The 54965-nt window shown below is 62.4% G+C and carries 62 protein-coding genes and 3 tRNA genes (1 of these 65 running past the window's edge); 63 read left to right on the top strand and 2 right to left on the bottom strand.

What is annotated here, in order from left to right:
* The 3 genes from IEV75_RS13105 to IEV75_RS13095 all read left to right on the top strand — a co-directional run.
* A protein-coding gene (locus tag IEV75_RS13105) for a hypothetical protein (protein ID WP_188453015.1) crosses the window boundary here: on the top strand, positions 1 to 349 show its 3' portion. It extends 56 nt beyond the left edge of the window; 349 of the gene's 405 nt are visible here — the last part of the coding sequence; the start codon falls outside the window, past its left edge; the stop codon is at positions 347 to 349.
* A gap of 20 nt (positions 350 to 369) precedes the next feature.
* On the top strand, positions 370 to 1011 hold the full coding sequence (locus tag IEV75_RS13100) for a YkgJ family cysteine cluster protein (RefSeq protein WP_188453014.1): 642 nt from the start codon (positions 370 to 372) through the stop codon (positions 1009 to 1011).
* 66 nt (positions 1012 to 1077) lie between these two features.
* On the top strand, positions 1078 to 2319 hold the full coding sequence (locus tag IEV75_RS13095; RefSeq protein WP_188453013.1) for a M1 family aminopeptidase: 1242 nt from the start codon (positions 1078 to 1080) through the stop codon (positions 2317 to 2319).
* Positions 2320 to 2344: 25 nt separating this feature from the next.
* On the opposite strand, the gene IEV75_RS13090 is transcribed toward IEV75_RS13095, so the two are convergent.
* Entirely contained in the window at positions 2345 to 3106 is a 762-nt protein-coding gene (locus tag IEV75_RS13090) for a TrmH family RNA methyltransferase (RefSeq protein ID WP_233351866.1), read from the bottom strand.
* Positions 3107 to 3318: 212 nt separating this feature from the next.
* Here IEV75_RS13090 and IEV75_RS13085 point away from each other — a divergent pair.
* The 3 genes from IEV75_RS13085 (at position 3319) to tuf (IEV75_RS13075) (ending at position 4964) form a co-directional block, all read left to right on the top strand.
* A tRNA-Tyr gene (locus IEV75_RS13085) sits at positions 3319 to 3404 on the top strand.
* Positions 3405 to 3519: 115 nt separating this feature from the next.
* A tRNA-Gly gene (locus IEV75_RS13080) sits at positions 3520 to 3593 on the top strand.
* Between the two features lie 195 nt (positions 3594 to 3788).
* Positions 3789 to 4964 carry an elongation factor Tu gene (tuf, locus tag IEV75_RS13075; protein WP_188453000.1) on the top strand — a complete coding sequence of 392 codons (1176 nt, stop codon included), beginning with the start codon at positions 3789 to 3791 and terminating at the stop codon, positions 4962 to 4964.
* On the opposite strand, the gene IEV75_RS13070 is transcribed toward tuf (IEV75_RS13075), so the two are convergent.
* The gene (locus tag IEV75_RS13070) at positions 4961 to 5128 is read right to left on the bottom strand and encodes a hypothetical protein (protein WP_188453011.1); all 168 of its coding nucleotides are present in this window, start codon (positions 5126 to 5128) and stop codon (positions 4961 to 4963) included. The genes tuf (IEV75_RS13075) and IEV75_RS13070 overlap by 4 nt on opposite strands.
* 153 nt (positions 5129 to 5281) lie before the next feature.
* Here IEV75_RS13070 and IEV75_RS13065 point away from each other — a divergent pair, with 153 nt between their 5' ends.
* The 57 genes from IEV75_RS13065 to IEV75_RS12785 all read left to right on the top strand — a co-directional run bounded on the left by IEV75_RS13065 (position 5282) and on the right by IEV75_RS12785 (position 54853).
* Positions 5282 to 8254, top strand: coding sequence for a TonB-dependent receptor plug domain-containing protein (locus tag IEV75_RS13065; protein WP_188453010.1), 2973 nt, complete (start codon positions 5282 to 5284; stop codon positions 8252 to 8254).
* Positions 8255 to 8551: 297 nt separating this feature from the next.
* Positions 8552 to 8627: transfer RNA gene (locus IEV75_RS13060), tRNA-Trp, on the top strand.
* Positions 8628 to 8683: 56 nt separating this feature from the next.
* Positions 8684 to 8980, top strand: coding sequence for a preprotein translocase subunit SecE (gene secE / locus IEV75_RS13055; protein WP_188453009.1), 297 nt, complete (start codon positions 8684 to 8686; stop codon positions 8978 to 8980).
* Between the two features lie 5 nt (positions 8981 to 8985).
* On the top strand, positions 8986 to 9519 hold the full coding sequence (nusG, locus tag IEV75_RS13050) for a transcription termination/antitermination protein NusG (RefSeq protein WP_188453008.1): 534 nt from the start codon (positions 8986 to 8988) through the stop codon (positions 9517 to 9519).
* Between the two features lie 143 nt (positions 9520 to 9662).
* On the top strand, positions 9663 to 10094 hold the full coding sequence (gene rplK / locus IEV75_RS13045; RefSeq protein WP_188453007.1) for a 50S ribosomal protein L11: 432 nt from the start codon (positions 9663 to 9665) through the stop codon (positions 10092 to 10094).
* Positions 10095 to 10100: 6 nt separating this feature from the next.
* Positions 10101 to 10814 (top strand): 50S ribosomal protein L1, encoded by a 714-nt coding sequence (rplA, locus tag IEV75_RS13040; protein ID WP_188453006.1) that lies wholly within the window; start codon positions 10101 to 10103, stop codon positions 10812 to 10814.
* A 323-nt stretch (positions 10815 to 11137) separates the two neighbouring features.
* Positions 11138 to 11653, top strand: coding sequence for a 50S ribosomal protein L10 (rplJ, locus tag IEV75_RS13035; protein ID WP_127565792.1), 516 nt, complete (start codon positions 11138 to 11140; stop codon positions 11651 to 11653).
* Between the two features lie 51 nt (positions 11654 to 11704).
* A complete protein-coding gene (rplL, locus tag IEV75_RS13030) occupies positions 11705 to 12085 on the top strand; it encodes a 50S ribosomal protein L7/L12 (protein ID WP_188453005.1) in 381 nt (126 codons plus the stop codon).
* Between the two features lie 232 nt (positions 12086 to 12317).
* A complete protein-coding gene (rpoB, locus tag IEV75_RS13025; protein ID WP_188453004.1) occupies positions 12318 to 16397 on the top strand; it encodes a DNA-directed RNA polymerase subunit beta in 4080 nt (1359 codons plus the stop codon).
* Between the two features lie 79 nt (positions 16398 to 16476).
* Positions 16477 to 20685 (top strand): DNA-directed RNA polymerase subunit beta', encoded by a 4209-nt coding sequence (gene rpoC, locus IEV75_RS13020; RefSeq protein ID WP_188453003.1) that lies wholly within the window; start codon positions 16477 to 16479, stop codon positions 20683 to 20685.
* 355 nt (positions 20686 to 21040) lie between these two features.
* Positions 21041 to 21412 (top strand): 30S ribosomal protein S12, encoded by a 372-nt coding sequence (rpsL, locus tag IEV75_RS13015; RefSeq protein ID WP_036512005.1) that lies wholly within the window; start codon positions 21041 to 21043, stop codon positions 21410 to 21412.
* A 12-nt stretch (positions 21413 to 21424) separates the two neighbouring features.
* On the top strand, positions 21425 to 21895 hold the full coding sequence (gene rpsG / locus IEV75_RS13010; protein ID WP_188453002.1) for a 30S ribosomal protein S7: 471 nt from the start codon (positions 21425 to 21427) through the stop codon (positions 21893 to 21895).
* A 39-nt stretch (positions 21896 to 21934) separates the two neighbouring features.
* The gene (gene fusA, locus IEV75_RS13005) at positions 21935 to 24010 is read left to right on the top strand and encodes an elongation factor G (RefSeq protein ID WP_188453001.1); all 2076 of its coding nucleotides are present in this window, start codon (positions 21935 to 21937) and stop codon (positions 24008 to 24010) included.
* Positions 24011 to 24065: 55 nt separating this feature from the next.
* Positions 24066 to 25241, top strand: coding sequence for an elongation factor Tu (tuf, locus tag IEV75_RS13000; RefSeq protein ID WP_188453000.1), 1176 nt, complete (start codon positions 24066 to 24068; stop codon positions 25239 to 25241).
* Positions 25242 to 25334: 93 nt separating this feature from the next.
* Positions 25335 to 25649, top strand: a complete 315-nt coding sequence (gene rpsJ, locus IEV75_RS12995; RefSeq protein ID WP_036512015.1) for a 30S ribosomal protein S10 — start codon at positions 25335 to 25337, stop codon at positions 25647 to 25649.
* Between the two features lie 22 nt (positions 25650 to 25671).
* A complete protein-coding gene (rplC, locus tag IEV75_RS12990; RefSeq protein WP_188453018.1) occupies positions 25672 to 26472 on the top strand; it encodes a 50S ribosomal protein L3 in 801 nt (266 codons plus the stop codon).
* Positions 26469 to 27107 (top strand): 50S ribosomal protein L4, encoded by a 639-nt coding sequence (gene rplD, locus IEV75_RS12985; protein WP_188452999.1) that lies wholly within the window; start codon positions 26469 to 26471, stop codon positions 27105 to 27107. The genes rplC and rplD overlap by 4 nt, the downstream gene beginning before the upstream one ends.
* A complete protein-coding gene (locus IEV75_RS12980) occupies positions 27107 to 27400 on the top strand; it encodes a 50S ribosomal protein L23 (RefSeq protein WP_188452998.1) in 294 nt (97 codons plus the stop codon). The genes rplD and IEV75_RS12980 overlap by 1 nt, the downstream gene beginning before the upstream one ends.
* A 26-nt stretch (positions 27401 to 27426) precedes the next feature.
* Positions 27427 to 28263, top strand: a complete 837-nt coding sequence (rplB, locus tag IEV75_RS12975; protein ID WP_127565800.1) for a 50S ribosomal protein L2 — start codon at positions 27427 to 27429, stop codon at positions 28261 to 28263.
* Positions 28264 to 28280: 17 nt separating this feature from the next.
* Entirely contained in the window at positions 28281 to 28559 is a 279-nt protein-coding gene (gene rpsS, locus IEV75_RS12970; protein ID WP_036512026.1) for a 30S ribosomal protein S19, read from the top strand.
* A 4-nt stretch (positions 28560 to 28563) separates the two neighbouring features.
* Positions 28564 to 28944 (top strand): 50S ribosomal protein L22, encoded by a 381-nt coding sequence (gene rplV, locus IEV75_RS12965; RefSeq protein ID WP_127565801.1) that lies wholly within the window; start codon positions 28564 to 28566, stop codon positions 28942 to 28944.
* On the top strand, positions 28944 to 29648 hold the full coding sequence (gene rpsC / locus IEV75_RS12960; RefSeq protein WP_188452997.1) for a 30S ribosomal protein S3: 705 nt from the start codon (positions 28944 to 28946) through the stop codon (positions 29646 to 29648). The genes rplV and rpsC overlap by 1 nt, the downstream gene beginning before the upstream one ends.
* A 28-nt stretch (positions 29649 to 29676) precedes the next feature.
* Complete coding sequence (gene rplP, locus IEV75_RS12955; protein ID WP_127565803.1) at positions 29677 to 30102, top strand: 50S ribosomal protein L16; 426 nt, start codon at positions 29677 to 29679, stop codon at positions 30100 to 30102.
* Between the two features lie 4 nt (positions 30103 to 30106).
* Positions 30107 to 30310 (top strand): 50S ribosomal protein L29, encoded by a 204-nt coding sequence (gene rpmC, locus IEV75_RS12950; protein ID WP_127565804.1) that lies wholly within the window; start codon positions 30107 to 30109, stop codon positions 30308 to 30310.
* A gap of 3 nt (positions 30311 to 30313) precedes the next feature.
* Positions 30314 to 30550, top strand: coding sequence for a 30S ribosomal protein S17 (rpsQ, locus tag IEV75_RS12945; RefSeq protein WP_188452996.1), 237 nt, complete (start codon positions 30314 to 30316; stop codon positions 30548 to 30550).
* A 47-nt stretch (positions 30551 to 30597) separates the two neighbouring features.
* Complete coding sequence (gene rplN / locus IEV75_RS12940; RefSeq protein WP_036512044.1) at positions 30598 to 30966, top strand: 50S ribosomal protein L14; 369 nt, start codon at positions 30598 to 30600, stop codon at positions 30964 to 30966.
* A gap of 2 nt (positions 30967 to 30968) precedes the next feature.
* Positions 30969 to 31283, top strand: a complete 315-nt coding sequence (gene rplX, locus IEV75_RS12935) for a 50S ribosomal protein L24 (RefSeq protein ID WP_188452995.1) — start codon at positions 30969 to 30971, stop codon at positions 31281 to 31283.
* The gene (gene rplE, locus IEV75_RS12930; RefSeq protein ID WP_188452994.1) at positions 31276 to 31836 is read left to right on the top strand and encodes a 50S ribosomal protein L5; all 561 of its coding nucleotides are present in this window, start codon (positions 31276 to 31278) and stop codon (positions 31834 to 31836) included. The genes rplX and rplE overlap by 8 nt, the downstream gene beginning before the upstream one ends.
* A 51-nt stretch (positions 31837 to 31887) precedes the next feature.
* A complete protein-coding gene (gene rpsN / locus IEV75_RS12925; protein WP_188452993.1) occupies positions 31888 to 32193 on the top strand; it encodes a 30S ribosomal protein S14 in 306 nt (101 codons plus the stop codon).
* Between the two features lie 13 nt (positions 32194 to 32206).
* The gene (rpsH, locus tag IEV75_RS12920) at positions 32207 to 32605 is read left to right on the top strand and encodes a 30S ribosomal protein S8 (protein WP_188452992.1); all 399 of its coding nucleotides are present in this window, start codon (positions 32207 to 32209) and stop codon (positions 32603 to 32605) included.
* A 14-nt stretch (positions 32606 to 32619) separates the two neighbouring features.
* Positions 32620 to 33156, top strand: a complete 537-nt coding sequence (gene rplF / locus IEV75_RS12915; RefSeq protein ID WP_188452991.1) for a 50S ribosomal protein L6 — start codon at positions 32620 to 32622, stop codon at positions 33154 to 33156.
* A 14-nt stretch (positions 33157 to 33170) separates the two neighbouring features.
* Positions 33171 to 33533, top strand: coding sequence for a 50S ribosomal protein L18 (rplR, locus tag IEV75_RS12910; protein ID WP_188452990.1), 363 nt, complete (start codon positions 33171 to 33173; stop codon positions 33531 to 33533).
* 9 nt (positions 33534 to 33542) lie between these two features.
* Positions 33543 to 34139: a 30S ribosomal protein S5 gene (rpsE, locus tag IEV75_RS12905; protein WP_127565812.1), complete on the top strand. Its 597-nt coding sequence runs from the start codon at positions 33543 to 33545 to the stop codon at positions 34137 to 34139.
* Positions 34140 to 34150: 11 nt separating this feature from the next.
* Entirely contained in the window at positions 34151 to 34342 is a 192-nt protein-coding gene (gene rpmD / locus IEV75_RS12900; protein ID WP_036512062.1) for a 50S ribosomal protein L30, read from the top strand.
* A gap of 32 nt (positions 34343 to 34374) precedes the next feature.
* A complete protein-coding gene (gene rplO, locus IEV75_RS12895; protein WP_188452989.1) occupies positions 34375 to 34851 on the top strand; it encodes a 50S ribosomal protein L15 in 477 nt (158 codons plus the stop codon).
* Positions 34852 to 34939: 88 nt separating this feature from the next.
* Positions 34940 to 36289: a preprotein translocase subunit SecY gene (gene secY / locus IEV75_RS12890; protein ID WP_127565814.1), complete on the top strand. Its 1350-nt coding sequence runs from the start codon at positions 34940 to 34942 to the stop codon at positions 36287 to 36289.
* A complete protein-coding gene (locus tag IEV75_RS12885; protein ID WP_188452988.1) occupies positions 36286 to 36849 on the top strand; it encodes an adenylate kinase in 564 nt (187 codons plus the stop codon). Before secY ends, IEV75_RS12885 begins: the two co-directional genes overlap by 4 nt.
* A gap of 212 nt (positions 36850 to 37061) precedes the next feature.
* The gene (rpsM, locus tag IEV75_RS12880) at positions 37062 to 37430 is read left to right on the top strand and encodes a 30S ribosomal protein S13 (protein ID WP_188452987.1); all 369 of its coding nucleotides are present in this window, start codon (positions 37062 to 37064) and stop codon (positions 37428 to 37430) included.
* Between the two features lie 12 nt (positions 37431 to 37442).
* Entirely contained in the window at positions 37443 to 37832 is a 390-nt protein-coding gene (gene rpsK / locus IEV75_RS12875) for a 30S ribosomal protein S11 (protein WP_127565817.1), read from the top strand.
* 116 nt (positions 37833 to 37948) lie between these two features.
* The gene (locus IEV75_RS12870) at positions 37949 to 38968 is read left to right on the top strand and encodes a DNA-directed RNA polymerase subunit alpha (protein WP_127569311.1); all 1020 of its coding nucleotides are present in this window, start codon (positions 37949 to 37951) and stop codon (positions 38966 to 38968) included.
* 45 nt (positions 38969 to 39013) lie between these two features.
* A complete protein-coding gene (rplQ, locus tag IEV75_RS12865) occupies positions 39014 to 39430 on the top strand; it encodes a 50S ribosomal protein L17 (RefSeq protein ID WP_127565818.1) in 417 nt (138 codons plus the stop codon).
* 300 nt (positions 39431 to 39730) lie between these two features.
* The gene (locus IEV75_RS12860) at positions 39731 to 41173 is read left to right on the top strand and encodes a DegQ family serine endoprotease (RefSeq protein ID WP_233351865.1); all 1443 of its coding nucleotides are present in this window, start codon (positions 39731 to 39733) and stop codon (positions 41171 to 41173) included.
* Between the two features lie 33 nt (positions 41174 to 41206).
* On the top strand, positions 41207 to 42514 hold the full coding sequence (locus tag IEV75_RS12855) for a replication-associated recombination protein A (RefSeq protein WP_188452986.1): 1308 nt from the start codon (positions 41207 to 41209) through the stop codon (positions 42512 to 42514).
* 89 nt (positions 42515 to 42603) lie between these two features.
* Entirely contained in the window at positions 42604 to 42993 is a 390-nt protein-coding gene (locus IEV75_RS12850) for a TonB-dependent receptor (RefSeq protein WP_188452985.1), read from the top strand.
* Between the two features lie 84 nt (positions 42994 to 43077).
* Positions 43078 to 43461 carry a fluoride efflux transporter FluC gene (locus IEV75_RS12845; protein WP_188452984.1) on the top strand — a complete coding sequence of 128 codons (384 nt, stop codon included), beginning with the start codon at positions 43078 to 43080 and terminating at the stop codon, positions 43459 to 43461.
* Positions 43458 to 44441, top strand: a complete 984-nt coding sequence (locus IEV75_RS12840; RefSeq protein WP_188452983.1) for an RluA family pseudouridine synthase — start codon at positions 43458 to 43460, stop codon at positions 44439 to 44441. Before IEV75_RS12845 ends, IEV75_RS12840 begins: the two co-directional genes overlap by 4 nt.
* Positions 44438 to 46231 carry a putative 2OG-Fe(II) oxygenase gene (locus IEV75_RS12835; protein WP_188452982.1) on the top strand — a complete coding sequence of 598 codons (1794 nt, stop codon included), beginning with the start codon at positions 44438 to 44440 and terminating at the stop codon, positions 46229 to 46231. Before IEV75_RS12840 ends, IEV75_RS12835 begins: the two co-directional genes overlap by 4 nt.
* Positions 46228 to 46920, top strand: coding sequence for an HAD-IA family hydrolase (locus IEV75_RS12830; protein ID WP_188452981.1), 693 nt, complete (start codon positions 46228 to 46230; stop codon positions 46918 to 46920). The genes IEV75_RS12835 and IEV75_RS12830 overlap by 4 nt, the downstream gene beginning before the upstream one ends.
* Positions 46917 to 47657: an ATP12 family chaperone protein gene (locus tag IEV75_RS12825; protein ID WP_188452980.1), complete on the top strand. Its 741-nt coding sequence runs from the start codon at positions 46917 to 46919 to the stop codon at positions 47655 to 47657. Before IEV75_RS12830 ends, IEV75_RS12825 begins: the two co-directional genes overlap by 4 nt.
* 56 nt (positions 47658 to 47713) lie before the next feature.
* Positions 47714 to 48160: a pilus assembly protein N-terminal domain-containing protein gene (locus IEV75_RS12820; protein WP_188452979.1), complete on the top strand. Its 447-nt coding sequence runs from the start codon at positions 47714 to 47716 to the stop codon at positions 48158 to 48160.
* 94 nt (positions 48161 to 48254) lie between these two features.
* Positions 48255 to 48800 carry a TadE/TadG family type IV pilus assembly protein gene (locus tag IEV75_RS12815; RefSeq protein ID WP_188452978.1) on the top strand — a complete coding sequence of 182 codons (546 nt, stop codon included), beginning with the start codon at positions 48255 to 48257 and terminating at the stop codon, positions 48798 to 48800.
* A complete protein-coding gene (locus IEV75_RS12810) occupies positions 48797 to 49594 on the top strand; it encodes a TadE/TadG family type IV pilus assembly protein (RefSeq protein WP_188452977.1) in 798 nt (265 codons plus the stop codon). The genes IEV75_RS12815 and IEV75_RS12810 overlap by 4 nt, the downstream gene beginning before the upstream one ends.
* A 102-nt stretch (positions 49595 to 49696) precedes the next feature.
* Positions 49697 to 50200, top strand: a complete 504-nt coding sequence (locus IEV75_RS12805; RefSeq protein WP_188452976.1) for an A24 family peptidase — start codon at positions 49697 to 49699, stop codon at positions 50198 to 50200.
* A gap of 132 nt (positions 50201 to 50332) precedes the next feature.
* Positions 50333 to 51130 (top strand): Flp pilus assembly protein CpaB, encoded by a 798-nt coding sequence (gene cpaB / locus IEV75_RS12800; RefSeq protein WP_188452975.1) that lies wholly within the window; start codon positions 50333 to 50335, stop codon positions 51128 to 51130.
* Positions 51130 to 52602 carry a type II and III secretion system protein family protein gene (locus IEV75_RS12795; protein WP_217979600.1) on the top strand — a complete coding sequence of 491 codons (1473 nt, stop codon included), beginning with the start codon at positions 51130 to 51132 and terminating at the stop codon, positions 52600 to 52602. Before cpaB ends, IEV75_RS12795 begins: the two co-directional genes overlap by 1 nt.
* Positions 52603 to 52606: 4 nt before the next feature.
* Positions 52607 to 53260 (top strand): CpaD family pilus assembly protein, encoded by a 654-nt coding sequence (locus IEV75_RS12790; protein ID WP_188452973.1) that lies wholly within the window; start codon positions 52607 to 52609, stop codon positions 53258 to 53260.
* Between the two features lie 30 nt (positions 53261 to 53290).
* Positions 53291 to 54853, top strand: coding sequence for an AAA family ATPase (locus IEV75_RS12785; protein WP_188452972.1), 1563 nt, complete (start codon positions 53291 to 53293; stop codon positions 54851 to 54853).
* Positions 54854 to 54965 lie beyond the last annotated feature (112 nt).

Genomic DNA, 54965 nt, shown 5'->3' with positions numbered 1-54965 from the left:
TGTGGCCGGCGCGCATGCCAGTGATCCGCCGCGCGAGCGCGAAGAGGCGCACTCCGACAGGCGCGGCAGCGAGGCGGCCGCCCGCCAGCTGAAGATTGGTGAACCGCCGCAACGGCCTTCACGGCAGTACAAGCTGGGTGATGGTGCCACTGATTCTGACGATGCCGTGCCCTCACGCCAGTACAAGCTGGAGAACGTCCCGGCGCGCCAGTTAAAGATCGAGTCGCCCTCGCGGCAGATCAAGATCACCGACCAGCCCTCCCGTCAGATCAAGATTGACGGGGTTGATGGTGAGCAGGCTGAACGGCCCGATCTGCGAGATGACGGGCGTCAGCGCCGTCCGCAATAGTCGTGGTGCCTGACGAGGGCATGGACCGCCAGGCGGCGTTTTCCTATCGGTGCGCCGCGTGCAGCCGGTGCTGCCACCACAAGAAAATTCAGCTCAATCCCTATGAGCTGGCCCGGCTGGCGCGCGCGCAAGACCTCGACGCGGCAGCCTTCCGTGAGCGCTATGTGACCGATCATGTCTATCTGCGTCAGAAGGCTGACGGAGCGTGTGTCTTTCTCGGAGAGCAGGGCTGCACCGTGCATGCCGACAGGCCTTTGGTCTGCCGCCTGTATCCGCTGGGGCGCATTGTCGACGGTGAAGGCGAAAAGTTTGTCGAACTCACACCACATCCGCAGACCGAAGGCATCTACGGGAGCGATGGAACGATTGGCGAGTATCTCGCCACACAGGGCGCAGATCCGTTCATGCAGGCTGCTGACGCCTACTACCAGCTCTTCCGGTGGGTGGCCCGCCTGTCCGGCGATGGGGGACCGGACTCGGTCAGTGATCAGTCCGGCATACTGGAGGCGCTTGACCTAGAGGCGTTCGTTGCGCGCGAGGCAGCGCGCCGCAATGTCGATCTCCCGGAACCACTGGGGGAGCAGGCGAGGCTGCATTGCATCTGGCTGGCGGAGATGATCACGGACGCCCAACATGAACAAAAGTTCACGCCTCAGTCATGAGCGAGCAAGCCTGCCTCAATCACAACCCGGCTGATTATATTCAGGCTGGGTTCGGGGGCGTTGAGCATGAAATCGTTATTATCACTGGCATTTATCATTCTGGTGCCGTCGGCATTTGCCGCCGTACCGCCAGTTCACGGGCAGGCCAATTTCGAAGGCCATGTCGGGCCCGACCCGCTTACAGGCTCGCTTTCCGCCGAGTGGCACCTGTCCTTCATTGCCGGCGAAGACAATACTGACAGCGTCGGATTTCTGCTGGCGCATGGTCTGGACGTCAGTTCGGTCAGTGGCGCGCATGTGCGCAGTCACTCTGTCAGCGCTGATGATTCCTCGCCTTTCGCAAACCACCAGATTGATCTGACCGGAATTGAACCGGGGGATACCGTCGAGCTGGCCTTTTCCTATGCCGGCACGCCCCACCTTGATGACAGTGGAATGGCTCAGGTGTCGCCGGAATGGATCGAGCTAATGCTCGATGCCTACTGGTTTCCCGTGTCTGCCAGCTTTGACCAGATGATGACCGGCACGCTGTCGGTGGAGCTTGGCGGCAACTGGACGGTCATCGCTGGTCCGCCTGCCGTATATGAGGAAGGTATCCACATTATCGAGTTTACCCGTCCGCACATCGACGTGAATTTCGCCGCCGCACCCGCCATCACGCGTCTTGAGCGGGACGCATTCTCGGTCTTCCACACGGGCGCGCCCGAGGCTCAGCTTGCGCTGATCGACACGGCAGCCAGTGACTGCGCAACCTATCTCAACGCGCGCTACGGGCAGGAGGACGGGCTGGAAAACGTCCGGATCGTGATCGCTCCACGCGACGAAGCCGGTTATTACCGGCCCAATTTCATTTCCCTCGACGCTGCAGGTTTTGATGACCTTCTCGATGCACATGGCCTCTTGTGCCACGAGATGGCACATCACTGGGCCGTGACAGCGAATTTCAACTCCCCCCATCACTGGATGTCGGAAGCGTTCGCTGAATATGTGACCGCCCGGTTCGTGCGGGAGCATCACGGCCAGGAGGCCTATGATGCGATGGTGTCCATGTTTGACGCTGCGGGGCGCGATGCCGGTCCGGTCTGGTCACCGGAGATGGACTCGCGGCCATCGCATCGGCTGATGTATCGCAAGGCACCTTATCTGCTGTCCGAGCTCGAGGCGCAGATTGGCGAGGTGCGCTTTGACGCCTTCATTCACCGCTACATGACTGAGCGGTGGGCCACGACGGAGGAATTGCTGGCTGCGCTTGAGGCGGTGGCGGGTTCGCAGGCTGCCGAGGCGTTTGCCAGCGCGCTGGCGCGGTAGGGCAGGGCAGTAGCCGAGTGCCTTGCTAGCTTTCCGGATTGATCCGCGGATCGTGCCTGGAGGCTTCATAGAGAGCCACTGCGGCGGCGTTGGAGACGTTCAGGCTCTCTGCTTTCGGGCCCATGGGTATGCGTGCCAGCACATCGCAATGATCGGCGACGCGCGGGCGCAGGCCCTTGTCCTCTGACCCCAGGACAATGACGAGCCCTGTCGTGCGGCCCATCGTGTCTGCGCCGGTCTGCACGGCGGCGTCCAGCGAGATTTCCGCCTCGCCTGCCAGCCCGATCACGAACCGGCCTTCCTCGCGGAAGCCTTTCAGCGTGTCGGCGATATTGGTAACCTCGACATGGCCGATCTTTTCCGCGCACCCGACCGCGCTCTTGCACACCGTGCCGAAGATCGGTGGCGATTTGCGGTCCTGCATGACGATGGCACGCGCGCCGAAGGCTGCCGCCGAGCGGAAGATCGCGCCGACATTGTGCGGATCGGTGATCTGGTCGAGCACCACAAGAAGACCGTGCGTCGGGTCCAGAACTCCCTGCACCGGTTCGGGGGTCAGCGCCTTTGCCTTCAGGGCGAACCCTTGATGGACGGCCGTATCAGGCAGACGGGCGCTGATATCGCCCGGCTCCTCGACCTGCGGTTCGATGCGTGCGCGCATCGCCCCATCAAGATCCTTCGCGCCGTTGCGCGTGACGTGCAGCGATAGCGGCGTGCGTTTGGGGTTGGCCAGAGCGGCGAGTACCGCGTGCCGGCCCCATATCCAGCCCTCGCCGGGTGGCAGCATGTCACCACGTTGGCGGGCAGGTCCGCGGCCCTGTGCACGGGTGTGTGCGAAAGCCCGTTTGGAGGTGTTGCGCTGGTCAGGGGCCATAAGTATAAGTCGCGTCCCGGCTTTACGAGGCAGCCTCGTTAGGACGCCCGGCGCATTGGCGCAAGAGCGTTTCTGACAAGGCCAAATCGCAAGGCCCGGCCGGTCCGCCCGGCAGCTGGCGATCCGGAGGGGTGGGAGAGTGGTTAAATCCAGCAGACTGTAAATCTGCCCGCGCAAGCGTACGCTGGTTCGAATCCAGCCCCCTCCACCAGCCATTGTTCGCGAAGCGGGCTCCGGCTGGACAGGCCATGACCGGAAAAGTGCGGGAATTGTCTCGCCATCGGTCAGGGCTGCCGCTAGGATTGCGGATGCGCGGCGCGCACGGCGCGGGTGTAATTCAATGGTAGAATGTCAGCCTTCCAAGCTGAATATGTCGGTTCGATCCCGTCCACCCGCTCCATCCGCCGCACCGTGATCTGGCGCCTCCGCCCGGCACCGGTCCCGCGGAACAGCGCGAGGGCTGCAGGCAGAGCCCGTCACTTGCGCGCAAACCTCTTGCAATAGGCCGTGGCGGGCGCTATCCCGCCCCGTCAGTTAACCCGGGCAGCGCTGCACGCGCTGCCTTTCCAGCAAGTTGCGACGAGGACAAGGCGCGATGGCCAAGGCAAAGTTTGAGCGTAACAAGCCGCATGCGAACGTTGGCACGATTGGTCACGTTGACCATGGCAAGACGACGCTGACGGCGGCGATTACGAAGTATTTCGGTGAGTTTCGCGCGTATGACCAGATTGATGGCGCGCCTGAGGAGAAGGCTCGCGGGATCACGATTTCGACGGCTCACGTTGAGTATGAGACGGAGAACCGTCACTATGCGCACGTGGACTGCCCTGGCCACGCTGACTATGTGAAGAACATGATCACGGGCGCGGCGCAGATGGACGGCGCGATTCTGGTTGTGAACGCGGCGGATGGCCCGATGCCGCAGACGCGCGAGCACATTCTTCTGGCGCGCCAGGTGGGTGTTCCGGCTCTGGTCGTGTTCATGAACAAGGTTGACCAGGTTGATGACCCTGAGCTTCTCGAGCTTGTGGAGATGGAGATCCGCGAGCTTCTGAGCTCGTATGACTTCCCGGGCGACGATATTCCGATCATTGCCGGCTCGGCTCTGGCGGCGATGGAGGGGCGTGATCCTGAGATCGGCGAGAACAAGATCCGCGAGCTGATGGCGGCTGTGGACGAGTATATCCCGACGCCGGAGCGTCCGGTTGACATGCCGTTCCTGATGCCGATCGAGGACGTGTTCTCGATTTCGGGCCGCGGCACGGTTGTGACGGGCCGTATCGAGCGCGGCATTCTGAAAGTGGGCGACGAGATCGAGATTGTGGGTATCCGCGACACCTCGAAGACGACGTGCACGGGCGTTGAGATGTTCCGCAAGCTGCTTGACCAGGGTCAGGCGGGCGACAATGTGGGCGCGCTGCTGCGCGGTGTTGAGCGTGACGGTGTCGAGCGTGGCCAGGTTCTGGCCAAGCCGGGCTCTGTGAAGCCGCACAAGAAGTTTGAGGCGGAAGCCTACATTCTGACGAAGGAAGAGGGCGGGCGTCACACGCCGTTCTTCACCAATTACCGTCCCCAGTTCTACTTCCGCACGACGGACGTGACCGGGATCGTGACCCTGAAAGAGGGTACCGAGATGGTGATGCCGGGCGACAATGTGGAAGTGACCGTCGACCTGATCCAGCCGATCGCGATGGAAGAAAAGCTGCGCTTCGCCATCCGTGAAGGCGGCAGAACCGTCGGCGCAGGCGTCGTCTCCAAAATTATCGACTAGCGGAAATTGGGCGTTCGCTCCGGCGAATCGCAAATCCCCACAAAGCCGAATGCCAGACCGGCCCGGAGCAGCGCTCCGGGCCGGTTCTTTTTGTGCGGCATGCGAAATTGCGGCGGCTGGCGCCCGCTTTGATGACCTTTTTGCAACAGGTAGAGGGCGAACATGTGTCAGCGCAGCACCAAGCGCTTGGCGCATTATGAAGTTTCCGCAATGGTAAGGCCAAGCGAGGCTGTGAAAGGCCCGCTGATCCGCATTTGCGGGTTCGTGGCCATGGGCCTCGTTATGATTCGACTGCCTTAAACCAAAGGGGAAACATCGTGAAAAAGTGGAACAAGGAAGCGCTCCTGCGGACTTCGGTCCTGGCGGGCTTCGTTGCGGCCAGCGCCGCAGCGGCTCCTGCTCTTGCGCAGGAAGCTGAAGAAGAGGGTGCCACGCAGCAGCGTGAAACCATTCAGGTCACCGGTTCGCGCATTCAGCGTCAGGACTTCACGGCGGCTAGCCCGATTACCACGGTTGGCATTGAGACGATCCAGCTGAGCCAGACGCTCACGCTCGAATCGCTGCTCAACGAACTGCCGCAGGTCATTCCGGGCAACAACCAGTCTTCGAACAATGCTGGCGGCTTCGGTTTTGCAACCCTTGACCTTCGTGGTCTCGGTACGAACCGCAACCTGCTTCTGGTGAACGGCATCCGCCTGCCCCCGTCGTCCACGACCGGTACGGTTTCGCTGGACAACATTCCGACGGGCCTGATCGAGCGGATCGAAGTCGTTACCGGTGGTGCGTCGACGGTTTACGGTTCGGACGCCATCTCCGGCGTTGCCAACTTCATCCTGCGTGATGATTACGAGGGTGCAGAGGTTTCTTACACCTATGCGTTCGCGGAAGATGGTCCGGCCTCGGCTCGCCATGGCGTTGACTTCCTGCTTGGCGGCAACTTCGACAATGGCCGCGGCAATCTCGCCATGTACGGCAGCTACTATGCACGTGACGGTGTCTTCCAGTCTGCGTTTGACTATTCGCGGACGTCGGCGGCCATTTACGGCATTGTTTCGGGCGGTGCTGTTGTGGGTTCGTTCATCGAAGATGATCCGGCCTCGTTCATTGCGCGCCGTGACGCGGAGATTGCTGCAGGCAATTCTGTCATCCAGCTTTTCTCCGGTGGTTCGGCTACTCCGCCTTGGGGCTCGGTGAACAATAATGCCACCAACCCGTTCCAGGGTCTGGCAGCAGTTCTTCCCGGGCAGTTCGCAGCGGCGGACCTCGACTGTAATCCGGCCACGCCCGGCCAGCCTTACAATTCGGGCAACCTGGCGTTCGACGATAACGGTAATCTGGTTCCGTATTTCGGTGCCAGCGGTACGGCTTGTGCGATTCCTGCCGGTACGTCCCGCCGTTACAATTTCGCTCCTGACAATTACATCGTCATTCCGGCGGAGCGTTACAACTTTGCTGTGTTCGGCAGCTATGAGCTGGGCAATGGCGTCGAAATGACCGCCAGCGTCATGTACAGCGAGATCACCAACACGGTTGAGCTTGCAGCCACGCCGGCTACGGGTCTCACGGTTTCCGCTTCGAACAGCTTTATTCCGGCTGATCTGGCGGCGGCTCTTGCCACCCGTCCGAACCCGACCGCCGACTTTGTGATGAACTATCGCTTCAACAGCGTTGGTACGCGTGTTTCGGACTTCACCAACCGTTCGCTGATGGCTCAAGTCGGCTTTGAAGGCGACTTCAATGCCAACTGGTCATGGCAGGCGGCTGCGATCTACTCCAAAGTGGACGCGATCAACGACTCACGTAACTCGATCAACCGCACCGCCCTGGCTCAAGGTCTGTCTGGTTGCCCGGCCGTGGGCGCTCTCCCGGGGTGTGTCGAGCTGAACATTTTCGGCCCGAACACCCTCGACGCTGACATGGTGAGCTTCCTGCGTACCGATACGCGTTCGCTGGACTTCTCCGAGCGTAACCACTTCATGTTCTTCGTGAATGGTGACCTGATGCAACTGCCAGCCGGTCCGGTCGGTGTTGCTGCCGGTGTCGAATACCGTGAAGACAGCGCTGGCCGTGTTGTTGATGATGCGCAGCGTAATGGTGACATCTTCGGCTTCAATGCGGTTCAGTCACTCGGTGGTTCGGTGCGTATCGCCGAACTCTATGCTGAGGCTGCAGTTCCGCTCGTGGCCAATCAGCCGTTCATCGAGTATCTGGGTCTTGAGCTGGGCTACCGCGTGTCCGACTACAGCACCGCTGGCACTGTAGACACCTTCAAGATTGGTGGCGAGTGGGCTCCGGTTGACTGGTTCCGGTTCCGGACGATGTTCAACCGCGCTACCCGCGCTCCGTCGGCCTTCGAGCTGTTCCAGAATGGTGACCAGGGCTTCCCGGCCTACACCGATCCCTGTAACGACACGCCTGCGCGTACGGCGGCCACCGCGGCCTTCTGTATCGCTCAAGGTGTGCCGGCAGCTGCCATCACGGGCTTCAACCAGAACAACACGCAGGTCCAGGCGTTTGCCTTCGGCCAGCCGGATCTGGGCCCTGAGACTGCCGACACGTTCACGATCGGCTTCACGTCTTCGCCGCCGATCCCGTTCGGCACGCTGAACCTCGCTGTCGACTACTATGACATCGAGATCGTAGACGTTATCTCGACGCGTGGTGCGGGCACCATCATCGGTTCGTGCTTCGCTTCGGGCGATCTGACCAGCTCGGACTGCCAACGCATCCAGCGCCGGACCGACAACGGCCAGATCGACTTCGTGAACACAGGCCGCCAGAACTCTGGCTTCCTGCAGACGAAGGGTGTGGACGTTCAGGTTGACTTCCAGATGGACCTGCCGCTCTTCGGCATGGACGGTACCCTGGGTGTGAACAACCTGTACAACCACCTCGAAGAGTGGAACTCGAACGGTACTGACCTGCGTGGCATCACCTACGGTCAGATCGGTTCTGCCTATCCGGAGTACACCAACACGCTGACGCTGACCTACGCTCTGCCGTCGGTTGCCACCCAGCTGCGGTGGGTTCACACTCCGAGCCTCAGCGATGGCTGGTTCGGCATTGGCAACGCGTTCATCGACGACACTCCGGCTGTGAACTACATCGACCTCTCGGTCCGTTGGGATGTCACCGATGCACTCTCGCTCACCGTTGGTGCTCAGAACCTCACCGACGAGATCGCCACGCAGACAGCTGGCGGTGTCATCGGCGGTCAGGGCAATACAGACCCGCAGGTCTATCGTGCCCTCGGACGTATGTGGAGCCTCTCCGTCCGCTCGCGCTTCTAGGCGATCAGACGGTCTGGTTTCAGACTGCAAAGTGGGAAAGGCGGGCCTTGTGCCCGCCTTTCTTCTTTTGTGGGTGTTTCGTGCCTTTCAGGGGCACATCAGGGGCACAGCGGCCCCGGTGCAGAACCCGCCTGTCAGCACGGCTCACGCCGGGTGTGGATAAAAAATGTGATTTAACCGCTCATAAGGGTTTTCACCGGCGCCGCAAACCGCTACAAGGCGCGGCTCAAAGGACGGGTTTGGCCGTCCGGCGCGTGACAAGGGTGCGCACCGGGCGGTTTTGCGTTGGACTTTGATAGGGGTGTAGCTCAGCTGGTAGAGCGGCGGTCTCCAAAACCGCAGGCCGGGGGTTCGAGCCCCTCCGCCCCTGCCAGTTGCAAGGTGTGCGCGATCATCCCGCGCACCCATTATTAGAGTTTGAAAGAGGCGATGGCAAAAGCAGGCAAAACCCGTCAGCCGGCGCGCGCAGGCGCATCCGGGCAGGGCAGTGGCAGCGCTTCTGCCGCCGGCGCCACTGCGCCCGTGCGCAAGAAGCCGTTCAACCCGTTCCGCTTCATCGGCGAGGTTCGCCAGGAGGGCCGCAAGGTCACCTGGACCAGCCGTAACGAGACGATCGTATCGTCCATCTTCGTCCTGATTCTCTCGGTGATTGCGGCTGTCTTCTTCTTCGGGGTCGATTCCCTCATCGGCCTCATCGTCAATTTCCTGCTCGGCCTGGGAGCCTGATACGCATGTCGGCCAAGTGGTACATTGTTCACGCCTATTCCAACTTCGAGAAGAAGGTTGCTGATGCGATCCGCTCCGAAGCGGCGCTGAAGGGGCTGACCGACAAGTTCGAGGAGATTGTGGTCCCGACCGAGGAGGTCACCGAGGTGCGCAAGGGCCGCAAGGTCAACACCGAGCGCAAGTATTTTCCCGGCTACGTGCTGGTGAAAATGGACATGACCGATGACGCCTATCACCTCGTCAAGAATACGCCGAAAGTGACGGGCTTCCTCGGCTCCGGCGCGCGTCCGCTTCCCGTTCCGGAAAGCGAAGTGCTGCGCATCATGGGCAAGATGGAAGAGGATGCGGAAAATCCGCGCCCGACTGTCTCCTACGAAATCGGCGAGACGGTTCGCGTCACCGATGGCCACTTCTCCAGCTTCAACGGAATCGTTGAAGAGGTGGATGAGGGGCGTTCGGTGCTGAAGGTCGCGATCAATATTTTCGGCCGGGCAACGCCGGTCGAGCTTGAATACAGCCAGGTGGAAAAAGCCAGCTGACTGTGACTTCGGTGCGGGAGGGTCCGGGAAAGTCCATTCCGGCTCCGTTCACCGCGCCGCCCGCGCTTCCGCTGCTGGCCTGACCGGGCAGTGATGGAAGTTTCTTCTAACCGGGGTGCGCCCCGACAAAGAGTGACAGGGATATGGCCAAGAAGATTACCGGCTACATCAAGCTGCAGGTTCCCGCCGGAGCCGCTAACCCCTCGCCGCCGATCGGCCCGGCGCTGGGTCAGCGCGGCGTGAACATCATGGAGTTCTGCAAGGCGTTCAACGCCAAGACGCAAGAGATGGAAAAAGGGATGCCCATCCCCACCATCATCACCGTCTACCAGGACAAGTCGTTCACCTTCGAGACGAAGACGCCGCCGGCGAGCTTCCTTCTGAAGAAGGCCGCCAAGATCCAGAAGGGCAGCGCCACGACGGGCAAGTCCGGCCCCGTGGGCAAGATTTCGCGCGCCCAGTGCCGTGAGATCGCGGAACTTAAGATGAAGGATCTCAACGCCAACGATCTGGATCAGGCGACGAGCATTATCGAAGGCTCGGCCCGGTCCATGGGCCTGGAAGTGACGGGGTAAGCGGATATGGCTAAAATCGCAAAACGTGTTGCCGCCTGCCGCGAAGGCCTTGACCGCAACAAGCTTCATACGATCGACGATGCCGTGGCTTTCGTGAAGTCGAAGGCGAGTGCAAAGTTTGACGAGACGATCGAGATCGCCGTCAATCTGGGCGTCGACCCCCGCCATGCCGACCAGATGGTCCGCGGCGTGTGCCCTTTGCCGAACGGCACGGGCCGTACCGCGCGCGTGGCTGTGTTCGCCAAGGGCCCGAAGGCTGAAGAAGCCAAGAAGGCCGGGGCAGATATCGTCGGCGCCGAGGACCTGGTGGAAACCGTCCAGGCCGGCAATATCGACTTTGACAAAGTGATCGCCACGCCTGACATGATGCCGCTCGTCGGCCGTCTGGGTAAGGTGCTGGGCCCGCGCGGCATGATGCCGAACCCGAAAGTGGGTACGGTGACCATGGACGTCGCCAAGGCCATCGAGCAGTCCAAGGGCGGCGCCGTGGAATTCCGCGTCGAGAAGGCCGGGATCGTCCATGCCGGAGTCGGCAAGGCGAGCTTCTCCGCCCAGCAGATTTCGGAAAACATCCGAGCCCTGCTTGACGCCCTCAACAAGGCCAAGCCGGCCGGTGCCAAGGGCCAGTATATCCGCAAGATATCGCTCAGCTCGACCATGGGGCCGGGCGTTAAGATCGACGTGGCCGAAGCCAGCAGCGGTGCGCCCGCGGCTGCATAACTGAAGTTTCCAGAGCCGGGTTCGCCCGGTTCTGGCGGCTGGTTTGCCGGGCTTGCCCGGCCTGCCGGCCACCTGTCCGAGACCGCAGGGGCGGGAAGGGGGCTTGCCGCCTTTCCGCTTAATCTCAAAGACGGCCCTGCGCAGACGGGAGTACGAAAATACCTGTTTATCGCGTGTCATGCGCGGCAAGCGGCGTCATTTCGTTCCCCGGACAGGATACATGGCGGGGGTGAGCGCGCTCCGGGGTGGTCCCGGAGAGAAGCGGCGTCCCCATCACCGCAAGATGACCGGGTAGTCCGGTCATCCTGTAACGGGAGACCGCAATGGAGCGAGCCCAGAAAGTCGAAGCTGTCGATGCCTATAAAGGCATTTTCGCCGGCGCCGGCTCGGTAGTGATTGCTCACTACTCCGGACTCACTGTTGCGGAAATGACGTCTCTGCGTGCCGAACTTCGCAAGTCCGGCGGGCAGTTGAAGGTTGTGAAGAACCGTCTGGCCAAGATTGCCCTGAAGGGCTCTCCGGCTGAAGGCGCTGCCGACATGTTCACCGGACCTGTCGCCATTGCCTACGCCGAAGACCCGGTTGCGGCACCGAAAGCCACTGCGGACTTCGCCAAGAAGAACGAGAAGCTCGTTCTGATCGGCGGGTTCATGGACGTCACGGTTCTTGATGAAGGCCAGGTCAAGGCTCTTGCCACCATGCCGTCTCTGGACGAGCTGCGCGGCAAGCTGATCGGCCTCATCCAGGCGCCCGCCACGAAGGTCGCAGGGGTTGTTCAAGCCCCCGCCGGCCAGCTGGCCCGCCTGCTTCAGGCCTATGCAGACAAACAGGCTGCATGACGCCGTCTCCGCATCTCTAGTGACAACGCATTCAAACAGGACTGAAAACCGATGTCGAAAATCGAACAACTCGTGGAAGACCTTTCCAGCCTGACCGTGCTGGAAGCTGCTGACCTCGCCAAGCTTCTCGAAGAGAAGTGGGGCGTTTCCGCTGCTGCTCCGGTGGCCGTGGCCGCTGCAGGCGGCGCTGCTGGCGGTGAAGCCGCTGCTGCGGAAGAGAAGACTGAATTTGACGTGATCCTCGTCACCGCCGGTGACAAGAAAATTAACGTCATCAAGGAAGTCCGCGCCATCACCGGCCTTGGTCTGAAAGAAGCCAAGGACCTGGTGGAAGCCGGTGGCAAGGCCGTCAAGGAAGGCGCGCCGAAAGCCGAGGCCGAGGCCATGAAGAAGCAGCTCGAAGAAGCAGGCGCTACTGTCGAGCTGAAGTAAGGATCAGGGCCGTTCGCGGTTCCTGACACAGCGATCCGGCGGGCGTGTGGCGCAAAGCCACGCGCCCGTTCGGGCGTTTCAAGTTTCGCCTGGCATTCCGGTCTGCCCCGGGTGTGCCAGGTCAGGGTGGCAAGCCCCCTCATGCTTGTTGCCACTTTCACCGGGGCGGGCGGGACGCATTCGCGTCACTGTAGGACGATGCCGGGTCTTTAACCTGGCAAAGGGAGCGGAAATGGGTCTGTCGTTCACCGGCAAGAAGCGCATTCGCAAGTCGTTTGGTCGCATCCCCGAAGCGCTGGAGATGCCCAACCTCATTGAGGTGCAAAAGCATTCCTACGAGCAGTTCCTGATGAAGGATCTGCGTACGGGCGAGCGCCCGGACGAAGGATTGCAGGCAGTGTTCAAGTCTGTTTTCCCCGTCAAGGATTTCTCTGAACGGGCCGTTCTGGAATTCGTGTCCTACGAGTTCGAGCCGCCCAAGTATGACGTTGAGGAATGCGTGCAGCGCGACATGACGTTCGCAGCGCCGCTGAAAGTCAAAATGCGTCTCATCGTGTTTGATGTGGACGAGGAAACGGGCGCGCGCTCGGTCAAGGACATCAAGGAACAGGACGTGTTCATGGGCGATATTCCGCTCATGACCGACAAGGGCACGTTCGTTGTGAACGGCACCGAGCGGGTTATCGTCTCCCAGATGCATCGCTCCCCGGGTGTGTTCTTCGACCATGACCGCGGCAAGACCCACGCCTCTGGCAAATATCTGTTCGCGGCGCGGATCATCCCGTATCGCGGCTCCTGGCTCGATTTCGAGTTCGACGCCAAGGACATCATCCATGTACGTATCGACCGCCGCCGCAAACTTCCGGCGACGACGCTGCTGTACGCGCTGGGTCTCGACAAGGAAGCCATCCTGTCGATCTTCTATGGCCGCGTTGGCTACAAGAAGGTCAAGGCGGGCTGGACCACGCCTTTCGTCAAGGAAAACTGGCGCGGCGTGAAGCCGCTGCGCGATCTGGTTGATGCCAAGTCGGGCGAGGTCATCGCGCCGGCTGGCAAGAAGATTGCCGCGCGTATCGCCAACAAGCTCGCCGAAGACGGCGTGAAGAATCTGCTGGTGGCCGGCGATGATCTGGTCGGGCGCTTCTTTGCCGAGGATATCGTCAACGCGGAAACCGGCGAAATCTTCGCCGAGGCTGGCGACGAGATCACGCTGGAGCTTCTCGAAGAGATCACCAATGCCGGCTATGACGAGATCGAGGTGCTCGACATTGATGGCGTGAATGTGGGCGGCTATATCCGCACCACTCTGGCCGCCGACAAGAACGACACGCGCGAGCAGGCGCTGGTCGATATCTATCGCGTGATGCGCCCGGGCGAGCCGCCGACGCCCGAGACGGCCGAAGCGCTGTTCAATGGCCTGTTCTTTGACGCCGAGCGCTACGACCTTTCGCCCGTAGGCCGCGTGAAGATGAACATGCGCCTTGATCTGGAATGCCCGGACGATGTGCGTGTGCTGCGCCGCGAGGACATTGTGGAGGTTCTCAAGGTTCTCCACGGCCTGCGCGACGGCAAGGGCGAGATCGACGATATCGACAATCTCGGCAACCGTCGTGTGCGTTCGGTCGGCGAGCTGATGGAAAATCAGTACCGCGTCGGCCTGCTGCGCATGGAACGTGCGATCAAGGAGCGCATGAGCTCGGTCGATATCGAGACTGTGATGCCGCATGACCTGGTCAACGCCAAGCCGGCAGCGGCCGCGGTGCGCGAGTTCTTCGGCTCCTCCCAGCTCTCGCAGTTCATGGACCAGACCAACCCGCTCTCCGAAGTCACCCACAAGCGCCGCATGTCCGCGCTTGGCCCGGGTGGTCTGACGCGTGAGCGTGCAGGCTTCGAGGTGCGCGACGTGCACCCGACCCATTACGGCCGGATCTGTCCGATCGAGACGCCGGAAGGCCCGAATATCGGTCTCATCAACTCGCTTTCCACGTTTGCGCGTGTGAACAAGTACGGCTTTATCGAAAGCCCGTACCGCAAGGTGGAAAACGGCAAGCTGACCGACCAGGTCGATTACCTGAGCGCGATGCAGGAAGCCAAGTTCAACATCGCCCAGGCCAATGCGACCGTGAGCGAGAAAGGCGAGCTGGCGAACGAGTTCGTGAACTGCCGGATTGGCCCGAACCGCGACGCGACCCTGATCCCGCGCGAGGACGTCGACTATATCGACGTGTCGCCGAAACAGGTTGTGTCGGTTGCCGCGGCGCTCATTCCCTTCCTTGAGAATGACGACGCCAACCGCGCGCTGATGGGCTCGAACATGCAACGTCAGGCCGTGCCTCTGCTGCGCAATGAAGCGCCGCTGGTCGGCACCGGCATGGAAGCTGTCGTGGCCCGCGATTCCGGTGCTGCCATCATCGCCCGCCGGGACGGCGTGGTCGAACAGGTGGACGCCCAGCGTATCGTGGTACGTGCGACCGGCGATATTGATGCGGCGGCCTCGGGCGTCGACATCTACCGGCTGTCCAAGTTCCAGCGTTCCAACCAGTCCACCTGCATCAACCAGCGTCCGATCGTGAAGGTCGGCGATGTGGTGAAAGCCGGTGACATCATTGGTGACGGACCGTCCACAGACCTTGGCGAGCTGGCCCTTGGCCGCAACGTGATCGTCGCGTTCATGCCCTGGAACGGCTACAATTTCGAGGACTCCATCCTCATCTCCGAGCGTATCGTGCGCGATGACGTCTTCACCTCGATCCATATCGAGGAGTTCGAGGTCATGGCCCGCGACACCAAGCTTGGGCCGGAGGAGATCACCCGGGATATCCCGAACGTGGGCGAGGAAGCACTGCGCAATCTCGACGAAGCCGGCATTGTTGCCGTCGGCGCCGAAGTTGAGGCCGGTGACATTCTCGTTGGCAAGGTGACGCCGAAGGGCGAAAGCCCGATGACGCCGGAGGAGAAGCTCCTGCGCGCGATCTTCGGCGAAAAGGCCTCCGACGTGCGTGACACATCGCTGCGTCTGCCGCCGGGCACCACGGGCACGATCGTGGAAGTGCGTGTATTCAACCGCCACGGGGTCGACAAGGACGAGCGCGCCATTGCCATTGAACGCGACGAAATCGCGCGTCTTGGCGAAGACCGTGATGACGAGCTTGAGATTCTCGAGCGCGACATCTTCTCGCGCCTGAAGACGATCCTGCTCGGCCGCGAGGCGGTCTCCGGTCCGCGCGGCTTTGCCAAAGGCAAGGTCACCGAAGCCTCGCTGGAAGACGTGCCGGCTTCGCAGTGGTGGAAGATTGGCCTTGAAGACGAGAAGGCTATGGCCGAGGTCGAAGCCCTCAAGAAGCAGTATGACGAGTCCAAGGCCCGTCTGGACCGCCGCTTCGAGGACAAGGTCGAGAAGCTGCAACGCGGCGACGAAATGCCCCCGGGCGTGATGAAGATGGTCAAGGTGTTCGTCGCGGTGAAGCGCAAGCTGCAGCCGGGCGACAAGATGGCCGGCCGTCACGGCAACAAGGGCGTGATCTCCAAGATCAACCCGCTCGAAGATATGCCCTTCCTGGCAGACGGCACGCCGGTTGACATCGTGCTGAACCCGCTGGGCGTGCCCTCGCGCATGAATGTGGGTCAGATCCTCGAGACCCATCTGGGCTGGGCCTGCAAAGGTCTCGGCCAGCAGATCGGTCAGGCCTATGAAGCCTACACCCGCGATGGCGATGCCAACGTGCTCAAGAAGGCGATCAATGGGGCTTATGGCGAGGATCAGGAGCTTCCCGAGGACGAAGCTGATATCGCCGAGCTGGCGCGTAACCTCTCCGCTGGCGTGCCGATTGCCACGCCGGTATTCGATGGCGCCCGTGAACCGGACATCGTCGAGTATCTCAAGCGTGCTGGCATTGACGAAAGCGGTCAGTCGACTCTGTATGACGGCCAGACGGGTGAGCCCTTCAAGCGCAAGGTCACTGTCGGCATCAAGCACCTGTTGAAGCTGCACCACCTTGTCGACGACAAGATCCACGCACGCTCCATCGGTCCGTACAGCCTCGTGACCCAGCAACCGCTGGGCGGCAAGGCGCAGTTCGGCGGTCAGCGCTTCGGCGAGATGGAAGTGTGGGCGCTGCAGGCATATGGCGCAGCCTACACCCTGCAGGAGATGCTCACCGTGAAGTCGGACGACGTGGCCGGCCGTACCAAGGTCTACGAGGCCATCGTGCGCGGTGACGACGCCTTCGAGGCGGGTATCCCGGAAAGCTTCAACGTGCTGGTCAAGGAAATGCGTTCGCTTGGCCTGAACGTCGAGCTCGTCAACGAATAGGCCGCTAGCGGCCAAACTGTGATCAGGCGGCAGGCCTTGCCCTCAAGGGTCTGCCGCCGCCACCGTCAAGGAGACGGACATGAACCAAGAGGTCATGAATATCTTCAACCCGTCCGCCGAAGGCCCCGCCTTCGACCGGATCCGGATTTCGCTGGCAAGCCCGGAGAAGATTCTCTCCTGGTCGTACGGCGAGGTGAAGAAACCCGAAACGATCAATTACCGCACGTTCAAGCCCGAGCGTGATGGCCTGTTCTGTGCCCGCATCTTCGGTCCGATCAAGGACTATGAGTGCCTGTGCGGCAAGTACAAGCGCATCAAGTACAAGGGCATTGTCTGCGAGAAGTGCGGCGTGGAAGTCACGCTGGCGCGCGTTCGCCGTGAGCGCATGGGCCATATCGAACTGGCCGCTCCGGTTGCCCATATCTGGTTCCTGAAATCGCTTCCCTCCCGCATCGCCCTGATGATGGACATGGCCCTGAAGGATGTGGAGCGCGTGCTCTACTTCGAGGCCTATATCGTCATGGAGCCGGGCCTGACCCCGCTGCAGCAGCACCAGCTCCTGAGCGAGGAAGAATACTACCAGGCGGTTGACGAGTACGGTGAAGACGCCTTCACCGCCGGCATCGGCGCAGAGGCCATCCGCGAGCTGATGGCCAATATGGACCTGCCTGCGCAAGTCGAGCGCATGAAGGAAGAGATGAAGGAGACCGGCTCGGAGCTGAAGCTGAAAAAGCTCTCCAAGCGGATCAAGCTCCTTGAATCCTTCATCTTCTCGAAGAACCGTCCCGAGTGGATGATCATGACGGTCGTTCCGGTCATTCCGCCGGAACTGCGCCCGCTCGTGCCGCTGGACGGTGGCCGGTTTGCAACCTCTGACCTGAACGATCTCTATCGCCGGGTCATCAACCGCAATAACCGCCTGAAGCGCCTGATCGAGCTGCGCGCGCCGGATATCATCATCCGCAACGAGAAGCGCATGCTTCAGGAAGCGGTCGATGCCCTGTTTGACAATGGCCGCCGTGGCCGTGTCATCACCGGTACCAACAAGCGCCCGCTCAAATCACTGTCCGACATGCTCAAAGGCAAGCAGGGCCGGTTCCGCCAGAACCTGCTCGGCAAGCGCGTGGACTATTCCGGCCGTTCGGTCATCGTGGTCGGCCCGGACCTCAAGCTTCACGAGTGCGGCCTGCCCAAGAAAATGGCGCTGGAGCTGTTCAAGCCGTTCATCTACGCGCGTCTCGACGCCAAGGGTCTGTCCGGCACCGTCAAGCAGTCGAAAAAGCTGGTCGAGAAAGAACGCCCCGAAGTCTGGGACGTGCTCGACGAGGTGATCCGCGAGCACCCGGTTCTGCTGAACCGCGCGCCCACCCTGCACCGTCTGGGCATTCAGGCGTTCGAGCCGAAACTCATCGAGGGCAAGGCGATCCAGCTTCACCCGCTGGTCTGCGCCGCGTTCAACGCCGACTTCGACGGCGACCAGATGGCCGTGCACGTTCCGCTGAGCCTTGAGGCCCAGCTGGAAGCGCGCGTGCTGATGATGTCGACCAACAACATCCTCTCGCCGGCTAACGGCAAGCCGATCATCGTGCCGTCGCAGGATATCGTGCTGGGGCTGTACTACCTCTCCATCGCCAAGGACGGCGAGCCGGGTGAAGGCATGGTCTTCGGCTCGATGGCCGAGATTGATGCTGCGCTGGATTCCGGCATCGTCACCCTGCACTCCAAGATCAAGGCGCGTTACGAGGGCGTCGACGAGGAGGGTGAGCCGAAGGTCAGCGTCATCGATACGACGCCGGGCCGGATGAAGCTGCTTGAGCACCTGCCGCGTCACAAGCTCCTGCCGCCGAGCCTTCTTGACGAGCTCCTCACCAAGAAAGCTGTCGGAAACCTGATCGACGAGGTCTACCGCCATACCGGGCAGAAGGCGACGGTCATCTTCTGTGACCGCATCATGCAGCTCGGCTTCCGCGAGGCGGCCCGCGCCGGCATTTCCTTCGGCAAGGACGACATGCTGATCCCGGATGCAAAGGCCACGCTCGTCAACGAGACGCGTACCCTGGTCTCCGATTACGAGCAGCAATATGTCGACGGGCTGATCACGCGCGGCGAGAAGTACAACAAGGTCGTTGATGCGTGGGCCAAGTGCACCGACAAGGTCGCTGACGCCATGATGGACGAGATCTCCAAGCCGATCGATGCCGGAAACGGCCGTACCGGCGAGATCAACTCGGTCTACATGATGGCCCACTCCGGCGCGCGTGGTTCGAAGAACCAGATGAAACAGCTCGCCGGCATGCGCGGCCTGATGGCCCGTCCGGACGGCTCGATCATCGAGACGCCGATCATCTCGAACTTCAAGGAAGGCCTGACCGTCCTTGAGTACTTCAACTCGACTCACGGTGCCCGTAAGGGTCTGGCCGATACGGCGCTGAAAACGGCGAACTCGGGTTACCTGACCCGCCGCCTGGTCGATGTCGCGCAGGACTGCATCATCACCGAAGATGATTGCGGCACCTCGCAGGGTATCGAGCTTTCGGCTGTCGTTGATGGCGGTGAAGTGGTTGTGTCAGTCGGCGCGCGCATTCTCGGCCGTACCACGGCCGAAGCGGTGAAGGACCCGTCCACGGGCGATGTCATCGCGCCTGCGGACACCTATCTGGACGAGGATCTGTGCGCAGCCATCGAGGCTGCGGGCGTGATCTCGGTCAAGACCCGTTCGCCGCTGACCTGCGAAACCCGCTGGGGCGTTTGCGCTACCTGCTATGGCCGCGACCTTGCGCGTGGCACCAAGGTGAATATGGGCGAGGCCGTGGGCGTTATCGCGGCCCAGTCCATCGGTGAACCGGGCACCCAGCTGACCATGCGGACCTTCCACATCGGTGGTACGGCCCAGGTCTCCGAGCAGTCCTTCATCGAAGCGCTCAATGACGGCAAGATCGCCTTCAACGACCGCTCCACGGTGAAGAACTCCGAAGGGGCTCTCATCGTCATGAGCCGCAACATGCAGGTTGTGGTCATGGATGCCGAGGGCAAGGAGCGCGAAGTCTACAAGCTCCCCTACGGCGCGAAGCTGCGCGTGGATGCCGGCAACAAGGTCAAGCGGGGCGACCGCCTCGCCGAGTGGGACCCGTACACCGCGCCGATTGTTACCGAGGTGGGCGGCCGCGTGAAGTTCATCGACACGATCGAGGGACTGACGGTCCGTGACGAGACCGATGATGCGACGGGCATTGCCTCGAAAGTCGTCATCGACTGGCGTGGCACCTCGTCAAAGTCGAGCTCCATCCAGCCGGCCATGGTAATCACCGACGAGAAGGGCGAGCCGGTCAAGCTCGCCAACGGTGCTCCGGCCAACTACATGCTGTCGGTGGGCGCGATCCTGTCCATCAGCGATGGTGACGAGGTCAAGCCGGGCGATGTCATGGCCCGTATCCCGACCGAAGGCGCCAAGACGCGCGACATCACCGGCGGTCTGCCGCGTGTTGCCGAGCTGTTCGAGGCCCGCCGGCCGAAGGATCACGCCATCATCGCCGAGACAACCGGCCGTGTTGAGTTCGGGCGTGACTACAAGAACAAGCGCCGGATCATCATCACGCCTGAGGGCGAAGGGGCAGAGCCGGTGGAATATCTCGTTCCGCGCGGCAAGCACCTGACCGTACAGGAAGGCGATATCATCCAGCGCGGCGAGTATCTGCTCGATGGCAACCCGGCCCCGCATGACATCCTGCGGATCCTGGGCGTCGAGGCGCTGGCCAAGTATCTGATCAACGAGATCCAGGAAGTCTATCGCCTGCAAGGCGTGCCGATCAACGACAAGCACATCGAGGTGATTGTCCGGCAGATGCTGCAGAAGATGGAAATTCTCGATCCGGGCGATAGCGGATATCTCGCGGGCGAACAGGTCGAGAAGCTCGACTTCCTCGAGATGAACGAGCGTCTGGAAAAAGAGAAGAAGCGTCCTGCGGTGGGCGAGCCGGTTCTGCTGGGCATCACCAAGGCATCGCTGCAGACCCGCTCCTTCATCTCCGCGGCCTCGTTCCAGGAGACGACCCGCGTGCTGACCGAGGCTGCTGTCCAGGGCAAGGTCGACATGCTTGAGGGGCTGAAAGAGAACGTCATCGTCGGCCGTCTGATTCCGGCCGGGACGGGTGGCACGATGCGCGAATTCCAGTCGGTTGCCGACAAGCGTGATCGTGAACGCCTTGCCGAACGGGAGAAGGAAGCTGCTCAAGGCGCTGAGGCCCTGCCGGCCGAAATCGCCGAGGCGGCGGCCAGCGAAGAAGGCTGATAGCCTTCACAGACTGGGAATATTGCTCAGGGCCGCCGGGATTTCCGGCGGCCCTTTGCCTTAAATGACGGGGCCGGTCTGGCCTGTGTGAACGGGGTGTAAAAATCCCCTCATGCGTCTCTTGACGCGGGCAGGCCAGATCAGTAGGTTCCGCGCTCGTTTTCAGGGGTGAGCCGTAACCTCTGCCCGAGGCAAGTGCCAAGGCCAGGTTAGACGTCGCCTGAAACAACGACATAACTCAACACCGTCCGTGGGCGTGAGCAGTGAGGCTCCCGTCCGGCGGCCGGGTTTACGCGCTTGCGGGGTCCGTGAACGGGCTCCAACGCGCATTGGGATCAGGAACGGACGTAGCTGCATGCCTACGATTAACCAGCTCATCCGCAAGCCGCGGAAAGACAAGCCGAAGCGCAACAAGGTGCCTGCGCTCCAGTCGTGCCCTCAGCGGCGCGGTGTGTGCACGCGCGTGTACACCACGACCCCGAAGAAGCCGAACTCGGCGCTTCGTAAAGTGGCCAAGGTGCGTCTGACCAATGGCTATGAAGTCGTGAGCTATATCCCCGGTGAGGGCCATAACCTTCAGGAGCACTCCGTGGTCCTGATCCGCGGTGGCCGCGTGAAAGACCTTCCCGGCGTCCGTTACCACATTCTGCGCGGCGTTCTGGATACCCAGGGCGTCAAGGATCGCCGTCAGCGCCGCTCGAAGTACGGCGCGAAGCGTCCGAAATAAGGAGAGATCTGGATGTCCCGTCGTCACCGCGCAGAGAAACGCGAGATTCTGCCTGATCCCAAATTCGGTGATCGCGATCTCACGAAGTTCATGAACTACATCATGGTAGACGGTAAGAAATCCGTCGCCGAGCGCATCATCTATGGCGCGCTGGAAATCCTTGAGGAAAAGGCCAAGCGCGAGCCGGTCCGCGTGTTCCACGACGCTCTGGGCAATATCGCTCCGGAGATCGAGGTGCGCTCCCGCCGCGTGGGTGGTGCGACCTACCAGGTGCCCGTCGAGGTGCGTCCGGACCGCCGCAAGGCTCTGGCCATCCGCTGGCTGGCGGCTGCGGCTCGCGCCCGCAACGAAAACACGATGCGCGAGCGCCTGGCTGGCGAGCTTCTCGATGCGGCCTCCAATCGCGGCACGGCTGTGAAGAAGCGTGAAGACACGCACCGCATGGCCGAAGCCAACCGCGCCTTTTCGCATTACCGCTGGTAAATCCGGCCGAACGAACGATCACACTAAGGACCTCTCCCCATGGCCCGCACACACAAGATCGAGGACTACCGCAATTTCGGCATCATGGCCCACATTGATGCCGGGAAAACGACGACGACCGAGCGGATCCTCTATTACACCGGCAAATCTCACAAAATCGGTGAGGTCCATGACGGCGCGGCCACCATGGACTGGATGGAGCAGGAGCAAGAGCGCGGCATCACGATCACGTCTGCTGCGACGACCTGCTTCTGGCGTGAGAAGCGTCTGAACATCATCGACACGCCCGGCCACGTCGACTTCACGATTGAAGTTGAGCGCTCGCTTCGCGTGCTGGACGGCGCGATCGCGCTGCTGGACGCTAATGCCGGCGTCGAGCCCCAGACCGAGACGGTCTGGCGCCAGGCGGACAAGTACAAAGTTCCGCGGATGATCTTCGTCAACAAGATGGACAAGCTTGGCGCGGACTTCTTCCGTTGCGTCGAGATGATCAAGTCGCGCCTGGGCGCCACCCCGCTCGTTCTCCAGCTGCCGATCGGCGCGGAGACCGAGTACAAGGGCTGTATTGATCTCATCAAGATGCGCGCGATCATCTGGGAAGAGGAAAGCCTCGGTGCGGCTTTCCACTATGAGGATATCCCCGCTGACCTGCAGGCGCAGGCCGAAGAGTATCGCGAGAAGCTGATCGAGGGCGCTGTCGAGGTCGATGAGGCCGCGATGGAAGCCTATCTCGAAGGCGACATGCCCAGCGAGGAAGAGCTGATGAAGCTCATCCGCAAGGGTACGATTGAGCTGGCCTTCAACCCGATTCTGTGCGGCACGGCCTTCAAGAACAAGGGTGTCCAGCCCCTGCTCGACGCGGTTGTCGATTACCTGCCGTCGCCGGTCGACGTTCTGGCCATCAAGGGTATCGATCCCAAGACCGATGGCGAGATCCTGCGCAAGGCGGACGACAATGAGCCGACCTCGCTGCTGGCCTTCAAGATCATGAACGACCCGTTCGTGGGCTCGCTGACCTTCTGCCGCGTGTATTCGGGCCATGTCGAAACCGGCACGTCCCTGATGAACACGGTCAAGGACAAGAAAGAGCGTATCGGCCGCATGCTGCTGATGCATTCGAACAGCCGTGAGGACATCAAGGAAGCGTTTGCGGGCGATATCGTTGCCATCGCTGGCCTGAAGGACACCACCACGGGTGACACGCTGTGTGATCCGGCCAAACCGGTCATCCTGGAGCGTATGGAATTCCCGGAGCCTGTTATCGAGCTCGCCATCGAGCCGAAATCGAAGGGCGACCAGGAGAAGCTCGGTGTTGCGCTGCAGCGCCTGGCGGCCGAGGATCCGTCCTTCCGCATGTCGACGGACGAAGAGTCCGGCCAGACGATTATTGCCGGCATGGGCGAGCTGCACCTCGACATCCTGGTTGACCGTATGCGCCGCGAGTTCAAGGTTGAGGCCAATGTCGGCCAGCCGCAGGTCGCCTATCGCGAGACCATTGGCGAAGCCTGCGAGATCGACTACACGCACAAGAAGCAGACCGGTGGCACGGGTCAGTTCGCCCGCGTCAAGCTGCTTTTCGAGCCGGTCGAGCCGGGCGAGGGCTACAGCTTTGAATCCAAGATCGTTGGTGGTTCGGTGCCCAAGGAATACGTTCCGGGCGTCGAGAAGGGCATCAATTCGGTGCGCGAGACCGGCCTTCTGGCGGGCTTCCCGCTGATCGACTTCAAGGCGACGCTGGTTGACGGCGCCTATCACGACGTGGACTCCAGCGTGCTGGCGTTCGAAATCGCGGCCCGTGCCGCCATGCGCGAAGCCAAGGGCAAGATGCGCGTGAAACTGCTTGAGCCGATCATGAAGGTCGAAGTGGTGACGCCGGACGAGTATACCGGATCGGTCATCGGCGACCTGAACTCCCGCCGCGGCCAGATCCGCGACCAGGAGATGCGCGGCAACGCCACCGTGGTGAACGCCATGGTGCCGCTGGCGAACATGTTCGGCTATGTGAACAATCTGCGCTCGGCAACTCAGGGCCGCGCCCAGTTCACCATGCAGTTCGATCACTATGAGCCGGTGCCGCAAGCGGTGGCCGATCAGGTGATCTCCAAGATCGCCTGAGGCGTGAACAGTTAGCCCTTCGGGTTGGAAACGACAAAAAGAGTGAGTTGAGAAAATGGCCAAGGCAAAGTTTGAGCGTAACAAGCCGCATGCGAACGTTGGCACGATTGGTCACGTTGACCATGGCAAGACGACGCTGACGGCGGCGATTACGAAGTATTTCGGTGAGTTTCGCGCGTATGACCAGATTGATGGCGCGCCTGAGGAGAAGGCTCGCGGGATCACGATTTCGACGGCTCACGTTGAGTATGAGACGGAGAACCGTCACTATGCGCACGTGGACTGCCCTGGCCACGCTGACTATGTGAAGAACATGATCACGGGCGCGGCGCAGATGGACGGCGCGATTCTGGTTGTGAACGCGGCGGACGGCCCGATGCCGCAGACGCGCGAGCACATTCTTCTGGCGCGTCAGGTGGGTGTTCCGGCTCTGGTCGTGTTCATGAACAAGGTTGACCAGGTTGATGACCCTGAGCTTCTCGAGCTTGTGGAGATGGAGATCCGCGAGCTTTTGAGCTCGTATGACTTCCCGGGCGACGACATTCCGATCATTGCCGGCTCGGCTCTGGCGGCGATGGAGGGGCGTGATCCTGAGATCGGCGAGAACAAGATCCGCGAGCTGATGGCGGCTGTGGACGAGTATATCCCGACGCCGGAGCGTCCGGTTGACATGCCGTTCCTGATGCCGATCGAGGACGTGTTCTCGATTTCGGGCCGCGGCACGGTTGTGACGGGCCGTATCGAGCGCGGCATTCTGAAAGTGGGCGACGAGATCGAGATTGTGGGTATCCGCGACACCTCGAAGACGACGTGCACGGGCGTTGAGATGTTCCGCAAGCTGCTTGACCAGGGTCAGGCGGGCGACAATGTGGGCGCGCTGCTGCGCGGTGTTGAGCGTGACGGTGTCGAGCGTGGCCAGGTTCTGGCCAAGCCGGGCTCTGTGAAGCCGCACAAGAAGTTTGAGGCCGAAGCCTACATTCTGACGAAGGAAGAGGGCGGGCGTCACACGCCGTTCTTCACCAATTACCGTCCCCAGTTCTACTTCCGCACGACGGACGTGACCGGGATCGTGACCCTGAAAGAGGGTACCGAGATGGTGATGCCGGGCGACAATGTGGAAGTGACCGTCGACCTGATCCAGCCGATCGCGATGGAAGAAAAGCTGCGCTTCGCCATCCGTGAAGGCGGCAGAACCGTCGGCGCAGGCGTCGTCTCCAAAATTATCGACTAAACGAAACTGAACAAGAGAAGATGGAAGAGGCCGGGCGGCGTGAAACGCTGACCCGGCCAGACTTCCCAAGGAACCAGGAACGGGACCGGAGCGATGGCACAAACCAACATCCGCATCCGCCTCAAGGCGTTCGATCACCGCGTGCTGGATACGTCCACGCGCGAGATCGTCTCGACGGCGAAACGCACAGGCGCACAGGTGCGCGGGCCTATCCCGCTGCCCACGCGCATCGAGCGTTTCACGGTGCTGCGGTCCCCGCACATCGACAAGAAATCACGCGAGCAGTTCGAGATTCGCACGCACAAGCGTGTCCTCGACATCGTGGACCCGACCCCGCAGACCGTGGACGCGCTGATGAAGCTCGACCTGTCGGCCGGCGTGGATGTCGAGATCAAGCTGGGAGCTTAAGCCAATGAGCCAGGCTCAAAACCTGCGCACGGGCGTCATCGCGAAGAAGATGGGCATGACCCGCATCTTCGCCGAGGACGGCTCGCACATTCCGGTAACGGTGCTGCACCTTGAGGGTGTCCAGGTCGTTGCCCAGCGCACGAATGATCGTGACGGCTACACCGCGCTGCAACTGGGCGCCGGCAAGGCCAAGGTGAAGCGCGCGACGAAAGCCGATCGCGGCCACTTCGCCAAGGCAGCCGTCGAGCCCAAGCGCAAGCTGGTGGAGTTCCGCGTCAGCGAGAGCAATCTTATTGATGCCGGTGCCGAGATCACGGCTGACCATTTTGTCGAAGGCCAGAAGGTGGATGTTGCCGCCCTGACCATCGGTAAGGGTTTTGCCGGTGCCATGAAGCGGTGGAATTTCGGCGGTCTGCGCGCGACGCACGGCGTGTCGGTCTCGCACCGCTCGCACGGTTCGACCGGTCAGCGCCAGGATCCGGGCAAGGTGTTCAAAGGCAAGAAGATGGCCGGTCATCTCGGCCAGGAGCGCGTGACCACCCAGAACCTGGAAGTGGTTCGTGTGGACGCCGAGCGCGGCCTGATCCTCGTTCGCGGCGCCGTGCCGGGTTCGGCCGATAGCTGGGTTGAGGTGCGCGACGCTGTAAAGGGCGCCGGTGTGGAAGGCCTGGCCTTCCCGGGCAAGTTCCGCCTGGGTGACGAGCCCAAGGTGGTCGACAGCCCTGCACCCGGCTCGGAAGAGGCGGAAATGGTGGCTGAAGGCGCGCCGGTTGCAGAAGCGCCTGCCGTCGATGCGGCGGGTGAAGAGGACGCCAAGTCATGAAACTCGATGTAATCACCTTGGATGCCGGCAAGGCAGGCTCGGTTGAGCTCAGCGATGACATCTTCGCCATTGGCGAAGTGCGCGCCGATCTCCTGCAGCGTGCCGTGAAATGGCAGCTTTCGCGCCGTCAGGCCGGTACGCACCGCGCCAAGGAGCGCGCCGAGATTGCCCGCACGGGCAAGAAGTTCGGCCGCCAGAAGGGCGGCGGCTCGGCTCGTCACGGTTCGCGGCGCGCCCCGATCTTCGTCGGCGGCGGCAAGGCCCACGGCCCGAAAGTGCGCAGCCATGCTACCGAGCTGCCCAAGAAGGTCCGCGCTCTCGCGCTCAAGCATGCCCTGTCCTCGAAAGCGGGTTCGTCCTCGCTGATCGTTCTGGACGAGGCACGTCTGGACGCGCCGAAGACGGCAGCCCTTAAGGCGCAGTTTGCTAAGCTCGGCCTGACCAGCGCGCTCATCATTGACGGTGAGACGCTGGACGAGAACTTCGCCCTTGCCGCGCGCAACATCCCGCATGTGGATGTGCTGCCCGCGCAAGGCCTGAACGTCTACGACGTGCTGCGCCGCGACACGCTGGTGCTCACCAAGTCGGCGGTCGAGAAGATCAATGAGCGCTTTGCCGCCAAGGAGAGTGCGTAATGGCTTCGCCCAAGCACTACGACACGATTATCGCGCCGGTGATCACCGAGAAGGCGACCCTGCTCTCTGAAGAGAACAAGGTTGTGTTTAAAGTCCCGCTGACCGCGACGAAGAAGGACATCACCGAGGCCGTTGAAGCGCTGTTCAAGGTCAAGGTGAAAGCGGTCAACACGCTGCGTCAGAAGGGCAAGACCAAGCGCTTCCGGGGCATTGAAGGCCGTCGCGACGATATGAAAAAAGCGGTGGTGACCCTTGAAGAGGGCCATTCCATCGACGTGAGCACGGGCCTTTAGGGCGCGCGCTTGAAGGAGTTTGAACCATGGCGCTGAAGACATTCAAGCCGACCTCGCCTGGCCGCCGCGCTCTTGTGCTGGTGGACCGGTCCGAGCTGCACGCTGGCAAGCCGGAAAAGACGCTGGTCGAAGGCCTGCGCCGCACGGGCGGGCGTAACAATACCGGGCGCATCACCGCCCGCCGCCGCGGTGGTGGAGCCAAGAAGCTCTACCGGCTGATCGATTTCAAGCGCCGCAAGTTCGACGTGCCTGCCACGGTCGAGCGGCTGGAATATGATCCCAACCGCACAGCATTCATCGCCCTCATCAAGTATGAGGACGGCGAGCTGGCCTATATCCTGGCGCCGCAGCGCCTGGCCGCAGGTGATCGCGTGATCGCCAGCGCCAAGGCGGACGTGAAGCCGGGCAATGCCATGCCGCTGAAGACCATTCCGGTGGGCACCATCATCCACAATGTGGAGATGAAGCCGGAAAAGGGCGGCCAGATTGCCCGCTCTGCCGGTGCCTATGCCCAGCTGGTCGGCCGCGAAGCCGGCTACGCCCAGGTCCGCCTGATGAGCGGCGAGCTGCGCAAGGTGAATGAGAACTGCATGGCCACGATTGGTGCGGTGTCGAACTCCGATCACCTTAACATCAATCTGGGCAAGGCCGGCCGCAACCGCCATCTTGGCAAGCGTCCGTCCGTGCGCGGCGTGGCCATGAACCCGGTCGATCACCCCCATGGTGGTGGTGAAGGCCGTACCTCCGGTGGCCGCCATCCGGTGACCCCCTGGGGCAAGCCCACCAAAGGCCGCAAGACCCGCCGTAACAAGGCGACCGACAAATTCATCATCCGTTCGCGCCACGAGCGCAAGAAACGCTAAGGGAGCGACCGACCGTCATGCCCCGTTCTGTATGGAAAGGTCCGTTTGTAGACGGATACCTCCTGAAGAAAGCCGATGCCGCCCACGAAGCCGGGCGCAAGCAGGCTATCAAAACCTGGTCGCGCCGCTCGACCATCATGCCGCAATTTGTCGGCCTGACCTTCCAGGTCCACAACGGGAACAAGTTCGTTCCGGTTCTGGTGTCCGAGGACATGGTCGGCCACAAGCTGGGCGAGTTTGCGCCTTCGCGGACCTATTACGGTCACGCGGCGGACAAGAAAGCCAAGAGGAAGTAGCGCGATGGGCAAGGAAACCAATCCCCGCCGCGTGGCTGAGAACGAGGCGCGCGCCAAGCTGCGGATGATCCGCATCAGCCCGCAAAAGCTGAACCTGGTTGCCGCAATGATCCGCGGCAAGAAGGTCGAGCGTGCGCTGAATGATCTGGCCTTTTCGCGCAAGCGCGCTGCCGCTGACGTGAAGAAGGTTCTGGAGTCGGCCATCGCCAACGCTGAGAACAATCACGGCCTCGATATCGACAGCCTCGTCGTGTCGGAAGCCTATGTCGGCAAGAACCTTGTCATGAAGCGCTTCCGGGCCCGCGCACGCGGCCGCGGTGCGAAGATTCTCAAGCCGTTCTCCGAGCTGACGATCGTCGTTCGCGAAGTCGAGGAGGCCGCGTAATGGGACAGAAGATTAATCCGATCGGCCTGCGCCTCGGCATCAACCGCACTTGGGATTCGCGCTGGTTCGCGCGTGGGGAAGAGTATGCAACGCTCCTCCATGAGGATCTGAAGATCCGCAAATTCCTCCAGGAAAAGCTGAAAGCTGCGTCGATCTCGAAGATCATCATCGAGCGTCCGCACAAGAAGTGCCGTATCACCATCTACACGGCCCGTCCGGGTGTGGTGATCGGCAAGAAGGGTGCCGATATCGAGAAGCTGCGCCGCGAAGTCGCCAAGATGACGGACGCCGAGGTGTTCCTCAATCTGGTGGAAGTGCGCAAGCCCGAGACCGACGCCAACCTGGTTGCCGACAGCATTGCCCAGCAGCTGGAGCGCCGCGTTGCGTTCCGCCGCGCGATGAAGCGGTCCATGCAGTCTGCCATGCGCATGGGCGCTCTGGGCTGCAAGATCATCTGTGCCGGCCGCCTGGGCGGCGCGGAGATCGCGCGTTCGGAACAGTACAATGAAGGTTCGGTGCCGCTGCACACGCTGCGCGCCGATATCGATTACGGCTTCGCCGAGGCGAAAACCGCGATGGGGATCATCGGGATCAAGGTCTGGATCTACAAAGGCGAGATCATGGAGCACGATCCGATGGCCCAGGAGCGCCGTCTTCAGGAAACCGGCGAACAGCGGACCCGTTCGGGCCGCCAGAACGCCTAAGGCCAGGGCCCTAGAGGGAGTTTGAACGATGCTTCAGCCGAAGCGCACAAAGTTCCGGAAGGCCCACAAGGGCCGTATCCACGGAAACGCAAAGGGCGGCTTTACGCTCAATTTCGGCTCGTACGGGCTGAAAGCGGTCGAACCTGAGCGCGTCACGGCGCGCCAGATCGAGGCAACACGCCGCGCGATCACCCGCCACATGAAACGGGCCGGCCGCGTCTGGATCCGCATTTTCCCGGACGTTCCGGTGTCGAAAAAGCCGACCGAGGTGCGGATGGGTAAGGGCAAGGGCTCGCCCGAATACTGGGTGGCCCGGGTGAAGCCTGGCCGCATCATGTTCGAGATTGACGGTGTACCGGATGCAGTCGCGCGCGAAGCGCTGCGCCTTGGTGCCGCCAAGCTGCCGATCAAGACCCGTGTCGTAACCCGTCCGGGCGAGCAGGGAGCTGAGTAGCGCGATGGAAATGCAAGACGTGCGCGCCATGACCGATGACCAGCTCCAGGACAATCTCCTGAAGCTGAAAAAAGAGCAATTTAACCTGCGCTTCCAGCAGGCCACGGGCCAGCTGGAAAACACGGCGCGGTTCTCCAAGGTGCGCAAGGACATTGCCCGCCTGAAGACCGACATGCGCCGGCGCCAGATCGAAAAGCAAGGGAGCTAGGCGATGCCGAAGCGCGTACTGCAAGGCGTCGTGGTCAGCGACAAGCAGGCCAAGACCGTTGTTGTGAAGGTGGAGCGCACATTCCTGCACCCGCTCCTTCGCAAGACGGTCCGGCGTTCGAAAAACTATCATGCCCATGACGAGGCCAACGCCAAGAAAGTCGGCGACACCGTCCTGATCCAGGAATGTGCGCCCAAATCGAAGCTGAAGCGGTGGGAGGTCGTCTCCGACCAGGCTTGAGGCCGGGTCTGGAGAAGGTCGTTTCCTAGTTCTAACGGAGGATCACGATGATCCAGATGCAATCCAATCTGGACGTGGCCGACAATTCCGGGGCCCGCCGCGTGCAGTGCATCAAGGTGCTGGGCGGAGCCAAGCGCCGTTATGCCGGCGTAGGCGACATCATTGTCGTCTCGGTCAAGGAAGCCACGCCCAAGGGACGGGTGAAAAAAGGTGACGTGCGCAAGGCTGTCGTCGTGCGCACCGCGCGCGACATCAAGCGCCGCGACGGCTCCGTCATCCGTTTCGACACCAATGCCGCTGTGCTCCTGAACAACAATATGGAGCCGCTCGGCACGCGTATCTTCGGCCCGGTTCCGCGCGAGCTGCGGGCGAAGAACCACATGAAGATCATCTCGCTGGCGCCGGAGGTGCTGTAGTCATGGCTGCAAAGATCAAGAAGGGCGACAAGGTCGTCATCCTGGCGGGCCGCGACAAGGGCAAGACCGGGGAAGTGACGAAAGTGGTCCCGTCAGAGAACCGCGTGTTTGTGTCCGGTGTGAATATGGTCAAGCGCCATAACCGCCCGACCCAGACCACGCCTGGCGGTATCGAGGAAAAGGAAGCCCCGATCCACGTTTCCAACGTGGCTCTTGCCGATCCCAAATCCGGCGAAGCGACGCGTGTCGGCTTCGAGGTGCGTGACGGCAAGAAGGTCCGGGTCGCGAAAAAATCTGGTGAGGTCCTCAATGGCTGAGACCGCGACATATGAGCCGCGCCTGAAGACGCGTTATCGCGAGGAGATCCGCGCGCGTCTGAAGGAGAAGTTCGGCTACAAGAACGAGATGCAGATTCCCCGTATTGACAAGATTGTCATCAATATGGGCGTTGGTGAGGCTGCCCAGGACTCCAAGAAGCTCCAGGGCGCGCTGGCTGATCTGGAAGCGATCGCCGGTCAGAAGCCGGTCGCCACGCGTGCGACGAAGTCCATCGCGGGCTTCAAGCTGCGTGAAGGCCAGCTGATTGGTGCCAAGGTGACCTTGCGCCAGGACCGCATGTACGAATTTCTGGACCGTCTGGTCACCATCGCCCTGCCGCGCGTCCGCGACTTCCGCGGCCTCAACGGCAAGAGCTTTGATGGCAACGGCAATTACGCGATGGGCATGAAAGAGCACATCGTGTTCCCGGAGATCGACTACGACAAGGTCGAGAAAGTGCGTGGCATGGACATCGTCGTATGCACCACCGCGCGTAACAATGAAGAAGCGAAGGCCCTGCTGGCCGAGTTCGACTTTCCGTTCGCGAACTGACGCAGCAGGAACGCAGACCCATCCCGGGTCCGCACGCAGGAGATGAATTGAATGGCAAAGAAGAGCGCAACCGAGCGTAATGCCCGCGTCGAGCGTCTGGCCAAGCAGTATCTGGCCAAGCGTCAGGCGCTGAAGGCGATAGCGCGCGACACGTCGCTGCCCGTTGAGGAGCGGTTTGCGGCCCAGCTGAAGCTGGCTGCCCTGCCGCGCAACTCGGCCCCCACCCGCATCCGTAACCGGTGCAAGGTATCGGGCCGTCCGCGCGGGTATTACCGCAAGCTGAAAATGTCCCGTATCGCGCTTCGCGAGCTGGGTAGCCATGGCCTGATCCCAGGCCTGGTCAAGTCGAGCTGGTAGGGAGGGCAAGTCAATGTCGATGATCGATCCGCTCGGTGACATGCTCACCCGCATCCGCAACGCGCTCATGCGCCGGCGCACCAATGTGGTGACGCCCGCATCGAAGCTGCGTCAGCGCGTTCTCGATGTCCTGCTGGAAGAAGGCTATATCCGCGGCTACTCAGAGTCGGTGGATGCAGACGGCTTCAAGCAGTTTGAAATCGAACTGAAATACTATGAAGGCGCGCCGGTGATCTCCGAGATCAAGCGCGTTTCCAAGCCGGGCCGCCGGGAATACTCCAAGGCCAGGGATCTTCCGCTCGTTCAGAACGGGCTCGGGATTGCCATCGTTTCCACGCCGCGCGGCGTGATGAGCGACGCATCTGCCCGCGCCCAGAATGTCGGCGGCGAGATTCTCTGCCACATCAGCTAAGGGAGGCATGATCCATGTCACGTCTGGGCAAATTGCCGGTCGGCCTTCCTAACGGAGTGAGCGCGACCGTTGCCAACGATACGGTGAAGGTGAAGGGTCCCAAGGGCGAGTTGTCGCTCGTGGTATCCAGCCTGGTCACCATCAGTGAAGCCGAAGACAAGTCGCTGGTCGTCAGGCCTGCCGACGAGTCCACACGCGCCCGCGCCATGTGGGGCACGACGCGCGCCAATATCGCCAGCATGGTGAAAGGCGTTTCGGAAGGTTTCGAGGAGAATCTCGAGCTGGTCGGCGTCGGTTACCGCGCTGCTGCGCAGGGCCGCGATCTCAAGCTGTCGCTTGGCTTCAGCCACGAAGTGATCTACACGCCGCGTCCCGGCATCACGATTACTGCTCCCAAACCCACCGAGATCAAGATCGAGGGGGCCAACAAGCAGGAAGTCGGCCAGACCGCCGCCGAGATCCGCAAGTATCGTCCGCCGGAGCCCTACAAGGGCAAGGGCATCCGTCTTGCCGGCGAACACGTCCGCCGGAAAGAAGGCAAGAAGAAGTAGGGAACCGTCAGGTCATGAAATCGTCTCGCGAAAAGATGCAACGCCGCGCGCAGCGTACGCGCTCGCGGCTTGCCAAGTTCTCGGGCGGCCGTCCGCGCCTGTCGGTCTTCCGCTCGTCCAAGCATATCTACGCCCAGATCATCGACGACCAGAATGGTGCCACGCTCGCGGCGGCTTCGACCCTCGAAGCCGATGTGCGCGGCGGCAAGCCCGCTGGCGCGAATGTCGAGGCGGCTGCCGCTGTCGGCAAGCTCGTCGCCGAGCGCGCCAAGGCCAAGGGCCTTACCGATGTCGTGTTTGATCGCGGCGGTTACATTTATCATGGGCGCATCAAGGCGCTCGCAGATGCTGCCCGTGAGGGCGGCCTGAACTTCTAGGAGAGCGCCATGGCTCGGGAAGACCAACGCGAAGGCCGGGGCGGACGCGACCGCCGCCGCCGCGACGAGGAGCCGGAAAGCGAACTCGTCGACAAGCTCGTCCACATCAACCGCGTCGCCAAGACCGTGAAGGGTGGCCGGAACTTCCAGTTCGCCGCGCTCGCAGTTGTCGGCGACCAGAAGGGCCGTGTCGGCTTCGGTCAGGGCAAGGCGCGCGAAGTGCCGGAAGCCATCCGCAAGGCGACCGAGGAAGCCAAGAAGACCATGGTGCGCATCCCGCTGCGCGAAGGCCGGACCCTGCATCATGATGCCAATGGCCGTTGGGGCGCGGGCAAGGTTACGCTGCGTGCGGCGCCTCCGGGCACCGGCATCATTGCTGGCGGTCCGATGCGTGCGGTGCTGGAAAGCCTGGGTGTCCAGGACGTGGTGGCCAAGTCGGTCGGCTCGTCCAACCCCTACAACATGATCCGCGCCACGTTCGACGCGCTCAAGGGCCAGAACAGCCCGCGCACGGTTGCGTCCAAGCGCGGCCTGAAAGTGGCTGACATCGTCAACCGCCGGAATGATGGTGCCAGCGCACCTGAAGCCGTCGACAGCCAGAGCTAGGAATACCGGCCATGGCCAAGAAAACAGTCATCGTGCGTCAGACGGGCAGCCATATCCGCCGCCCCAAAGACCAGCTGCAAACGCTGACCGGGCTGGGCCTGGGGCGTATCGGCAAACAGCGCGAGCTTGAGGATACGCCGTCTGTGCGCGGCATGATCGCCAAGGTCGCCCACCTTGTAGAAATCGTCGAGGAGCGCGGCTAGCGGCCGGGGCGTCCTTGATAAGGAGAATAGTCATGCGTCTGAACGAACTGCGGGACAATCCCGGCGCGGTGAAAGAACGCACCCGCGTGGGTCGCGGCATCGGCTCGGGCAAGGGCAAGACCGGTGGCCGTGGTGTCAAGGGTCAGAAATCGCGCTCTGGCGTGGCCATCAAGGGCTTCGAGGGCGGCCAGATGCCGCTTCACCAGCGCCTGCCCAAGCGCGGCTTCACCAAGCCGAACCGTTCCAGATTTACCGAAGTCACGCTCGGCCGCCTGCAAAAGGCTGTTGATGCCGGCAAGCTGGACGCCAAGGCAGCTGTCGATGCTGAGGCGCTGGTCAAGGCCGGTGTTATCCGCCGCGCCAAGGACGGCGTTCGCGTGATCGGCGGCGGCGAGTTCAAGGCCAAGCTGTCGATCACGGCAGCCGGCGCCTCCAAGCCCGCCATTGCTGCAGTGGAGAAGGCAGGCGGGTCCATCACCCTGACTGCGCCCAAAGACAGCGAAGCCTGATGCGGTTTACTGGACGGCTCCCCAAATGGGTTGAGCCGTCCAATTCCGTCCTGGCCTAACCGGGACCGCAAGGGAGCGAGACCAGCCCATGGCATCTGCCGCAGAACAACTTGCCGCAAACATGAATTTCGGCGCGTTTGCCCGCGCCAAGGAGCTGCAAAAGCGGCTCCTCTTTACGTTGTTCGTGCTGATCATCTACCGGGTTGGCACCTATATCCCCATGCCGGGCATTGACCCGGACGTATTCGCCGGAGCCTTCCAGCAGCAGCAGCAGGGCATTCTGGGCGTCTTCAACATGTTTTCCGGCGGCGCCGTCGAGCGTATGGCGATCTTCGCCCTCAACGTGATGCCGTATATTTCTGCTTCGATCATCATGCAGCTCATGGCCGCCACCGTGCCGAGCCTGGAGCGCATGAAGAAGGAAGGCGGCGAGCAGGGCCGCAAGCAGATCAACCAGTATTCCCGCTACCTGACGGTCGTTCTGGCGATGCTGCAGGCCTTTGCCATCGCGGTCTCGATGGAAAACCCCGATCCCACCACCGGCGCCACCATTGCGATCGATCCGGGCTGGTTCTTCCGCATTACGGCTGTGGTCTCGCTCGTCGGCGGCACGATGATGCTGCTCTGGCTGGGCGAACAGATTACTGCGCGCGGCGTGGGCAATGGTATCTCGCTGATAATCTTTGCGGGCATTATCGCGGAGATGCCGCGGGCTCTCTTCCAGACGCTGGAGCAGGGCCGTACCGGCAATCTCTCGGCGGGCCTGATCATTGCGATGATCCTCGGCATTATCGCGGTACTTGTGTTTGTCGTCTTCATGGAGCGCTCGCAGCGGCGATTGCTGGTGCAGTATCCCAAGCGCCAGGTCGGTAACCGCATGATGGGCGGGGAATCCAGCTTCCTGCCGCTCAAGCTGAACACCGCGGGTGTGATCCCGGCGATCTTCGCCTCCTCGCTCCTGCTGCTGCCGGCGACGATTGCGGGCTTCTCGGCTGATACCGGGCCGGACTGGCTGCGTACGGTGACGGCGCTGCTCGGCCCGGGCCAGCCGCTCTTCATCATCTTCTATGCGTCGATGATCATCTTCTTCACCTTCTTCTACACCTCCATCGTCTTCAATCCTGAGGACACGGCGGACAATCTGAAGAAGTATGGCGGCTTTCTGCCCGGCATCCGTCCCGGCAAGCGCACCGCCGAGTATATCGATTTCGTGCTGACGCGCCTGACCGTGATCGGCGCTGCCTATCTGACGTTCGTCTGTGTACTGCCTGAAGTACTGCGCGCCGAGCTGGATATTCCCTTCTATATAGGCGGCACGGCCCTTCTCATCGTGGTGTCGGTCACACTCGACACCGTCTCCCAGATCCAGTCCCACCTGCTGGCCCATCAGTATGAGGGCCTGATCAAGAAGACGAAGCTGAGGGGCCGCAAGAGATGAACATAATCCTGTTCGGACCGCCCGGCGCCGGCAAGGGCACCCAGTCCAAGCGCCTGGTGCAGTCACGCGGCTGGGTCCAGCTTTCCACTGGCGACATGCTGCGCGATGCGCGCAAGGCCGGGACCGAGCTGGGCAACCGGGTTGCCGGGATCATGGATCGCGGCGAGCTGGTGTCCGACGAGATTGTGATTGCGCTGATCGCCGAGCGTCTGCCCGACGCCGAAGCCGCTGGCGGCGCCATTTTTGATGGCTTTCCGCGCACGGTTCCCCAGGCCGAAGCGCTTGACAGGCTGCTGGCCGAACGCAGCAGCCCGATTGCGAAGGTTATCCGCCTCGTGGTTGACCAGGACGAGCTGGTCGCGCGGGTGGAAAAGCGGGCGGCAGAGGAAGGCCGCGCCGACGACACCGTAGAGGCCTTCAAGGTTCGCCTGAAGGCATATAACGACCAGACAGCCCCGTTGATTCCGTTCTACACCGGCCAGAACAAGCTGGTAGATGTCGACGGGATGGGCTCGATGGATGAGGTTTCCGCCCGTATCAACGCGGCGCTGGATGCATAAGGCCCACACACGCGCCGTCAGGCATGTGTGCGGGAGAGTGAGTTTTGTGGAGTGGCGGCGCTAAAGCCCGGTTGACGGGCATGGCATCGGCACTATAAGAAGCGCCCTTCGCTCTGAGGGGCCGGCCACGAGGCAAGGCGCGCGCAATGTGTGTCGCGCCCTGTACGTGCCGGTTTCTTTTGCGCGCGGCATATTGAACAGGGAGTAGCGTTGTGGCCCGCATAGCAGGCGTCAACATTCCGACGAACAAGCGCGTAGAGATTGCGCTTCGCTATATTCACGGTATCGGCCCGGCCATGGCGCGGGAGATCTGTGACAAGGTAGGCATTCCGTCTGAAAAACGGGTTAACCAGCTTACCGATGCTGAAGTGCTTCAAATTCGTGAAACAATCGATGCTGGCTACATGGTCGAAGGCGACCTGCGCCGCGAAACGGCCGTGAACGTCAAGCGTCTGATGGACCTTGGCTGCTATCGCGGCCTTCGCCATCGCCGCGGTCTGCCCGTTCGCGGCCAGCGCACCCACACCAATGCCCGGACCCGCAAAGGTCCGGCCAAGCCGATTGCCGGCAAGAAGAAGTAAGGACCAGGCGCAATGGCCAAGGAACCGACACGCGTACGCCGCCGCGAACGCAAGAATATCACCTCCGGCGTGGCGCACGTGAATGCCAGCTTCAACAACACGATGATCACCATCGCCGATGCCCAGGGCAACGCGATTTCCTGGTCGTCGGCCGGCACGATGGGCTTCAAAGGGTCGCGTAAATCGACCCCTTATGCTGCCCAGATGGCCGCTGAAGATGCGGGCCGCAAGGCCCAGGAGCACGGCGTGAAGACCCTTGAGGTCAAGGTGTCGGGCCCCGGTTCGGGCCGCGAGTCGGCTCTGCGTGCGCTGCAGTCTGTCGGGTTCACCATCACGACGATCCACGACGTGACGCCGATCCCGCACAATGGCTGCCGCCCGCCGAAGCGCCGCCGCGTCTAGTTTATCCCGGAGCCGCGCGTCATTCGCCGCGGCTCCGGTACAGTTTTATGTGTCGCGCGCTGGCATCAGGCAATCGGTCTGATACCGGGCGCGCCTTTCGCTTGAAGGGACGTTCCGTGATCGAGAAGAACTGGCAGGAACTAATCCGTCCGATGAAGCCCGTCGTTCAGGCGGGTCATGATGCTGCACGCAACGCCAAGATCGTTGCCGAACCGCTCGAGCGCGGTTTCGGGATGACGCTCGGCAATGCGCTGCGCCGCGTGTTGCTGTCCTCGCTCCAGGGCGCGGCGGTGACCGCTGTCCAGATCGACGGCGTGCTGCACGAATTCTCGTCCATCCCCGGCGTGCGTGAAGACGTTACCGACATCGTGCTCAACCTGAAACAGGTTGCGCTGCGCATGCACGGTGAAGGTCCGCGCCGCGTGGTGCTGCGCAAGAGCGGCCCCGGCGAGGTTACGGCTGGCGATATTGAGGAAACGGCTGATATCGAGGTCATTAACCGCGATCACGTCATCTGCACGCTGGACGAAGGCGCGAGCCTTCGCTTCGTGCTGACGGTCAACACCGGCAAGGGCTATGTCCCGGCCGAGCGTAACCGTCCCGAAGATGCGCCCATCGGCTATATCGCCATCGATGCGCTCTACAGCCCGGTCAAGCGCGTGGCCTACCGCGTGGAAAACACGCGCGAAGGCCAGGTGCTGGATTATGACAAGCTCATTCTCGACATCGAGACCAATGGCGCTGTGACGCCGGAGGATGCAGTGGCCTATGCCGCGCGCATCCTGCAGGACCAGTTCCAGATCTTCGTGAACTTCGAAGAGCCTTCAGAGGCTCGCGGCCCGGAAGACGATGCGCCCTCGCTCGACTTCAACCCGGCCCTGCTTAAGAAGGTGGATGAGCTGGAACTGTCTGTGCGTTCGGCAAACTGCCTGAAGAACGACAATATCGTCTACATTGGCGACCTTATCCAGAAGTCGGAATCGGAAATGCTCCGCACTCCGAACTTTGGCCGCAAGTCGCTCAATGAGATCAAGGAAGTGCTCGCCCAGATGGGGCTGCACCTCGGTATGGAGGCGCCCAACTGGCCGCCCGAGAATATCGAGGACCTGGCTAAGAAATTCGAGGATCAGATCTAGGCAGGCCGCCGCGAGGCGCCTTGCCCGGAGTGAAGGAGACATCCCATGCGTCACGGGAATGGATATCGCAAGCTCAACCGCACCGCGTCCCACCGGCGCGCCATGTTCGCCAATATGGCGGCCTCGCTGATCGAGCACGAGCAGATTGTTACAACACTGCCCAAGGCCAAAGAGCTGAAGCCGATCATGGACAAGCTCATCACGCTGGCCAAAAAGGGCGATCTGCACGCCCGCCGTCAGGCGATCGCGCAGATCCGCAACAAGGACCAGGTGTCCAAGCTGTTTGCGACGCTCGGTCCGCGCTATGGCGAGCGCAATGGCGGCTACACCCGCGTGCTCAAGGCCGGCTTCCGTCACGGCGACAACGCGCCGATGGCCGTTATCGAGCTGGTTGACCGGGACGTGGACGCCAAGGGCGCTGTCGACCGCGCCCGCGCCGAAGAGTTTGCTGGCGAGGAATAGGCTCCGCGCCATACCAGACCGTGAAAAGCCCCGGTGGAAACACCGGGGTTTTTCTGTTCCGGGCCAGTATTCACCCCGCGTGTTCCCGACGATAGTCGGGATCCTTTTCTGATGCTCCGCACATCCGTGCGTCGCTCCTCGCATAAGCTCGGGCGGGCGTTCGCGCTTGCGGCGCTGCGCGCCGGGCCATTCAAGCCCTTGAAGCTTCCCCTTACCGCACTTGTAACCTTCAGCCTCTGTTCAGACGGCTTCCAGCACCTTAAATCGGACAGCTGTAACGATATGAGGGAGCACACATTGATGAACTGGAAACTGCCAGCCATTTGTGTGGCGCTGATCGCAGGGCTTGGCCTGTCGGCCATGGCCGTCAATTCAGCCAATGGCCAGGAAGAGACGCTGGCCGGTGCCGGCAGCCCGGAACGCGGACTGCCCCGGTCCCGGAGCGACATGCAGCTCTCCTTCGCTCCGGTCGTGCGCGATGCGGCGCCTGCGGTGGTCAATGTATATTCCCGCCGGGTGGTGGCCGACCGGAACCCGTTTGCGGGCGACCCCATGTTCGAACGCTTCTTCGGCCGGCAGGGCCCGCGTCAGCGCGAGGTCCAGTCGCTGGGCTCTGGCGTGATCGTGGACGGCGCCGGTCTGATAGTCACCAATAATCACGTCGTGGCCGGCGCGCAGGAATTGCGCGTGGTGCTTTATGACCGGCGAGAGCTGGAGGCAGAAATCCTGCTCGCCGACGAGCGCACGGACCTGGCGGTTCTGCGTGTGGTTGCCGATGAACCTCTGCCTGTCCTGCCCTTTGATCTCTCCGGCTCGGCGGAGGTGGGCGATCTGGTGCTGGCCATCGGCAATCCGTTCGGCGTGGGCCAGACCGTGACATCCGGCATTGTGTCGGCGCTGGCGCGCACCGATGTCGGCATTACCGACTATGCCTTCTTCATCCAGACGGACGCGGCCATCAATCCGGGCAATTCCGGGGGTGCTCTCGTCAACATGAATGGCGAGCTTTTGGGCATTAACACGGCGATCTTCTCGCGTTCGGGCGGTTCGCAGGGCATTGGTTTTGCCATTCCGGCCGAGATGGTCAGGAGTGTGGTTCAGGCCGCCACAGAAGGCGGTGAGCTGGTGCGGCCCTGGCTGGGCGCGCGCCTGCAGCCGGTCACCAGCGACATAGCGCTTTCAATGGGTTTTGACCGTCCGCGCGGGGCGTTGGTGGCAGAGGTATATCCGGGCGGGCCCGCCGATCAGGCCCGGCTGCGGCAGGGTGATGTGATCCTGTCTGTGGACGGTACGGAGGTGAACAACGAGGCGGCTGTTCGCTTCCGGTTTGCCACGCGGGCCATTGGTGACGAGGCGGCGCTGCGCATCATGCGCAATGGCGAGGAGCGTAACCTGACCGTGACGGCAGCCGCCCCGCCCGGCGACCGGGAAGGCGAGCGGGTTGTCTTGAATGGCCGCAATCCGTTCCAGGGCGCCGAGCTGGTGGAGCTGTCACCCGCTTTCAACGAAGCCAACGGGCTGGACCCGTTTACGGACGGGCTGATTGTCACGCGTATCCAGCGGCGTTCCGCAGCAGAGTATTTCGGCTTCCGCCCCGGTGATCGGATTCTCAGCGTCAATCAGCGCGCCGTACGCAGCCTGCGCGAGATCGAGCGTGAACTCGCACGCAACGATGATGCCCGCGAATGGCCAGTCGAGATCGAGCGGCGCGGCGAGCGGTTTGCACGTACACTCCGGCTCTAGAAGACCGGGCCCGCAGCGGGCATGGTGCCCGGCATGACAGACCTGTTCCAGAGTGCCGGACTGGAGAGTGACGCCCCGCGTCCTCTTGCCGACCGTTTGCGCCCGCAAACGCTGGATGAAGTGGTCGGGCAGGGTCATGTGCTGGGCGCGGACAGCCCGCTGGGCCGGATGCTGGCGCAGGGCAGGCTGTCCTCCATCATCCTCTGGGGGCCGCCGGGCGTCGGCAAGACAACGATCGCCCGCCTGCTGGCCGATGCCTCCGGGCTGGAGTTTCATCCGCTCTCGGCGGTCTTCTCCGGCGTTGCCGACCTGAAGAAGGCCTTCGAACAGGCACGCGGCCGCCGCGCGGCGGGCAAGGGCACCTTGCTGTTCGTGGACGAGATACACCGCTTTAACCGCGCCCAGCAGGATGGCTTTCTGCCGGTAGTGGAGGAAGGGGTTATCACCCTTGTCGGCGCTACCACGGAGAACCCGAGCTTCGAGCTGAATGCGGCGCTGCTCTCGCGCTGTCAGGTTCTGGTGCTCAAACGCCTCGACGCGGCCGCACTGGAATTACTGCTGGAGCGGGCTGAGACAGCGGAGGGGCGCAAGCTGCCGCTCACGCCCGAAGCACGCGACGCGCTGATCGCGATGGCGGACGGGGACGGGCGTTATCTTTTGAACCTCGCCGAGGAAGTGCTGCGGCTGGAGGCCGAAACACCGCTTTCAACAGCAGAGCTCGGCCGGTTCCTGCAGCGCCGCGCGCCGGTCTATGACAAGGACCGCGAGGAGCATTACAATCTCATTTCCGCGCTTCACAAATCGGTGCGCGGGTCTGATCCGGATGCTGCGCTCTACTGGCTGGCGCGCATGCTGGGCGCCGGCGAGGACCCGCTCTTTCTGGCCCGGCGCATCGTGCGCATGGCTAATGAGGATATCGGCCTTGCTGATCCGACGGCGATCCACGCCGCGCTCGCTGCCAAGGAAACCTATGACTTCCTGGGCAGCCCCGAAGGCGAGCTGGCCCTTGCCCAGGCTGTCGTCCATCTCGCCTGCGCGCCCAAATCCAATGCGGTCTACACCGCGTGGAAGGCCGCCCAGCGTCTGGCGGGTCAGACCGGATCGCTCATGCCTCCCGCCCATATCCTCAATGCGCCGACCCGCCTGATGAAGGAGCAGGGCTATGGCAAGGGGTATGAATACGATCATGATGCTCCGGGCGGGATGTCAGGCCAGGACTATTTTCCCGACGCGATGAAAGACCGGCCACGCCTCTATGAGCCGAAGGATTCAGGGCGTGAAGCGGCGATAGCCGAACGGCTCGAGCGCTGGCGGGCCTTGCGGGACAAACGGCGGGGCTAGGAGGTGTTCGCAAAGGCGAAGGCCCTTGCAGTACATTTCCCTTATGTAATCCTGCGTCCGCTTTCAATTTCATTGGGGAGGACAGGGAAATGAAAGTCGAAAAACTCCATATCGTTATTGGTCTTTTCTATGCATTGGCGGGCATGGCGCTCGGCATGGTCATGGCCGAATCAGGTGATCACACACAGCACGTCACGCATGCTCATGCGATGCTTGTCGGCTTTGTGGTGTCGGCGCTCTATGCGGTCTTTTATCGGCTCTGGGAGCTGAAACAGGGACTGCTGGCGCTGATCCAGTTCGGCGTGCACCATATCGGCACTATCATCATGGTGATCGGCCTCTACATGCTCTACGGCGCGATGATGCCCGAAGACCAGATCGGCCCGATCCTCGGCATTGCCAGCGCGCTAGTGGTGGCAGGCATGGTGCTCATGCTGTGGTTTGTGATCCGCGGCGTCAAACCTGCTGAACCGGCCTGATCCGCGTACAGCAAGCCGCAAAAAGGGCAGGGCCGTGTCGCGCGGCCTTGCCAGCGCGAGGCTGCAGGCCTAACCCATGCAGCCATGCAGCACCTCTTCCTGATAGCGATTGGCGGAGCGCTGGGCGCGGTGGCGCGCCATGGCGTCAACCAGGCTTCCTTGCGCTGGATCGGCCCTGAGCTTCCTTGGGGCATATTGGCGGTCAACGTGCTCGGCTCATTTGCCATTGGCCTGCTCGTCGGCTGGCTGGCGCTTGCCGGGCGGCCTGAGGCGACAGAGATACGGTTCGCCGTTGGTATCGGCTTTCTGGGCGCCTTCACGACGATGAGCGCGTTTGCCCTCGATATTGTCCTGATGATCGAGAGGCGCGAGTTTCTCACCGCCCTGGCTTATGGCGGGGGCACGGTGATTGTGTCCGTTCTGGCGGTGTTCGCCGGGCTGTTCCTGATACGTACGGTGATGGCATGAGCAAGGTAGAAACCCGCACCGTGGCCCCGGACGAGGCCGACATCCGGCTCGATCGCTGGTTCAGGCGTCACTTCCCGCATGTCACCCATGGCGCGCTGGAAAAACTGCTGCGTACCGGGCAGGTGCGTGTCGATGGCGGACGGGTAAAGGGCAATCACCGGCTGGAGCCCGGTCAGGAAATCCGAATTCCTCCCTTGCCGGAGCCGGGCGAGGCACCGCCGCCCAAGACCATCAGCGCCGAGGACAAGGCGTTCGCCCGTTCCATGGTGCTTTACGAGGATGATACGCTGATCGCGCTCAACAAGCCGCCCGGCCTGCCTGTTCAAGGCGGCTCGAAAGTGACGCGTCATCTCGACGGACTGCTGGATGCGTTCGGCACGGGCGAGAAGCGCCCGCGTCTTGTCCACCGTCTCGACAAGGACACGTCCGGTGTCATCGTGGTGGCAAAAGGTGCATCGAATGCGGCCTGGCTCGCATCTCTTTTCAAGGGACGGGATCTGGAAAAGACCTACTGGGCGATTGCGCTGGGCATCATGGTGCCGCGCGCGGGCGAGATAACCGGCTACATGAAGAAGACGGTGTCCACGCAAGGCGATCGCGAACTGATGGTGGCCGCGCGCCATGGCGAGGAGGGCGCGCAATACGCGCTGACCCGTTATGCCACGGCAGACGAGGCTGGCCGGCGGGCGAGCTGGGTCGTGCTGCGCCCCGAGACAGGACGCACCCACCAGCTGCGGGTGCACCTGGCGGCCGCCGGGCACGCGATTCAGGGCGATGGCAAATACACTTGCGACGTGCCGCCGCTGGGCGGCGTGTCACAAAAGCTGCACCTGCATGCCCGCAAGCTGGTTATTCCCCGGGAAGGCAAGAAGCCGCTGGTGCTGGAAGCGCCATTGTCAAAACACATGGCCGACACGTTCGAGGCGCTGGGCTTTGACCCAGACATGGAGATGCGCGCGATAGAGGCGCAGCTGGGATGAGCGTAACGCTGCAGACCATTTTTGCTGCATATACGGCCCGCAACTATGCGGCCGCCCAAAGCATGATGAACAACTATCGGGCGGCGAACCCTGAAACTGCCCACTCCGCTCATTTGCAGGGACTCATCTCGCGGCGCCTCGGTGATATTGACGGCGCTCTGGGCTGGATGCGTCACTCGCTGCGCCTTGATCCGGGCAATCACGAGTATCTCAATAATTACGCGGGTTGCCTGCTTGCTGCAGGGCGATCAGCAGAAGCTGCTGATGCTTGGAAAGAGGCCGCCAAGGCACGTCCCGCCGAGCCGGTATATACGGAGGGGCTCGTTCGCGCGCTCAGTGCGAGCGGAGACCATAATGCGGCAGAGCGTACCGCCAAGGCGCTGACCGGGGGAGCCGGCGCGTCCCGTTCCAGTAGCTGGATTGTGGCGGCTAGGGCGTACAATGCGGCCGGCATGCACGCGCAAGCAGCATCGGCATTCGAGAGGGCAGCTGATCTTGGCGGCGATCCTGCATCATGCCTGGCAGGACGGATTGATGCGCTGGCGCTAATGGACCGGGCGGACGAGCTTGACACGCTGCTTGACCGGCAGCCTGTATCACTGCGCGGCCATGTTTTGGTGCAATCAGCTTACGCTCGCGCTACTTTTCTTTCGGGCAAGCCCGGTGATGCTGTTCAGCTGTTTCAGGATCTCTGGTCGCGTCAGGCCAGTACCACCGCTTTTCGAGACCTAGCACAGGCATTGTGGACAGCCGGTCAGGCGCAGGCATTTGACGCTCTGATTGACTCCGTGGCGGGCCAGGGTAATCCGGCATTTGTGGCTGTTGCTGCAGACTGTCTATATCAGATCGATCGTCACGCGGATGCACTTGCACTGCTGGAGCAGCTCCCGCAAGCGGCGTTGGAGAGTCCCCAGATTGCCGGGCTGCGGGCCATCGTGCTTCAGGCCATCGGCGAGGGCGAGAAGTCGCTGGAGTTTGCCCGGATCGATTTTGCTGCCCGGCCCCATGACAGCGGTTGCGCCACGAACCTTGTCATATCACTCCTGATGACCGGCAGCTACGAAGAAGCGGACAAGCTGATTTCGAAATTCCGCTCGCGCTATCCGCTGGACCAGGGCTGGCTGGCCTATCAGGCAACCCTGTGGCGTCTGACTGGTGATCCACGTTATCGCGAACTCTACGACTATGACCGGTTCGTGAAAGCTTACCGCCTGCCAGGCTCTGACGATTACCCGGACGGTGAAAGTCTTAATTCAGCTTTGAAAAAAGTGCTTGAGGAGCGCCATGTTCTCGCAGGCAGCCCCTTTAACCAGTCACTTCGCAACGGTATCCAGACACCACGAAGCCTTCTGTGCGATCCCTCGCCAGCAGTTCGAGCCTATCTCAAGGCACTACAAGGGCCGATCTCGCGATACTTGGAAGAGATCGGGCGTGACAGTGACCACGAATTAACCTGCCGCAATACAGGAAATTTCCGTTTGTCAGGATGTTGGTCTGTGCGGCTGTCCGGTGGTGGCCGCCACGTGAATCACTTTCACCCGGCGGGCTGGATCAGTTCAGCCTACTACGTTGACGTTCCGCACGAGACGGTCCGCGGTGATCGCACGGAGGGATGCATCAAGTTCGGGGAGCCGTCCTTCAAGACCGCACAGCCGGCGCCAGCTGAACACTGGGTGCGGCCTTCGCCCGGACTGGTGGTATTGTTCCCATCCTATATGTGGCATGGAACCGAACCAATTCTTGAAGGCGAGCATCGGTTGACCGCGCCGTTCGATGTCGTGCCCGAATGAGCGGCTTGAAGCTGGCCGTGTTCGATGTCGATGGCACGCTCATCGACAGCCGGGAGATCATCCACCGGGCGATGGACCGCGCCTTCATGCGGGCAGGTCTCGGCGAAATGCCCTATGACCGGGTGCGCACTATTGTCGGCCTGGAACTGTCTGAAGCCATTGCCCGCCTCGCTCCGCCCGATATCGGCGGCGAGAGGCTCATGCTGCTGTGCAATTACTACAAGGAAGCCTTCGTAGAACAGCGCGCCGACCCCGCCTTCGAGGAGCCGCTCTACGAGGGCGCCCTCGATACACTGGTCCGGCTGAGTGACGAAGGCTGGCTTCTCGGCGTGGCCACCGGCAAGGCCCGCAGAGGGCTGGATATCGTCTTCGGCCATCATGGCTTGCATCGCTATTTCCAGACCCTGCAGACCGTCGATCACGGTGTCGGCAAACCCCATCCGCGCATGGTGCTCGATGCCATGGCTGAGACCGGCGTCCGACCCGAGGAGACGGTGGTTATCGGCGATACCAGCTTTGACATGTTGATGGCCCGCTCGGCAGGCACGCGTGCCTATGGTGTAAGCTGGGGCTTTCACACTGCAGATGAGATTGCCTCTGGCGGTGCCCATGAGATTCACGACAGCTACGACACGCTCAATACCGCATTGAGCCGGTTTGTGCCCGGCGCGCAGGAGGTGTCACGATGAGCATGTCGAAGGCGAGGGCGGAGAACCGGCCCTTGCCCAAGCGCTTCTATTCAGAGGCCAGTGCGGCCCCGGCAGACGGCGGCTGGGGCGTGTTCCTCGATGGCCGCCCGGTAAAGACGCCGGAACGCCATGTGCTGGCCGCCCCGTGCGAGGCGCTAGCCGCGGCGATGGCGGCCGAATGGGATGCGCAGGTAAAGCAAATCGACCCATTCACCATGCCGTTGACCCGGCTGGCCCATGTCGCCATCGACAGGATTGAAGGGGCGCGGGAAGCAGCAGCGGACGAGATCGTCCGGTTCGCGGGCACTGATCTCTTGTCTCATCGCAGCGACGATCCGGCGCTGGCAGCGCGTCAGGCCGGGCGTTGGGACCCGTTGCTGGAATGGTCCGGGGCGGCGCTGGATGCCCCGCTGAAGAGCGCGGCGACGGTGCTGGCTCTGGAGCAGCCGGAGGCCTCTCTGGAGGCCCTGCGGGCCCGTGCGGGCGCGCTGGACAATTGGCGGCTGACCGCACTTACCAGCGCTGTACCGCTACTGGGCTCGGCCGTGCTGGGCTTTGCTCTGCTGGAAGCGGAGATTGATGGCGAAACGGCTTTCACCCTCTCCCGGCTCGATGAAGACTACCAGGCGGAGCGTTGGGGCGAAGATGGCGAGGCCGCCGCGGCAGCGGCCAGTCTCCGGCGCGATCTTCTGGCCTGCGAGCAGGTATTCCGCCTGCTCGATGAGGCCGGCGTTTAGACTTCCTTCATCGCCCGCAACGATGCTTGGCCCAGATTTGCACCGGGATAATGGCCATGAAGCCTGTTCAGCTCTTTCTTGCGGGCCTTCTCGCACTGGCGTGCACTGCCGTGGCACAAGGCCAGTCGCGCGGATTTGAGGTGCCAGCCGACCATGCGGCCCTGATCCGGCTTCCCGGCGATGCCGCTGCCATCATTATCGGTAATCCGAACATAGCCGATGCGACGCTTTACGATGCGCGCACGATATTCGTCACCGGAAGGGTGTACGGGCGTACCAACATGATCGCGCTCGATGACAATGGACGGGTGCTCTACACGTCCGATCTGGTTGTGACGCAGTCAGGGCGGGGCACCGTCCAGGTGTTCCGCAACACCGAACGCCACAGCTATGTCTGTGCGCCCGAGTGCCAGAGTGTGCCCCTGATCGGGGATGCGTCGGACTGGTTCTCCGGGGTGTCCGGCCAGCAGGCCAACCGCACGTCAGCCGGTGGCGGACGTTAGGCAAATATACGCCCTCTTAACCAGTTTTTTTCACGGCGAATTAAGCGCGCCGCGCGATACTGCCCGCAGGTAATTCTCGCGGGGAGATCACGCCGTGTTGCTGAAGAGCCCGGTAAAGCGCCTCGCCAGGCGCATGGCAGATGACAAGAAAGGTGCGACGGCTGTCGAGTTCGCCCTCGTGGCACTGCCTTTCGTGGTGCTCCTTGGCGCCATACTTGAAACTGCGCTTGTCTTCTTTGCCGGCATCATGATGGAGCACGGCCTGTCCCAGTCCGCGCGGGAGATCCGCACGGGTCAGCTTCAGCTGGCGGGCGGTTCGTCAGAGGCTTTCAGGGATTCCGTCTGCAGCCGGTCTGCGGGCCTGTTGCGCTGCGAACGTCTGCGTATCGATGTCCGGACGCTGGAAAGCTTTGGCGGTGCGACCTCGCTGCCGGTTGACGAGAACGGGATGGTGGATGCCGGCGCGATCAGCTTCCTGCCCGGCGATCCGGGCGAGATCGTCCTCGTGCGCGCCTATTATGACTGGCCCCTCATAATGCCCAATCTCGGCCTTGGCCTGGCCAACATGGCGGGCAATCGCCGCTTGCTGACAGCGACAGCCGCGTTCCGCAACGAACCGTTCCAGGAGGCGTTGCAATGAGCCATTTCAAATCCCTAGCCAGGCTGGCGTCCGATCGCCGGGGCGTTTCGGCGGTGGAGTTCGCGCTGTTGGCTCCACTGCTGATCAGCCTTTATGTGGGGATCGTGCAGCTGACCCTCGGCCTGTCCGCCGACCGCAAGCTGACAGCGGCGGCGAGCACAATCGCCGATCTGGTAGCCCGGTCCGATGTCGTGGATGATGTGGCGCTGGGCGACATTCTGGCTGCCGGGCAGGCTGTGATGCAGCCATACTCTGCAAACAGCCTGGTGGTTCGCGTGACATCGCTCAGTGCCGATGAAAACGGCAACCCGTCGCTTGAATGGAGTCAGGGCAGCGGGACCGAGCCACGCGCCGCCGGGGATTTACCGCCATTGCCTGCCGGTGTGATCCTACCCAATGGCGGCGTCATCGTCGTCGAGGCGAGCTATGTCTACAGCAGCCCGATCACGGGAAGCGGCATTGGCGAGTTCAATCTGAACGAAACCGTCTACATGCGCCCCCGCCGCGTCGGGTTCGTGAGTGGCGAGTGGCAGGAAGACCAACCCGTCAATCCTGCAGAAGGCGAGGAAGCGGGCAATGAACCGGGTAACGGACCCGGTTCGGGTTCCGGTGGCTCAGGCAGCGATGCAGGCGATGATGGAGGCTCTTCGGATGCCTCTGGGGATGACTCTGGTAACGGGAACGGCAACGGGAACGGGAACGGGAACGGGAATGGGAATGGCAGCGGTAACGGTAACGGTAACGGGAATAACTGCCGCTTCAAAGGCGTCCTCGCCCTTCTGCTCTGCCGGTAGTGCCGCTCTGGGGGGGTGACGCTCCGGCGACGGCCGTGCACCTAATGTTAAACCTGATGTGCTCGACTGCGGCCTCGATACGCGGGAGGTTTGCCGGGCATCATGCTGGTCTATCTATGTGCAAGTGCAGCGGTTCTGCTGACACTCCTGGCGGCGCTGGAAGATGTGCGCCGGTTCACCATTTCCAACTGGATACCCGGTGCGCTGATCGCCCTCTGGCTGGTGTATGCTCCTCTGTCGGGCCTGGGCTGGCAGGCAACAGGCCTCAGCCTGCTGACGGGACTTGGAGTGCTGGCGCTGATGATGGCGCTGTGGATGCCCGGCTGGCTCGGCGGTGGTGATGCCAAGCTGATTGCCGCGCTGGCTCTCTGGTTCGGCTGGCCTTCCGTGCTCACCTTCCTCCTGCTGGCGATGATCTGCGGCGGCGCGCTCGCTGCCGTCCTGCTTGCGGCACGCCGCTTTGCACCTGCCCTGCCCGTGCCGCCGGAACGCCTGGCCGCAAGTCCGCTCGCCCACGGCGCGCCAGTGCCTTACGGCGTGGCGATTGCCGGCGGCATGCTCTGGGCGCTTCCCCATTCTCCCCTGATGGCGGCATTGGGCGGTTAACGTCCTGGTGACCCATTTGGCACATTCCCTGCGCGGGACACATCGCATCACCGATTATTAACGCGGCCTTGAGGTTTTGCCGGTGAAATCAGGCACAACTGCCTTTTCGCGCCGAGGGATCCGCGAGCTGCCATGAACGCTACCCGTATAGCCATTCTCGTCGCTGCCGGTCTGGCCGCTATCGTTGCGGCCTTCTTTGTGCGCAATGCCATGCAGCCGCGCGTGATCGAACGCACGGTAACCGAAGCGCCTGTAGAGGCGCCCTCGGTCCGCGTGCTCGCCGCCCGCTCCGATCTTGCCATGGGCCAGCGTGTAGCGCCCGGCGATCTCTACTGGCAGCCTTGGCCGGAAGAGGCGGTCTCGCCCAGCTATATCCGCGAATCAGCGGACCGCGATGCGGTAAGCAGGCTAGCCGGCTCGGTTGTGCGGGCCGCCATTGCGCAAGGTGAGCCGATAACCGAGCGCCGCCTGGTGGCGCCGGGGTCAAGCGGCTTCATGGCGGCGGTGATTTCGCCGGGTATGCGCGCCATCGCGGTGCCAACATCGGCGCGCGCAGGCGCGGGCGGCTTCATCCTGCCCAATGACCGGGTTGACCTCATTGTCACCACACAAGGCGAACGCAACACCTTCTCGGCGCAGACGCTCCTGGAGAATGTCCGCGTTCTGGCGATCGACCAGTCCTTCTCCGAGGACGGCTCGGGCGCGGTGGTTGGCTCTACCGCCACGCTGGAGGTGACGCCCTCGCAGGCACGTGTTGCCGCGCAGGCAATAGCGGGCGGCACACTCACGCTCTCGCTGCGCAGTCTTTCCGATGCAGACGAGCCGTCTGCCGAAACGGGCGAAGTAACCGAGAGCGGAGAGCGCGTCGTGCGTGTGTTCCGCTACGGGCGCGAGGAGCGTGTCGCGCTCGGCGCGCGGGGAGGGGAATGATGGCGGCGAGATTTCTTGCCACGCTGGCGGCCCTTGCGCCGCTATTGCTGTGTGCCCCGGCGTATTCGCAAGGTGCGGGCGTAGAGCGCACCAATACGCTTCAGGTGACGATCCGCGAGCCGGGTGACGGTCCGGTTTCCGAGCGCATAACGCTGCCGCTCGGGCAGGCCGCTGTGATCCATCTGCCTGTGGATGCCGCCGATGTGATGGTGGCCAGTCCTGCTGTCGCCGATGCCGTTGTCCGCACGCCCACCCGCGCCGTCCTGCTGGGGCAGGGTGTGGGCCGTACGAACGTCTTTTTCTTTGACGCAGACGGCGCGCTTATCCTCGACCTCGCAGTGCGTGTCGAGCGCGACATGGACGGCTTGAGCGATGCGTTGCGCCGCTTTGTGCCTGAGGGCCGGATCATGGCGGAATCCATGAATGCGAATATCGTGCTGTCGGGAACAGTGCCGTCGGCGAGCGCTGCCGACACCGCATTGCAGGTCGCGCGCCGCTGGGCAGATGATCCCGATCAGGTGATCAGCTTTCTCACTATCGAGGGGCGCGATCAGGTGCTCTTGCGGGTGCGGATCGTGGAAATGCAGCGCACGCTGGTGCGCCAGCTGGGTATCAATCTCAGCGCCAATCTGAATACGGCCAGTCCGACCGTGAACCGTATCGACACCGACAATGCGTTCGGTCTTGCCGGCGCGGCGCTGGGCGGGTTGACGGGACGGCTGGACCTTCTCAATGCGCTGGGTCCTGACACGCGTCTCGGCGCCACTTTCGCCGCACTGGAGCGCGTCGGCCTGGTGCGCACGCTGGCCGAGCCGAACCTCAGCGCGATCTCCGGCGAGTCGGCAAACTTCCTGGCGGGCGGAGAGTTTCCTGTCCCGGTCGGGCGCGACAGGGATGGTAATATCACTATTGAATACAAGCCGTTCGGTGTTGGCCTTGGCTTCACACCGGCGGTGCTTTCGGAAGGGCGGATCTCGCTTCGCATTTCCACCGAGGTTTCAGAGCTGTCCAATCAGGGAGCGATCACGCTCGGTGGCAGTACCCAGACGGATGCCGATGGCAATGTCGTGGGCGGTGTTCCGGCCCTGACCATCCCGTCACTGACCGTGAACCGCGCAGAGACAACGGTGGAGCTGCCTTCGGGCGGCAGTCTGGTCATTGCCGGCCTCATCAAGGAAGAGACCCGTCAGGCGATGGACGGTGTGCCCGGTGTGGAGCGCCTGCCGGTCCTCGGCGCGCTTTTCCGCTCACGCGACTTTGCCAATAGCGAGACCGAGCTGGTTATTGTCGTCACGCCCTATCTGGTCGATCCGGCGAACCCGAATGCGCTGGCCTCGCCCGGAGACGGGTTCGAGCCCGCCTCGACGGCGGCACATGTCTTTCTCGGCCGTCTGAACCGTGTCTACGCCGCGCCCGGAGCGCAGGTCGAAGGACAGGGCTGGACCGGCCCTGTCGGTTTCAGCGTGGAGTAGCGCCATGATGATCAGAGCCCTTTGCCTGACCTTCGCTGCGGCTTTTGTGATGACCGCCTGCGCCTCTGCGCCGGAAGCCATGCCGCGCGCCAGCGCCATCGCCGAAACGGTACGTGTCGAGATGCCGGTTGATCCGCGTGACAACGGACTGACCTGGGCCCAGCTGGAGCTGATCGAGGCGCTGGCCGGGGAATACAAGGCCCGCGGCCATGGCCCCTTTGTGATCTCCTACCCCCAGAACGCGGGTAATGCCGATGCGGCACTGGGGGCCATCGCCGATGTTCGCAACGCGCTCTACGGCCACGGGCTGGACTGGCGCGAGATCGGCGGCGGGGCCTATGAGGCCGGCGGCTATGCACAGGCGCCTGTTATCTTCTCCTTTACACGCTACCGCGCGGTGGCGCCGGAGTGCGAGAACCGCTGGCGCGATGTGCGCAACGCCCGTCCGGGCAGCCGCTGGGGCGGATTTGGCTGCGCCACGGAACACAATCTCGCTGCCATGGTCGCCGATCCGCGTGACCTGGTGACGCCGCGCACCTTCGACGATCCTGATGCCGCCCGCCGCCAGACGGTTCTGGATCGCTGGCGTCAGGGACAGTCCACCACAAGCGAACGCAGTGCAGGCGAAAGCGGTACTGTTAGCCGCGCCGTCGAATAGTCCGAACGCCCAGCTGGAACCACACACAAGATGACACAGCCCAGACCATACGAAGATGACGGGTTTGATGCCGGGGACGAGTTCCTTGAGGACGATTTTTCCACGCCCTCTGACCCGTTTCTGGATGCCGCGACGGTAGAAGCGCGCCTGCGCGGTGAGGTCGGCGGTGCTGATGACGGGTTTGACGAGCCGGTGCAACCGGCGCCCCAGCCCTCCGGGCCGGCAGGTTTTGGCGCCAGGCTGGCCGCGGCCAACAAAGCTGCGCCCGAATTCATCAGCGAGGCCGATCCTGCCCCTGCCCCTGGCCGGGCGCGTGCGGATGCGCGCAACCACGAACTGTCGGCCGTGCCGGCGGGTCTTTATGGTGAAGTTGACACCAGCTCCGGCGACGTAATCCAGCCGGTACCGCGCATCTCCATCGAGGCGTTCTGCGAGCGGCCGGAAACCGGCGCGCTGATCCATAATGCCGGTGCCGACCGGCGGCTGGCACGCGCTCACGTGAATGTCGAGCTGGGCGGGCTCGCCGGCGCCATCGAACGTTTCCACGATGAGTCCACGCCCAACCTGCTGATTATCGAGACCGGCATGCGCGGGGCGCAGCTTTTCGCCCAGCTGGACGAGCTGGCCTCGGTGTGTGACAGCGATACCCGCATCATCATTATCGGCGCGGCCAATGATATCGCGCTTTACCGCGAGCTGATGCGCAGAGGCGTGAGCGAATATCTCGTTCCGCCCATGACGCCGCTGCATCTGATCCGCACCATTTCCGGCCTGTTCGTCGATCCCGATGCGCCCTTTGCCGGGCGTTCGATAGCCTTTATCGGCGCCAAGGGCGGCGTCGGGTCGTCCACAATCGCGCACAATATCGCGTGGTGCATGGGCGAGCTGCAGCACATGGACACGGTGCTGGTCGATCTCGATCTCAGCTTTGGTACCGCTGGTCTCGACTTCAACCAGGACCCGGCCCAGACCATTGGTCACGCCCTGGCCGATCCCGACCGGCTGGACGATGCCCTTCTTGACCGGCTGCTGGTCAAATGTGGTGACCGCTTAAGCCTGTTTTCCGCGCCGGCCACACTCGAAAGCGACTGGGATTTTGGCCCGGAAGCCTTTGAAATCGTGCTTGAAAAGGTCCGCCGTCAGGCGCCCTATGTCGCACTGGACCTGCCGCACGCCTGGTCGCCCTGGGTGCGCCGGACACTCCTGTCCGCCGAGCAGGTGGTCGTCACGGTCACGCCTGATCTGGCGTGCCTGCGCAACGCCAAGAATTTGTTCGATCTGGTGCGCCAGAACCGGCCCAATGACGAACCGCCAAAGGTTATCGTCAACATGGCCGGCTGCCCGAAAAAGCCGGATATTCCGCTCAAGGACTTCTCTGATGCGCTCGGTACGGCCCCCATTCTGGTACTGCCGTTTGAGCCTGCGCTCTTCGGATCTGCCGCCAATAACGGCCAGATGATCGCTGAGGTCGATGCCAAATCGAAGGCCGCTGACGGATTTGCCCATGTGGCCAGTCAGTTGACGGGCCGCAGCTCGGCGCCGGTGCGCCAGCAGCGCTCCGGCCTGAAATCCCTCTTCGGACGCAAAGGCTAGGGGACGCACGCGAGGCATGTTCGGCAAGCGCACCACAGCCCCACAGCCCACTCCGGCAGCGGCCCCGGCCAGCGCCGCGCCGTCGCCGGCTGCCGCCCGGCCGGCGGCGCCT

It is taken from the genome of Glycocaulis albus (genome assembly GCF_014639075.1).
Taxonomy (GTDB): domain Bacteria; phylum Pseudomonadota; class Alphaproteobacteria; order Caulobacterales; family Maricaulaceae; genus Glycocaulis; species Glycocaulis albus.
Note: the sequence above shows the minus strand (reverse complement) of the source record. Positions and strands in the feature narration are given on the sequence as shown.

What these genes read in the sequence shown, in the direction of transcription:
- rpmD (WP_036512062.1), top strand. Translation starts at nt 34,151, where the DNA reads ATGGCCAAGAAAACAGTCATCGTGCGTCAGACGGGCAGCCATATCCGC.
- rpsS (WP_036512026.1), top strand. Translation starts at nt 28,281, where the DNA reads ATGCCCCGTTCTGTATGGAAAGGTCCGTTTGTAGACGGATACCTCCTG.
- rpsN (WP_188452993.1), top strand. Translation starts at nt 31,888, where the DNA reads ATGGCAAAGAAGAGCGCAACCGAGCGTAATGCCCGCGTCGAGCGTCTG.
- IEV75_RS12840 (WP_188452983.1), top strand. Translation starts at nt 43,458, where the DNA reads ATGAGCAAGGTAGAAACCCGCACCGTGGCCCCGGACGAGGCCGACATC.
- rplV (WP_127565801.1), top strand. Translation starts at nt 28,564, where the DNA reads ATGGGCAAGGAAACCAATCCCCGCCGCGTGGCTGAGAACGAGGCGCGC.
- rpsQ (WP_188452996.1), top strand. Translation starts at nt 30,314, where the DNA reads ATGCCGAAGCGCGTACTGCAAGGCGTCGTGGTCAGCGACAAGCAGGCC.
- rplA (WP_188453006.1), top strand. Translation starts at nt 10,101, where the DNA reads ATGGCTAAAATCGCAAAACGTGTTGCCGCCTGCCGCGAAGGCCTTGAC.
- rplQ (WP_127565818.1), top strand. Translation starts at nt 39,014, where the DNA reads ATGCGTCACGGGAATGGATATCGCAAGCTCAACCGCACCGCGTCCCAC.
- IEV75_RS12795 (WP_217979600.1), top strand. Translation starts at nt 51,130, where the DNA reads ATGGCGGCGAGATTTCTTGCCACGCTGGCGGCCCTTGCGCCGCTATTG.
- rplE (WP_188452994.1), top strand. Translation starts at nt 31,276, where the DNA reads ATGGCTGAGACCGCGACATATGAGCCGCGCCTGAAGACGCGTTATCGC.
- rplO (WP_188452989.1), top strand. Translation starts at nt 34,375, where the DNA reads ATGCGTCTGAACGAACTGCGGGACAATCCCGGCGCGGTGAAAGAACGC.
- tuf (WP_188453000.1), top strand. Translation starts at nt 3,789, where the DNA reads ATGGCCAAGGCAAAGTTTGAGCGTAACAAGCCGCATGCGAACGTTGGC.
- rpsJ (WP_036512015.1), top strand. Translation starts at nt 25,335, where the DNA reads ATGGCACAAACCAACATCCGCATCCGCCTCAAGGCGTTCGATCACCGC.
- secY (WP_127565814.1), top strand. Translation starts at nt 34,940, where the DNA reads ATGGCATCTGCCGCAGAACAACTTGCCGCAAACATGAATTTCGGCGCG.
- fusA (WP_188453001.1), top strand. Translation starts at nt 21,935, where the DNA reads ATGGCCCGCACACACAAGATCGAGGACTACCGCAATTTCGGCATCATG.
- IEV75_RS13095 (WP_188453013.1), top strand. Translation starts at nt 1,078, where the DNA reads ATGAAATCGTTATTATCACTGGCATTTATCATTCTGGTGCCGTCGGCA.
- IEV75_RS12825 (WP_188452980.1), top strand. Translation starts at nt 46,917, where the DNA reads ATGAGCATGTCGAAGGCGAGGGCGGAGAACCGGCCCTTGCCCAAGCGC.
- IEV75_RS12805 (WP_188452976.1), top strand. Translation starts at nt 49,697, where the DNA reads ATGCTGGTCTATCTATGTGCAAGTGCAGCGGTTCTGCTGACACTCCTG.
- IEV75_RS13100 (WP_188453014.1), top strand. Translation starts at nt 370, where the DNA reads ATGGACCGCCAGGCGGCGTTTTCCTATCGGTGCGCCGCGTGCAGCCGG.
- rpsE (WP_127565812.1), top strand. Translation starts at nt 33,543, where the DNA reads ATGGCTCGGGAAGACCAACGCGAAGGCCGGGGCGGACGCGACCGCCGC.
- IEV75_RS13070 (WP_188453011.1), bottom strand. Translation starts at nt 5,128, where the DNA reads ATGTTCGCCCTCTACCTGTTGCAAAAAGGTCATCAAAGCGGGCGCCAG.
- rpoC (WP_188453003.1), top strand. Translation starts at nt 16,477, where the DNA reads ATGAACCAAGAGGTCATGAATATCTTCAACCCGTCCGCCGAAGGCCCC.
- IEV75_RS13090 (WP_233351866.1), bottom strand. Translation starts at nt 3,106, where the DNA reads ATGCTGCCACCCGGCGAGGGCTGGATATGGGGCCGGCACGCGGTACTC.
- rplF (WP_188452991.1), top strand. Translation starts at nt 32,620, where the DNA reads ATGTCACGTCTGGGCAAATTGCCGGTCGGCCTTCCTAACGGAGTGAGC.
- IEV75_RS12850 (WP_188452985.1), top strand. Translation starts at nt 42,604, where the DNA reads ATGAAAGTCGAAAAACTCCATATCGTTATTGGTCTTTTCTATGCATTG.
- IEV75_RS12860 (WP_233351865.1), top strand. Translation starts at nt 39,731, where the DNA reads ATGAACTGGAAACTGCCAGCCATTTGTGTGGCGCTGATCGCAGGGCTT.
- rpsC (WP_188452997.1), top strand. Translation starts at nt 28,944, where the DNA reads ATGGGACAGAAGATTAATCCGATCGGCCTGCGCCTCGGCATCAACCGC.
- rpsK (WP_127565817.1), top strand. Translation starts at nt 37,443, where the DNA reads ATGGCCAAGGAACCGACACGCGTACGCCGCCGCGAACGCAAGAATATC.
- tuf (WP_188453000.1), top strand. Translation starts at nt 24,066, where the DNA reads ATGGCCAAGGCAAAGTTTGAGCGTAACAAGCCGCATGCGAACGTTGGC.
- rplB (WP_127565800.1), top strand. Translation starts at nt 27,427, where the DNA reads ATGGCGCTGAAGACATTCAAGCCGACCTCGCCTGGCCGCCGCGCTCTT.
- IEV75_RS12855 (WP_188452986.1), top strand. Translation starts at nt 41,207, where the DNA reads ATGACAGACCTGTTCCAGAGTGCCGGACTGGAGAGTGACGCCCCGCGT.
- rplX (WP_188452995.1), top strand. Translation starts at nt 30,969, where the DNA reads ATGGCTGCAAAGATCAAGAAGGGCGACAAGGTCGTCATCCTGGCGGGC.
- rplP (WP_127565803.1), top strand. Translation starts at nt 29,677, where the DNA reads ATGCTTCAGCCGAAGCGCACAAAGTTCCGGAAGGCCCACAAGGGCCGT.
- IEV75_RS12790 (WP_188452973.1), top strand. Translation starts at nt 52,607, where the DNA reads ATGATGATCAGAGCCCTTTGCCTGACCTTCGCTGCGGCTTTTGTGATG.
- rplK (WP_188453007.1), top strand. Translation starts at nt 9,663, where the DNA reads ATGGCCAAGAAGATTACCGGCTACATCAAGCTGCAGGTTCCCGCCGGA.
- IEV75_RS12980 (WP_188452998.1), top strand. Translation starts at nt 27,107, where the DNA reads ATGGCTTCGCCCAAGCACTACGACACGATTATCGCGCCGGTGATCACC.
- IEV75_RS12830 (WP_188452981.1), top strand. Translation starts at nt 46,228, where the DNA reads ATGAGCGGCTTGAAGCTGGCCGTGTTCGATGTCGATGGCACGCTCATC.
- rplD (WP_188452999.1), top strand. Translation starts at nt 26,469, where the DNA reads ATGAAACTCGATGTAATCACCTTGGATGCCGGCAAGGCAGGCTCGGTT.
- secE (WP_188453009.1), top strand. Translation starts at nt 8,684, where the DNA reads ATGGCAAAAGCAGGCAAAACCCGTCAGCCGGCGCGCGCAGGCGCATCC.
- IEV75_RS12845 (WP_188452984.1), top strand. Translation starts at nt 43,078, where the DNA reads ATGCAGCACCTCTTCCTGATAGCGATTGGCGGAGCGCTGGGCGCGGTG.
- rpsH (WP_188452992.1), top strand. Translation starts at nt 32,207, where the DNA reads ATGTCGATGATCGATCCGCTCGGTGACATGCTCACCCGCATCCGCAAC.
- rpmC (WP_127565804.1), top strand. Translation starts at nt 30,107, where the DNA reads ATGGAAATGCAAGACGTGCGCGCCATGACCGATGACCAGCTCCAGGAC.
- IEV75_RS12885 (WP_188452988.1), top strand. Translation starts at nt 36,286, where the DNA reads ATGAACATAATCCTGTTCGGACCGCCCGGCGCCGGCAAGGGCACCCAG.
- IEV75_RS12835 (WP_188452982.1), top strand. Translation starts at nt 44,438, where the DNA reads ATGAGCGTAACGCTGCAGACCATTTTTGCTGCATATACGGCCCGCAAC.
- rpsG (WP_188453002.1), top strand. Translation starts at nt 21,425, where the DNA reads ATGTCCCGTCGTCACCGCGCAGAGAAACGCGAGATTCTGCCTGATCCC.
- IEV75_RS12785 (WP_188452972.1), top strand. Translation starts at nt 53,291, where the DNA reads ATGACACAGCCCAGACCATACGAAGATGACGGGTTTGATGCCGGGGAC.
- IEV75_RS12820 (WP_188452979.1), top strand. Translation starts at nt 47,714, where the DNA reads ATGAAGCCTGTTCAGCTCTTTCTTGCGGGCCTTCTCGCACTGGCGTGC.
- rplR (WP_188452990.1), top strand. Translation starts at nt 33,171, where the DNA reads ATGAAATCGTCTCGCGAAAAGATGCAACGCCGCGCGCAGCGTACGCGC.
- rplN (WP_036512044.1), top strand. Translation starts at nt 30,598, where the DNA reads ATGATCCAGATGCAATCCAATCTGGACGTGGCCGACAATTCCGGGGCC.
- cpaB (WP_188452975.1), top strand. Translation starts at nt 50,333, where the DNA reads ATGAACGCTACCCGTATAGCCATTCTCGTCGCTGCCGGTCTGGCCGCT.
- rpoB (WP_188453004.1), top strand. Translation starts at nt 12,318, where the DNA reads ATGGGTCTGTCGTTCACCGGCAAGAAGCGCATTCGCAAGTCGTTTGGT.
- IEV75_RS12810 (WP_188452977.1), top strand. Translation starts at nt 48,797, where the DNA reads ATGAGCCATTTCAAATCCCTAGCCAGGCTGGCGTCCGATCGCCGGGGC.
- rplL (WP_188453005.1), top strand. Translation starts at nt 11,705, where the DNA reads ATGTCGAAAATCGAACAACTCGTGGAAGACCTTTCCAGCCTGACCGTG.
- rpsL (WP_036512005.1), top strand. Translation starts at nt 21,041, where the DNA reads ATGCCTACGATTAACCAGCTCATCCGCAAGCCGCGGAAAGACAAGCCG.
- nusG (WP_188453008.1), top strand. Translation starts at nt 8,986, where the DNA reads ATGTCGGCCAAGTGGTACATTGTTCACGCCTATTCCAACTTCGAGAAG.
- rplJ (WP_127565792.1), top strand. Translation starts at nt 11,138, where the DNA reads ATGGAGCGAGCCCAGAAAGTCGAAGCTGTCGATGCCTATAAAGGCATT.